This window comes from Kitasatospora sp. NPDC004614, assembly GCF_042873675.1.
In the GTDB taxonomy this organism is placed as follows: Bacteria; Actinomycetota; Actinomycetes; order Streptomycetales; family Streptomycetaceae; genus Kitasatospora.
Genome location: NZ_JBIALR010000001.1, coordinates 1,122,574 through 1,178,440 on the forward strand (window position 1 = coordinate 1,122,574; position 55,867 = coordinate 1,178,440).

General features: G+C 73.1%; 53 protein-coding genes, 4 tRNA genes and 1 pseudogene (2 of these 58 running past the window's edge). 32 read left to right on the plus strand and 26 right to left on the minus strand.

What is annotated here, in order from left to right; translation table 11 throughout:
• A protein-coding gene (locus ACFYST_RS04900) for a bifunctional 4-hydroxy-2-oxoglutarate aldolase/2-dehydro-3-deoxy-phosphogluconate aldolase (RefSeq protein WP_387859893.1) crosses the window boundary here: on the plus strand, positions 1-197 show its final stretch. The gene continues 433 nt to the left of window position 1, outside the view; 197 of the gene's 630 nt are visible here — the last part of the coding sequence; its start codon lies off the left edge, out of view; the stop codon is at positions 195-197.
• A gap of 141 nt (positions 198-338) precedes the next feature.
• Here ACFYST_RS04900 and cobM read toward each other — a convergent pair whose 3' ends face one another.
• The 4 genes from cobM to ACFYST_RS04920 form a co-directional block, all read right to left on the minus strand.
• On the minus strand, positions 339-1,079 hold the full coding sequence (gene cobM / locus ACFYST_RS04905) for a precorrin-4 C(11)-methyltransferase (protein ID WP_387859895.1): 741 nt from the start codon (positions 1,077-1,079) through the stop codon (positions 339-341).
• A complete protein-coding gene (gene cbiE / locus ACFYST_RS04910; protein ID WP_387859896.1) occupies positions 1,076-2,341 on the minus strand; it encodes a precorrin-6y C5,15-methyltransferase (decarboxylating) subunit CbiE in 1,266 nt (421 codons plus the stop codon). Before cbiE ends, cobM begins: the two co-directional genes overlap by 4 nt.
• A 150-nt stretch (positions 2,342-2,491) precedes the next feature.
• Positions 2,492-3,724 carry an IS4 family transposase gene (locus ACFYST_RS04915; RefSeq protein ID WP_387859898.1) on the minus strand — a complete coding sequence of 411 codons (1,233 nt, stop codon included), beginning with the start codon at positions 3,722-3,724 and terminating at the stop codon, positions 2,492-2,494.
• 154 nt (positions 3,725-3,878) lie between these two features.
• Positions 3,879-4,325 (minus strand): MarR family winged helix-turn-helix transcriptional regulator, encoded by a 447-nt coding sequence (locus ACFYST_RS04920; RefSeq protein WP_387634200.1) that lies wholly within the window; start codon positions 4,323-4,325, stop codon positions 3,879-3,881.
• Between the two features lie 179 nt (positions 4,326-4,504).
• Between ACFYST_RS04920 and ACFYST_RS04925 the strand changes: the two genes are divergently transcribed.
• From ACFYST_RS04925 to ACFYST_RS04935, 3 genes are all read left to right on the plus strand, one after another.
• Positions 4,505-5,587 carry an alpha/beta hydrolase family protein gene (locus tag ACFYST_RS04925; RefSeq protein ID WP_387859900.1) on the plus strand — a complete coding sequence of 361 codons (1,083 nt, stop codon included), beginning with the start codon at positions 4,505-4,507 and terminating at the stop codon, positions 5,585-5,587.
• A 39-nt stretch (positions 5,588-5,626) separates the two neighbouring features.
• Positions 5,627-6,139, plus strand: coding sequence for an HAD domain-containing protein (locus ACFYST_RS04930; RefSeq protein ID WP_387859902.1), 513 nt, complete (start codon positions 5,627-5,629; stop codon positions 6,137-6,139).
• A gap of 120 nt (positions 6,140-6,259) precedes the next feature.
• Positions 6,260-7,294 carry a questin oxidase family protein gene (locus ACFYST_RS04935; protein ID WP_387859904.1) on the plus strand — a complete coding sequence of 345 codons (1,035 nt, stop codon included), beginning with the start codon at positions 6,260-6,262 and terminating at the stop codon, positions 7,292-7,294.
• A 51-nt stretch (positions 7,295-7,345) separates the two neighbouring features.
• Here the strand turns inward: ACFYST_RS04935 and ACFYST_RS04940 are convergent, their stop codons facing one another.
• A complete protein-coding gene (locus tag ACFYST_RS04940) occupies positions 7,346-7,627 on the minus strand; it encodes a hypothetical protein (RefSeq protein ID WP_387634190.1) in 282 nt (93 codons plus the stop codon).
• Positions 7,628-7,879: 252 nt separating this feature from the next.
• On the opposite strand from ACFYST_RS04940, the gene ACFYST_RS04945 reads away from it, so the two are divergent.
• Positions 7,880-9,148 (plus strand): tetratricopeptide repeat protein, encoded by a 1,269-nt coding sequence (locus ACFYST_RS04945; protein ID WP_387634189.1) that lies wholly within the window; start codon positions 7,880-7,882, stop codon positions 9,146-9,148.
• Between the two features lie 19 nt (positions 9,149-9,167).
• Here ACFYST_RS04945 and ACFYST_RS04950 read toward each other — a convergent pair whose 3' ends face one another.
• Positions 9,168-10,640, minus strand: a complete 1,473-nt coding sequence (locus tag ACFYST_RS04950) for a carboxyl transferase domain-containing protein (RefSeq protein WP_387859906.1) — start codon at positions 10,638-10,640, stop codon at positions 9,168-9,170.
• A gap of 262 nt (positions 10,641-10,902) precedes the next feature.
• Here ACFYST_RS04950 and ACFYST_RS04955 point away from each other — a divergent pair, with 262 nt between their 5' ends.
• Positions 10,903-11,340: an RrF2 family transcriptional regulator gene (locus tag ACFYST_RS04955; protein WP_387859909.1), complete on the plus strand. Its 438-nt coding sequence runs from the start codon at positions 10,903-10,905 to the stop codon at positions 11,338-11,340.
• A gap of 171 nt (positions 11,341-11,511) precedes the next feature.
• Positions 11,512-12,690, plus strand: coding sequence for a globin domain-containing protein (locus ACFYST_RS04960; protein ID WP_387859911.1), 1,179 nt, complete (start codon positions 11,512-11,514; stop codon positions 12,688-12,690).
• A 114-nt stretch (positions 12,691-12,804) separates the two neighbouring features.
• On the opposite strand, the gene ACFYST_RS04965 is transcribed toward ACFYST_RS04960, so the two are convergent.
• The 11 genes from ACFYST_RS04965 to ACFYST_RS05015 form a co-directional block, all read right to left on the minus strand.
• Positions 12,805-13,767 carry an alpha-ketoacid dehydrogenase subunit beta gene (locus ACFYST_RS04965; protein WP_387859914.1) on the minus strand — a complete coding sequence of 321 codons (963 nt, stop codon included), beginning with the start codon at positions 13,765-13,767 and terminating at the stop codon, positions 12,805-12,807.
• Positions 13,764-14,783, minus strand: a complete 1,020-nt coding sequence (locus ACFYST_RS04970; RefSeq protein ID WP_387859915.1) for a thiamine pyrophosphate-dependent dehydrogenase E1 component subunit alpha — start codon at positions 14,781-14,783, stop codon at positions 13,764-13,766. Before ACFYST_RS04970 ends, ACFYST_RS04965 begins: the two co-directional genes overlap by 4 nt.
• Positions 14,780-15,697 (minus strand): phytanoyl-CoA dioxygenase family protein, encoded by a 918-nt coding sequence (locus ACFYST_RS04975; RefSeq protein WP_387634178.1) that lies wholly within the window; start codon positions 15,695-15,697, stop codon positions 14,780-14,782. Before ACFYST_RS04975 ends, ACFYST_RS04970 begins: the two co-directional genes overlap by 4 nt.
• 132 nt (positions 15,698-15,829) lie before the next feature.
• Positions 15,830-16,762 (minus strand): 4-hydroxyphenylpyruvate dioxygenase family protein, encoded by a 933-nt coding sequence (locus ACFYST_RS04980; protein WP_387859918.1) that lies wholly within the window; start codon positions 16,760-16,762, stop codon positions 15,830-15,832.
• Entirely contained in the window at positions 16,759-18,153 is a 1,395-nt protein-coding gene (locus tag ACFYST_RS04985; protein WP_387859920.1) for a beta-ketoacyl-[acyl-carrier-protein] synthase family protein, read from the minus strand. Before ACFYST_RS04985 ends, ACFYST_RS04980 begins: the two co-directional genes overlap by 4 nt.
• Complete coding sequence (locus tag ACFYST_RS04990) at positions 18,150-19,772, minus strand: class I adenylate-forming enzyme family protein (RefSeq protein WP_387859923.1); 1,623 nt, start codon at positions 19,770-19,772, stop codon at positions 18,150-18,152. The genes ACFYST_RS04985 and ACFYST_RS04990 overlap by 4 nt, the downstream gene beginning before the upstream one ends.
• Positions 19,773-19,911: 139 nt before the next feature.
• Entirely contained in the window at positions 19,912-20,445 is a 534-nt protein-coding gene (locus ACFYST_RS04995; protein ID WP_387859926.1) for a hypothetical protein, read from the minus strand.
• Positions 20,442-21,581: a beta-ketoacyl synthase N-terminal-like domain-containing protein gene (locus ACFYST_RS05000; protein WP_387859928.1), complete on the minus strand. Its 1,140-nt coding sequence runs from the start codon at positions 21,579-21,581 to the stop codon at positions 20,442-20,444. Before ACFYST_RS05000 ends, ACFYST_RS04995 begins: the two co-directional genes overlap by 4 nt.
• Complete coding sequence (locus tag ACFYST_RS05005) at positions 21,578-21,853, minus strand: acyl carrier protein (protein ID WP_387859930.1); 276 nt, start codon at positions 21,851-21,853, stop codon at positions 21,578-21,580. The genes ACFYST_RS05000 and ACFYST_RS05005 overlap by 4 nt, the downstream gene beginning before the upstream one ends.
• Positions 21,853-22,119 (minus strand): acyl carrier protein, encoded by a 267-nt coding sequence (locus ACFYST_RS05010; protein ID WP_387859933.1) that lies wholly within the window; start codon positions 22,117-22,119, stop codon positions 21,853-21,855. Before ACFYST_RS05010 ends, ACFYST_RS05005 begins: the two co-directional genes overlap by 1 nt.
• 140 nt (positions 22,120-22,259) lie before the next feature.
• The gene (locus tag ACFYST_RS05015) at positions 22,260-23,708 is read right to left on the minus strand and encodes a class I adenylate-forming enzyme family protein (protein WP_387859936.1); all 1,449 of its coding nucleotides are present in this window, start codon (positions 23,706-23,708) and stop codon (positions 22,260-22,262) included.
• 343 nt (positions 23,709-24,051) lie between these two features.
• Here ACFYST_RS05015 and ACFYST_RS05020 point away from each other — a divergent pair, with 343 nt between their 5' ends.
• From ACFYST_RS05020 to ACFYST_RS05030, 3 genes and pseudogenes are all read left to right on the plus strand, one after another.
• Entirely contained in the window at positions 24,052-25,029 is a 978-nt protein-coding gene (locus tag ACFYST_RS05020) for a methyltransferase domain-containing protein (RefSeq protein ID WP_387859938.1), read from the plus strand.
• Positions 25,029-25,993 (plus strand): annotated as a pseudogene (locus tag ACFYST_RS05025) (alpha/beta hydrolase). Before ACFYST_RS05020 ends, ACFYST_RS05025 begins: the two are co-directional and overlap by 1 nt.
• Positions 25,990-27,297 (plus strand): PLP-dependent aminotransferase family protein, encoded by a 1,308-nt coding sequence (locus ACFYST_RS05030; RefSeq protein ID WP_387859941.1) that lies wholly within the window; start codon positions 25,990-25,992, stop codon positions 27,295-27,297. The pseudogene ACFYST_RS05025 and the gene ACFYST_RS05030 overlap by 4 nt, the downstream one beginning before the upstream one ends.
• A 197-nt stretch (positions 27,298-27,494) precedes the next feature.
• Here ACFYST_RS05030 and ACFYST_RS05035 read toward each other — a convergent pair whose 3' ends face one another.
• From ACFYST_RS05035 to ACFYST_RS05045, 3 genes are all read right to left on the minus strand, one after another.
• Positions 27,495-28,259 (minus strand): ABC transporter permease, encoded by a 765-nt coding sequence (locus ACFYST_RS05035; RefSeq protein ID WP_387634155.1) that lies wholly within the window; start codon positions 28,257-28,259, stop codon positions 27,495-27,497.
• A 40-nt stretch (positions 28,260-28,299) separates the two neighbouring features.
• On the minus strand, positions 28,300-29,253 hold the full coding sequence (locus tag ACFYST_RS05040) for an ATP-binding cassette domain-containing protein (RefSeq protein ID WP_387860098.1): 954 nt from the start codon (positions 29,251-29,253) through the stop codon (positions 28,300-28,302).
• 145 nt (positions 29,254-29,398) lie between these two features.
• The gene (locus ACFYST_RS05045) at positions 29,399-30,565 is read right to left on the minus strand and encodes a glycosyltransferase (RefSeq protein ID WP_387859943.1); all 1,167 of its coding nucleotides are present in this window, start codon (positions 30,563-30,565) and stop codon (positions 29,399-29,401) included.
• 193 nt (positions 30,566-30,758) lie between these two features.
• Here ACFYST_RS05045 and ACFYST_RS05050 point away from each other — a divergent pair, with 193 nt between their 5' ends.
• The 7 genes from ACFYST_RS05050 to ACFYST_RS05080 all read left to right on the plus strand — a co-directional run bounded on the left by ACFYST_RS05050 (position 30,759) and on the right by ACFYST_RS05080 (position 37,440).
• The gene (locus ACFYST_RS05050) at positions 30,759-31,691 is read left to right on the plus strand and encodes a 3-oxoacyl-[acyl-carrier-protein] synthase III C-terminal domain-containing protein (RefSeq protein WP_387634151.1); all 933 of its coding nucleotides are present in this window, start codon (positions 30,759-30,761) and stop codon (positions 31,689-31,691) included.
• 120 nt (positions 31,692-31,811) lie between these two features.
• Positions 31,812-32,261, plus strand: a complete 450-nt coding sequence (locus ACFYST_RS05055) for a phosphopantetheine-binding protein (RefSeq protein WP_387859945.1) — start codon at positions 31,812-31,814, stop codon at positions 32,259-32,261.
• Positions 32,262-32,263: 2 nt separating this feature from the next.
• The gene (locus tag ACFYST_RS05060) at positions 32,264-33,136 is read left to right on the plus strand and encodes a hypothetical protein (RefSeq protein WP_387859947.1); all 873 of its coding nucleotides are present in this window, start codon (positions 32,264-32,266) and stop codon (positions 33,134-33,136) included.
• On the plus strand, positions 33,136-33,852 hold the full coding sequence (locus ACFYST_RS05065; protein ID WP_387859949.1) for a 4'-phosphopantetheinyl transferase family protein: 717 nt from the start codon (positions 33,136-33,138) through the stop codon (positions 33,850-33,852). Before ACFYST_RS05060 ends, ACFYST_RS05065 begins: the two co-directional genes overlap by 1 nt.
• Positions 33,849-34,727: an aminoacyl--tRNA ligase-related protein gene (locus ACFYST_RS05070; RefSeq protein WP_387859952.1), complete on the plus strand. Its 879-nt coding sequence runs from the start codon at positions 33,849-33,851 to the stop codon at positions 34,725-34,727. The genes ACFYST_RS05065 and ACFYST_RS05070 overlap by 4 nt, the downstream gene beginning before the upstream one ends.
• 4 nt (positions 34,728-34,731) lie before the next feature.
• The gene (locus tag ACFYST_RS05075) at positions 34,732-36,375 is read left to right on the plus strand and encodes a condensation domain-containing protein (RefSeq protein WP_387859955.1); all 1,644 of its coding nucleotides are present in this window, start codon (positions 34,732-34,734) and stop codon (positions 36,373-36,375) included.
• A 120-nt stretch (positions 36,376-36,495) separates the two neighbouring features.
• Positions 36,496-37,440, plus strand: a complete 945-nt coding sequence (locus ACFYST_RS05080; RefSeq protein WP_387636782.1) for a DUF5996 family protein — start codon at positions 36,496-36,498, stop codon at positions 37,438-37,440.
• A 10-nt stretch (positions 37,441-37,450) separates the two neighbouring features.
• Here the strand turns inward: ACFYST_RS05080 and ACFYST_RS05085 are convergent, their stop codons facing one another.
• Positions 37,451-38,968, minus strand: coding sequence for an ArnT family glycosyltransferase (locus tag ACFYST_RS05085; RefSeq protein WP_387859958.1), 1,518 nt, complete (start codon positions 38,966-38,968; stop codon positions 37,451-37,453).
• A 99-nt stretch (positions 38,969-39,067) separates the two neighbouring features.
• On the opposite strand from ACFYST_RS05085, the gene murQ reads away from it, so the two are divergent.
• On the plus strand, positions 39,068-40,051 hold the full coding sequence (murQ, locus tag ACFYST_RS05090; protein ID WP_387859961.1) for an N-acetylmuramic acid 6-phosphate etherase: 984 nt from the start codon (positions 39,068-39,070) through the stop codon (positions 40,049-40,051).
• Positions 40,052-40,056: 5 nt separating this feature from the next.
• On the opposite strand, the gene ACFYST_RS05095 is transcribed toward murQ, so the two are convergent.
• Complete coding sequence (locus tag ACFYST_RS05095; protein ID WP_387859963.1) at positions 40,057-42,126, minus strand: SpoIIE family protein phosphatase; 2,070 nt, start codon at positions 42,124-42,126, stop codon at positions 40,057-40,059.
• Between the two features lie 229 nt (positions 42,127-42,355).
• Here ACFYST_RS05095 and ACFYST_RS05100 point away from each other — a divergent pair, with 229 nt between their 5' ends.
• The gene (locus ACFYST_RS05100; RefSeq protein WP_387859966.1) at positions 42,356-43,576 is read left to right on the plus strand and encodes a sensor histidine kinase; all 1,221 of its coding nucleotides are present in this window, start codon (positions 42,356-42,358) and stop codon (positions 43,574-43,576) included.
• A gap of 111 nt (positions 43,577-43,687) precedes the next feature.
• Here the strand turns inward: ACFYST_RS05100 and ACFYST_RS05105 are convergent, their stop codons facing one another.
• Entirely contained in the window at positions 43,688-44,332 is a 645-nt protein-coding gene (locus ACFYST_RS05105) for a response regulator (RefSeq protein ID WP_387859969.1), read from the minus strand.
• Between the two features lie 95 nt (positions 44,333-44,427).
• Between ACFYST_RS05105 and ACFYST_RS05110 the strand changes: the two genes are divergently transcribed.
• The 7 genes from ACFYST_RS05110 to ACFYST_RS05140 all read left to right on the plus strand — a co-directional run bounded on the left by ACFYST_RS05110 (position 44,428) and on the right by ACFYST_RS05140 (position 49,573).
• On the plus strand, positions 44,428-46,281 hold the full coding sequence (locus ACFYST_RS05110) for an AMP-binding protein (RefSeq protein WP_387634133.1): 1,854 nt from the start codon (positions 44,428-44,430) through the stop codon (positions 46,279-46,281).
• A 210-nt stretch (positions 46,282-46,491) separates the two neighbouring features.
• Positions 46,492-46,565, plus strand: a tRNA-Val gene (locus ACFYST_RS05115).
• Between the two features lie 12 nt (positions 46,566-46,577).
• Positions 46,578-46,650 (plus strand) — tRNA-Ser (locus tag ACFYST_RS05120).
• Positions 46,651-46,685: 35 nt separating this feature from the next.
• Positions 46,686-48,110, plus strand: a complete 1,425-nt coding sequence (locus tag ACFYST_RS05125) for an SDR family NAD(P)-dependent oxidoreductase (protein ID WP_387859972.1) — start codon at positions 46,686-46,688, stop codon at positions 48,108-48,110.
• A 25-nt stretch (positions 48,111-48,135) separates the two neighbouring features.
• Positions 48,136-48,208 (plus strand) — tRNA-Trp (locus ACFYST_RS05130).
• A 12-nt stretch (positions 48,209-48,220) separates the two neighbouring features.
• Positions 48,221-48,293 (plus strand) — tRNA-Gly (locus tag ACFYST_RS05135).
• Positions 48,294-48,358: 65 nt separating this feature from the next.
• Complete coding sequence (locus ACFYST_RS05140; RefSeq protein WP_387859974.1) at positions 48,359-49,573, plus strand: ribonuclease inhibitor; 1,215 nt, start codon at positions 48,359-48,361, stop codon at positions 49,571-49,573.
• Positions 49,574-49,580: 7 nt separating this feature from the next.
• Here ACFYST_RS05140 and ACFYST_RS05145 read toward each other — a convergent pair whose 3' ends face one another.
• Together ACFYST_RS05145 and ACFYST_RS05150 are read right to left on the minus strand one after the other, a co-directional pair.
• The gene (locus tag ACFYST_RS05145) at positions 49,581-50,342 is read right to left on the minus strand and encodes an SDR family NAD(P)-dependent oxidoreductase (protein WP_387859976.1); all 762 of its coding nucleotides are present in this window, start codon (positions 50,340-50,342) and stop codon (positions 49,581-49,583) included.
• Between the two features lie 50 nt (positions 50,343-50,392).
• A complete protein-coding gene (locus ACFYST_RS05150) occupies positions 50,393-51,532 on the minus strand; it encodes an acyl-CoA dehydrogenase family protein (RefSeq protein WP_387634124.1) in 1,140 nt (379 codons plus the stop codon).
• A gap of 220 nt (positions 51,533-51,752) precedes the next feature.
• Between ACFYST_RS05150 and ACFYST_RS05155 the strand changes: the two genes are divergently transcribed.
• A complete protein-coding gene (locus tag ACFYST_RS05155) occupies positions 51,753-52,349 on the plus strand; it encodes a TetR/AcrR family transcriptional regulator (RefSeq protein WP_387634122.1) in 597 nt (198 codons plus the stop codon).
• A 52-nt stretch (positions 52,350-52,401) separates the two neighbouring features.
• Here ACFYST_RS05155 and ACFYST_RS05160 read toward each other — a convergent pair whose 3' ends face one another.
• Positions 52,402-52,560, minus strand: a complete 159-nt coding sequence (locus ACFYST_RS05160; protein ID WP_387859979.1) for a hypothetical protein — start codon at positions 52,558-52,560, stop codon at positions 52,402-52,404.
• A 103-nt stretch (positions 52,561-52,663) separates the two neighbouring features.
• Here ACFYST_RS05160 and ACFYST_RS05165 point away from each other — a divergent pair, with 103 nt between their 5' ends.
• From ACFYST_RS05165 to ACFYST_RS05185, 5 genes are all read left to right on the plus strand, one after another.
• Complete coding sequence (locus tag ACFYST_RS05165) at positions 52,664-53,191, plus strand: STM3941 family protein (protein WP_387859982.1); 528 nt, start codon at positions 52,664-52,666, stop codon at positions 53,189-53,191.
• 107 nt (positions 53,192-53,298) lie between these two features.
• Complete coding sequence (locus tag ACFYST_RS05170; protein ID WP_387859985.1) at positions 53,299-53,628, plus strand: hypothetical protein; 330 nt, start codon at positions 53,299-53,301, stop codon at positions 53,626-53,628.
• Positions 53,607-53,828, plus strand: coding sequence for a hypothetical protein (locus ACFYST_RS05175; RefSeq protein ID WP_387859988.1), 222 nt, complete (start codon positions 53,607-53,609; stop codon positions 53,826-53,828). Before ACFYST_RS05170 ends, ACFYST_RS05175 begins: the two co-directional genes overlap by 22 nt.
• A 119-nt stretch (positions 53,829-53,947) precedes the next feature.
• Entirely contained in the window at positions 53,948-55,240 is a 1,293-nt protein-coding gene (locus ACFYST_RS05180) for a hypothetical protein (protein ID WP_387859990.1), read from the plus strand.
• A 110-nt stretch (positions 55,241-55,350) separates the two neighbouring features.
• Positions 55,351-55,867 carry the 5' portion of a SigE family RNA polymerase sigma factor gene (locus ACFYST_RS05185; RefSeq protein WP_387634113.1) on the plus strand. 2 nt of this gene lie beyond the right edge of the window, so 517 of the gene's 519 nt are visible here — the first part of the coding sequence; the start codon lies at positions 55,351-55,353; the stop codon is cut by the window's right edge — 1 of its three bases falls inside, at position 55,867.

Genomic DNA, 55,867 nt, shown 5'->3' on the forward strand with positions numbered 1-55,867 from the left:
ACCTCCAGGGCCCGTACCCCGGCATCCCCCTGGTCGCCTCCGGCGGCGTCAACGCCACCAACGCCAGGGCCTTCCTCGACCACGGCGCCCTCGCCGTCTGCGCCGGCACCGACGTCGTCCCCCCGCAGACCGTCGCCGACGGCGACTGGGCAGAGATCACCCGCCGCGCGAAGGCGTTCATCGCCTCGCTCGGCTGAGAACGGCCGGGCCGGGGGCGGCGACGGAGGGGGCAGCGACGGAGGGGGCAGCGACGGAGGGGGCGGGGAAAGCGCTTACTCGCCGTCCCGCCGTCGCCTCCCTGCCGCCCCGCGTCGCCCCCGGAGGGAGCGGGAAAGCGCTTACCGGCTGCGGGTGGTCGAGTACAGGTGGCTGTCGCGGAACTCCGTCGCGGCCAGGGTGCGGCCGACGATGATCACGGCGGTGCGGAGCACGCCTGCGGCCTTGACCTGGGTGGCGATGTCGCCGAGGGTGCCGCGCAGCACCAGCTCGTCGGGGCGGCTGGCCATGGCCACCACAGCGGCGGGGCAGTCCGGTCCGTAGTGGGGGAGGAGTTCGTCCACCACGCTGTCGACGTAGCGGGCCGCCAGGTGCAGGACCAGCAGGGCGCCGCTCTGGCCGAGGACGGACAGTTCCTCGCCGGGCGGCATCGGCGTCGCCTGGCGGGCCACCCGGGTCAGGATCACCGTCTGGCCGACCGTCGGGACCGTCAGCTCCCGCTTCAGGGCCGCTGCGGCCGCCGCGAACGCCGGGACGCCCGGCACCACCTCGTAGGGGATGTCCGCCGCGTCCAGGCGACGCATCTGCTCGGCCATCGCCGAGAACACCGACGGGTCGCCCGAGTGCAGCCGTGCCACGTCCTGGCCCTCGGCATGCGCGCGGACGATCTCCGCGATGATCTGGTCGAGGTCGAGGTTCGCGGTGTCCACCAGGCGCGCCCCCGGCGGGCAGTCGGCCAGCAGCTCCTGCGGGACCAGGCTCCCCGCGTACAGGCACACCCCACACGCCGCCAGCGTCCGTTGCCCGCGCACTGTGATCAGATCGGCCGCACCCGGACCGGCACCGATGAAATAGACCGTCACTTCGCTGCTCCTCCGAGTTCCTCGGCCGCACCGGACATCCCGGCGCCGCCGCCCTTGACCACGCTCCACTGAGTGACCGGCATCGCCTGCCGCCACCCCGTGAACCCGCCCACCGGCACCGCGTGTGCGACGCTCAGCTTCACCAACTCCCCGCCGTGGCGCCGGTACCACTGAGTGAGCAGCGCCTCCGACTCCAGCGTCACCGTGTTCGCCACCAGCCGCCCACCCGGGCGCAGCGCCGACCAGCAGGCCTCCAGCACGCCCGGCGCGGTCAGCCCGCCGCCGATGAACACCGCGTCGGGGACGTCCAGTTCGGCCAGCGCCGCCGGCGCCGCGCCGTGCACCACCCGCAGCCGGGGTACGCCCAGGGACGCCGCGTTGCGGACGATCCGCTCCACCCGCACCGGGTCGCGCTCCACGCTCACGGCCCGGCAACTGCGGTGCGCCCGCAGCCATTCGATGCCGATCGAGCCCGAGCCGCCGCCGATGTCCCAGAGCAGCTCGCCCGGCGCCGGGCCTAGCGCCGCCAGCGTCGCCGCGCGGATATGACGCTTCGTCAACTGGCCGTCGGATTCGAAGAGTTCGTCGCGCAGGCCGGAAGTCAGCTGCTGGCGTGGCGAGTTTGGGTCGGTAGCCACGCAGTCGATCGCCAGCACGTTCAGCGGATCGCCCGGCGGCAGCGACCAGTCGTCCGCCATGCCCTCGCGCAGCGTCTCGGCCGGGCCACCGAGTTGCTCCAGCACCCGGATCCGGCTCGGGCCGAAGCCGCGTTCCGTCAGCAGCTTCGCCACCTGTGCGGGGGTCGAGGCGTTCGGGCTCAACACCAGTATTCGGCGGCCGGGGTAGAGCGCGGCGTGCAGCGTCTCGGGGGCGCGGCCGACCAGCGTCACCACCTCGGTCTCCTCGACCGGCCAGCCCAACCGGGCGCACGCCAGCGACACCGAGGACGGATGCGGCAGCACCCGCAGCGACTCGGCCGGGACGCCGCACTCGATCAGCGTCCGGCCGATCCCGTAGAACATCGGATCGCCGCTCGCCAGCACCACCAGCCGCCGCTCCGCGAAACGATTCAGCAGCCCCGGCACCGAAGGCCGCAACGGCGACGGCCACGGCACGCGATCCGCTGTCACCTCGGCGGGCAGCAGCGCCAGCTGCCGGGCTCCGCCCAGGACCGCCTCCGCCGTGTGCAACGCCGCCCGGGCCGCCTCCGACAGCCCCGGCCAGCCGTCCGCACCGACCCCCACCACGGTGATCGCAGACACGCGCAAACTCCTCACAGCTCGGGGGACGGGCAGCCGCAGCCTACCGGCAGTAGACCGTCATACCCCCCACGAGCTGCGGAGATCCACCGTGCGACATTGGCCACACCGGAGCTCCCGGGCTCCCCGGCTCCCGAGCCGCGCGGCGCGGGGTCAGTCGGGCGTGGACACCAGTTGGACGGTGGGCGGCGTGGATGTGGTCGGCGCCGTGGGGGCGGTGGGGAAGGTGCGGTGGAGGAGCAGCAGGGCGAAGATCTCCTGCTCGATGCCCTCGGGGTGGCGGGAGCGCAGGGTCTGGGCCGGTTGCGGCGGGATCAGGTGGTCGAGCGCCGTTCCGGTGCGGGACTGGTGGGTGTAGCGGGCGGCGAGGTCGGCGGCCGGGGCGGCGGCCGGATCGAGCAGGCTGGTGAGCAGGCGGTGCGGCGGGGCGCTGCGACGGTCGGTGTCGAGGGTGTAGTCGATGACGCGGACCTGGGCGGGGCAGGCGTGTTCGCGAGCCGGTCCGGTCGGGTCGGCCGCGCCGGTCGGACCGGTCGGACCGGTCAGGTGGGAGCCGTCGTCCAGGCGTGCGGCGAGCGGGAGTTGAAGGCTGGCGGGCACCTGCCAGAGCAGGTCGGCACCGCCTGCGCGGGCGGCCTGCCAGATCGCCGGATCGGTCGTGCCGCGGTCGGCGAGCACGAGCATGTCGCGGGTCAGCGTCGGGTAGATGGCTGCGGCGAGGGCGCGTTCGTGGGTCGAGAGCGGGCCGATGTCGGCGGTGAGCGTGGTGTGGGTCCCGCACTCGACCAGGGCGCTGACCCTGGCTTGCGGGTAGTTGACGGGCTCCGGGACGGCGGGCCGCGCGGGAGGCCTGCCGGTGGCGCGGGGAGCGGTGGTGCGGACGGGCTTTCGGACGGTGCTGCCGAGCGTCCGGCCGAAGTGTGCGGCGTTCGGCGGCGTGTCCGGGACGTCGAGGATCGTGCCGTCGAGGGCGACCAGCCGCTTGCCGCGGTACCAGGCGTCGGCGATGGTCCGGCCGGCCGGCGGCGGGCAGGTCCGTTCGAACAGGCGGCGCAGCGGTTCCGGGCCGAGCCGCAGCCGGGCCCGGCCGATCGCGGCGGGGGTGGGCAACTGGCGGGCCCTCGGCCACCAGCGTTCCCGCTCCAGCTCGTTGACCAGCAGGTGGGCGACGTCCGGGTAGCCGAGGTCGGCGAACATCGCCATCGCCAGCACGAAGTAGACCACCACGCGGGCCGGAAGCAGGCGGCTGCGCTGCTCGACCCGTCCGCAGTCGATCAGTACCTGGTCGACCAGTTCGGGCGGGAAGGCGCGCGTCAGTATCCCCAGCGCGGCACGCTCCGCAGGCCGGATGTCCGTCGGTGCGTTGGTCTGCCTTGGCACTGGCACGACCCGTTCAACGAGCCGCCCACGGCGAAGTCACCGCGAACCCGGCCCGGGATGCCAGGCGTTCGCAACGCGCGGCGGCCGGACGTCTGTTGGCGGTGGTTCCGGGCCGGGCGGTGGTCGGACCCGGCGGAGGAGGCACCGCGCATCCTTACTGTCAGTCGAGGTCGTCGGCGGCGTAACGGATGGCGCTGATGGCGCGGGCCAGGAGGTGGCGCAGCTGGTCCCGTTCGGCGGCGGTGAACTCCTCGGACAGCGCCTCCTCGATGGCGCTGGCGCGGTCGTCGGCGAGTTCCAGCGCGGCGCGGCCGCGGTCGGTGAGACGGGTCGCCAGGATGTTGCGGTGCCAGCGGTGCGGGGCGCGTTCCACCAGGCGGCGCTCGGTGAGGTGCTTGAGCGTCATGGCCATCGCCTGCGGGGTGACCTGGCAGGCCCGGGCGAGCGCGGCGCCGCTGATGCCCGCGTTCTCGGCAAGCATGAACAGGGCCGCGTACTGCGGCACCGTCAGTCCGGCGGGTTCGACGGCGGTGCGTTTCGCGGCCAGCAGCTCCTGGACGGCGAGGTTCAGATCGATGCCGAGACGGTCACTGGCAGGCATTCCCATGCGGCGATGCTACAAGGGCTGGTCGACGTATAAGCGTTGACAGTCATCAACTGATTGATGATGATCGGGGTGTTGAGCATGCGGGGGAGCGGATGCTGTGCCGCTGCGTTCCTCCCGGCGTGTTGATTTGTCGATCTGTCAGCCCGGCTGACACCCGTGCCCCGGAGGACCGCACACCGATGACCGACCTCTCCTTCCTCTCCGCCCCCGGTATGGCCGCCGGCTTCACCGCGGAGACCCGCCCGCGCGCCCACGGTGCGGGCGTCGATCTGCACGAGTACGACCGGGTCACCGCGTCGCTGGAGTCGATGCTCCAGTGGCCCGACGTCTGCCGTGCGGCCGCACTCCGGCACCGCGCCGCCGCCGAGCAGGCCGCCAAGGCCGGCCGCACCCGGACGGCCGGCGAGCGCCACCGCCTGGCCGCCCGCTGGTTCCACCTCGCGGCCCTGATGCCCGACCCGGACCGGGAGCGGGCGACGGAGGTCGCGAGGGAGGCGGACCGGTCGATGGAACAGTCGCTGGCCCTGCTCGAACCGCAGGCCCGCCGCCTGTCCGGCGACGGGTTCACCGGATGGCTGCGGATCCCGGCGGAGGCAGAGGGTAAGCGCTTTCCGGTCGCGGTGGTGATCCCTGGCATGGACTCCTCGAAGGAGGAGTTCCACGCCCTCGCGGACGCGCTGCTCCCGCGTGGCGTCGCCGTCCTGGCGATCGACGGACCCGGCCAGGGCGTGCTGGCCACCGAGACGCTGCTGGACGCGGAGGGCCACTGCCGCGCGGTTGTCCGCGCCCTGGACGCGCTCGCCGACGCCGCCGCGGCCGGCGAGGCGCCGGTCGACCTCGGCCGGATCGCCGTGGTCGGCCTCAGCCTCGGCGGATACCTCGCCGCACGGGTCGCCGCCCACGACCGGCGGGTGCGCGCCGCCGCGCTGGTCAGCGGCCCGTACCGGCTGGACTGGGACGGACTCGTCCCGTTCGTCGCCGCCACCCTCGGCCAGCGGTGCGGCGACGCGGACGCCGCGCGCGCATTCGTCGACGGCCTGGACCTGGCCGCGCTCGCACCGCAACTGCGCTGTCCGTTGCTGCTGGTCGAGGGCGGGGAGGACCGGATCCCCGGCTTCACCAACGCCGACGCGCTCACCGCGGACCTCCCGCACGCCGAGCTGCTGTACGTCCCGTGCGGCAACCACCTGCTCGGCAACGCACAGTCGGAGTGGCTGCCGGACACCGCCGACTGGTTGGCCGAGACGCTGCGGTCGGCATGACAGGTGCGGCGGAGCCTCCGCCCCGGCATCATCGACCGGATGGAGTCTCCGCTGCCCCTGCTCTACCTCGACGTCGACGGCCCACTGATCCCGTTCGGCGGCGACCCCGCCCGCCACCGCACCCACCTGACGGCGCGCCGGATCCGCGAACTGACCGGCGAGTCCAACCCCCTGCTGACCCGCCTCGACCCCGCCATCGGCCAGCAACTCGCCGCACTGCCCTGCCACTTGATCTGGGCCACCACCTGGTTCGACGACGCCAACACCTGCATCGCCCCGCTGCTCGGCCTCCCCGCACTCCCCGTCCTGCCCGACCCGCCGCACACCACCCCCCACCTCCCGCCGGGCGTCCACTGGAAGACCCCCGCACTCACCGCCCACGCCGCCGGAACCCCGTTCGCCTGGGTCGACGACGAGATCACCGAAGCCGACCGCGAGTGGGTCGCCCACCACCACCCCGGCCCGGCGCTGCTCCACCGCGTCAACCCCGAACTCGGCCTGACCGAACGGGATTTCACCATCCTCGAGGACTGGCTGCGCCACCCGGCCTGACGGCGGGTCTTAAGGTCGGTCGGGCGGGGCGTCGGTCCCACGACCTGGGCCGATCCGAGGACGAGGCCTACGTCTTCAGTCCGTTACGCGGGCCTGGTGGTTCTGCGTACCGTCCCCAGCATGGATGTCACAGGGACGTTGGACGAGGCGCTCGAACGCCTGCACCGCTCGGGGCCCGAACGGCTCGGGAGGCTGACCAATCACGCGCCGATGGCGGTGGAGGCGCTCGCCGCCCGCGGGCGGGCGGATGCGGTGCACGGTTGGCTCGACCGGTACGCCCGCATGCTGGAGGAGTTCCCGTCCGGGGTCGAGCGGGTCACGGCCGCCAACTGGCACGAGGCGCTGGGTGATCCGCGCCGTGCGGCCGACTGGATCGGGTTCTTCGAGCGCGAGGTCGCGGAACGTCCGTGGCGCGAGGTGCTCGGCGAGTGGTGGCCCCGCCTGCTGCCCGGCATCTACGGCGGCTCCACCCACCCGGTGATCCGGGTGGGCCACGCCGTGCGCACCCTGCTGTCCGGCGCGGTCACCGAACCCCGGCTGGCCGAACTTGCCCACGGCCTCGGCTACTGGGCCGCCCGCCACCGGCCCGTCGCGGCTCTCACCCCGCTGCCCGGTGCCGACAGCGCGGCCGCCGCGCTCGGACTGGTGCCGCGGATCGCCGTCCAGGACGGGGGCTTCCCGGCCCGGCTCGACCGCGTCAGGGCCCTGCCGGTGTGGGCGGCCACGGCGATGGAACCGGCCGAGGCGCACCGCCGGCTCGTCGAGCTGGTGCGGGCGGCGACCCACCGGTACGCCACCCACGGGCACGGGGAGGAGACGATGCTGGTCCACGCGGCCACGGCACCCAACGCCGTCCTGCGCACCCTGCCCGCTCTGCCGCACGCCCTGTGGCCGTCGAGCCTGCGGGCCGCCTGGACGGCCTCGGCGGCCGTGACCGCGATGTACGCGCCGGCCGCGGCGGTCCCGTACGTGCCGCTCGACGGCCTCACCCCCGACGAGGTCGTCGAGCGGGCGCTGTCGCACGGCGACGAACACGTCATCAAGTTGACGGACACGGCCCTGGACGTGGGCGACGGGCCCGCGCTGGCGGCGGCGGTGCGCGCCATGGAGTTGACCGCTCCGATCGGAGGGTCGGACGGGCGGAGGGTCGGATGAGACGGAGTGGGAGGTCGGAACGGCCGGCTTCCCACTCCGGCGCAGCGTGCCTCAGAGGACGAAGTAGCTCGTCCCGACGGCGTGCTTGGACATCCCGGGATCCACCTCCGCCGTCACCGGTCCCTGGCAGTTCGCGGCGGCGTGCACCAGCACGGCCGAGTCGGTGAAGTTCGTGATGGTCACCGGGGACGTGGTGCTGTAGCAGCCCCGCGCGGGGTTGTGGTGGGCCACCCCGTTCACGATCAGCGTGCCCGTGGCGGCCTGGGCGGGGACGGCGAGGGCGAGCACGCCGGTGACGGCCAGCAGGCCGATTCCCGTGAGACGACGACGCATGACTGTACTCCCTTCCGAGGACGCCCGGCTGGGAGCGGGTGCCTCTTCGAACGGGGAATTCCCCGCACGGCCGGTTCGTCCCCGAACGGCACCGCCAATCGCTCGAATCGGCGAGCGTGCAAGGGTCCTGGGGGTGGTGGCCGACAGGCCGGACTCCCGGGGCTGCGCCACTGTCGGTCGGTGGCGTTAGCGTGCGCTGCCGTGGACGCTGCTGATCTTGATCGTTGTGCCGGGACGATTCCTCCGCCCCTGGTGGTCCGGCTGCTCGAGCTCGGGCACGCGGAGGAGGTGGAAGTCCAGGCCCGGCAGGGGGAGTGGTTCTGCGCGCGGGCGTGGGCGCGGGTGCTGGGTGAGCAGGGGCGGCAGGCGGAGGCGCTTGCGGTGCTGGCGCCGTACGTCGAGTCGGAGTGGTGGCCGGCCGTCGAGGCGCAGGCGGAGCTGCTCGTGGAGTGGGGACGGCCGGACGAGGCGATCGAGCTGGTCCGTCGGCATGCGAGGACCGGTGGGCGTCCGCTGGAGTTCCTCGGCCGGCTGCTGGCCCGGCAGGGGCGTGGCGTCGAGGCATTCACGTTGCTGAGCGCGGGAGTTGAGGACGCGGGCCTGGCCGCCGCGATGGTCGAGGTGGCCGGAGTGGCGGGCCGGGAGGAGGAGGCCGCCGCGCTGCTGGCCGCGAGGATTCCGGCCGGGCACTGGTGCGACGGCCCGTGGTGCTGCCGAGGGCTCCACCCCGGGACGGCGCTCGACCTGCTGGCCACCGTCCGGGAGCGGCAGGGCCGGATCGACGAGGCGATCGCGCTGCTCGGTGCCGAGCAGCCGGTCGACGAAGGCCGGCTGTCCGAACTGCTGGCGCGGCACGGCCGGTTCGAGGATCTGCGCGCGCACGCGGCGGCCGACCCCGACGGGCCTGCGGCATGGCGCCTCGCCGGGGTACTGGAGGAACGCGGCGATGTGGCGGGCGCCGTCGCCGTGTACCGCGCGGCCGGGGAGTCGCGGGACGCTGCCCTCGGGCACGCTCAACTCCTGGCCCGGCACGGAAGGTTGGCAGAGGCGATCGCGGTGATGCGAGCGCTGGTCGAGTCGTACGGCGGGGCGGAGGACTGGATCGTCTCGGCCCTGTGCGCGCTGTACGTCGACCACGGTCGGCCGCAGGACGGACTGGCACTCCTGGATGACATGACGGCCCATCATGAAAACGCGGAGGACTGGGAGTTGTTCAGTTTGCGCCTCAGGCTTCTGGCTGGCTGCGGGCTGCTGGACGAGGCGATCGAGCTGGCTCTGGCGTACCCCGACGACGACCCGCCGTCCGCCGTTCAGGAGATCGCCGAACTGCTCGCCGACCAGGGGCGGTTCGAGGAAGCCGCCGCCCTGCTTCGGCCGCACGCGGATGACCCGTCCTGCCGCCGCCGGTTGGCCGGCCAGCTGATCGAACTCGGCTGCGTCCAGGACGCGGTGGCGCTGCTCCGGCAGGGTCGGACCACGCGGGTGGTCCGACCCGATCTGTACCGGCTGTTCCACCCCTGACCGGCGGCGAGCGGTGCGGTCAGCCGGTGGTGGGGAGCGGGCCGCCGAGGTGGCGGTTGCGGGTCCGGCGGGCCGCGAGGCGGGTGGGGGTGGGGAGTTGGGCGAGGTCGGCGAGGGCGTGGGTGATGGCGGCGGCCAGGTGGGTGCGCAGGTCGGCGGGGTCGTCGGTCTCGGGGACGACCTGGTCGATCAGGCCGGTGGCGGCGAGCGCCGTGGCGGTGATGCCCTGGGCGCGGGCGAGTTGAGGAGCGTGCTCGCCGTCGCGGTGGACGATGGCGGAGGCGCCCTCGGGCGGAAGCGGGGCGAGCCAGGCGTGCTGGGCGGCGATGACGCGGTCGGCGGGCAGCAGCGCGAGCGCGCCGCCACCACTGCCCTGGCCGAGCAGCACGGCGAGGACGGGGGTGCGCAGGCCGACCAGGGTGGTCAGGCAGTGCGCGATCTCCATTGCCACACCGTCGAGTTCGGCCTCGACGGAGAGTTCGGCGCCGACGGTGTCGACCACGGTGAGCAGTGGCATTCCCAACTCCTCGGCCAGCTCCGCCTGTCGGCGAACCGCCCGCAAATCGGCTGCCGTGAAGGGAAGTTCGGGCCGGTCGGGGCCGGAGCGCTGCTGGGCGACCACCATCACCGGGCGTCCGCCGATCAGCGCGAGCGCTCGGACGAGCGCGCTGTCGCCGTCCAGCGGGAGGAACAACTCGGCGGTGTGGGACAGGAGTTCAAGAGCAGAGAGACGGTCGGGCCGGCGGCTGCGGAGCACCGACTCCCAGGCGTCCTCGGCGGCGAGGGTCGCGGTGGGGGTGGCGGGCGGCGGTGAACTCGGCCGGGGCGGCCGGGTGGTGAGGATGGTGAGTGCGCGGGACAGGAACGCGTGCAGGCGGTCGGGCGGGACGATGGCGTCCAACCGGCCGTTGGCGGCCAGGGTTTCGGCGCGCTGGACGGTGGGCGGCAGCGGCTCGCCGCGCAACTCCTCGTAGACGCGCGGGCCGAGGAAGCCCAGCCGGGCGCCCGGTTCGGCGAGGACCAGGTGGCCGAGGGTGCCCCAGGAGGCGAACACGCCGCCCATGGTGGGGTTGCGCAGGTAGGTGAGGTACGGCAGGCTGGCGGCGCGGTGGGCGTGGACCGCCGCGGTGACCCGGACCATGCACAGGAACGCGGCGGAGCCCTCCTGCATGCGGGTGCCGCCGGAGACCGGCAGGGCGAGCAGCGGGAGGCGCTCGGCGGTGGCGCGTTCCACGGCCCGGGTGATCCGTTCGGCCGTGGCGACGCCGATCGAGCCGCCGAGGAAGCCGAACTCGCAGGCGATCAGCGCCAGCGGTCGGCCGTCCAGCAGGGCGCGGCCGGTGATCACCGCCTCGTCCAGCCCGGTGCGGGCGCGGGCCCGGGCCAGGGCGTCCCGGTACTCGGGGTCGGCCGGTTCGGTGCCGATCGGCTCGTCCCAGGACGTGAAACTGCCGGAATCGACCAGCAGATCGAGGAGCTGACGTGCCGACACCTGGGGCCTCCGTCGCAGGCAGGGGGGGATGGGGCAGAAGCGGGGGAAGGGGCGTTGCGGCCCAGAGCTGGCGCAAAGCCGGTGCAGAGCCTATGGGCGGACGCGGGCCGTCGGCGGGTGCGGCGCACAGTGGTGACACGGATCACCGCCGGTGGGGCGGTTGCCTCGCGCGCCGTACCCAGCGCGCCCGGCGGTGGAACGTGACGTACCAGACACCGGGCTAATTGGTATCCAGGATGCTGAATTGGCTAGAGTCGGCGCCGTGAGGCTGACCAAGAGCACCGACATCGCACTGCGCATCGCAATGCGCCTGGCGGTGCTGGGCGAGGACCAGACCCCGACCACCCGCGAGGTGGCCGAGGCGGTCGACGTCCCCTACAACCACGCGGCGAAGGTGGTCAGTCGTCTCCAGCACCTGGGCGTGGTCGAGGCCCGGCGCGGGCGCGGTGGAGGGCTTGCCCTGACTGCCGCCGGCCGTAACGGATCGCTCGGCCGGATCGTCCGGGAGCTGGAGGGCACAGGGGATGTGGTCGGCTGCGAGGACCAGCCGCCGTGTCCGCTGCGTCACTCCTGCCGGCTGCGCGGGTTGCTGCGTCAGGCGCAGGAAGCGTTCTTCGCAACGCTCGACCCGTTGACCGTGAACGACCTGGTCAGTCCGTCGACCGGCCCGGTCCTGCTGGGACTGCCCGGCCGTGGCTAGCCGGGGTCGCCAGCGGTGATCAACAACAGTCAGCAGTGCGCAGTCAACAGTCAGTAGTGCGCAGTAGTAGTCAGTAGTGGTCAGTAGCAGTCACCTGTAGTTGTCAGCGGTCAACAGTGGGTGTTCCCACACCGTAAAATGCGCATCTCAGATGCGAGTTTGGAGCTTCGGATGCTGTCCGAGAAGTCCGCGCAGACCGTGCGTGCCACCCTGCCCGTGGTGGGGGCGGCCATCGAGGAGATCACCGGCTCGTTCTACGGCCGGCTCTTCGCCGCTCACCCCGAGCTGCTGCGCGACCTGTTCAACCGGGGCAACCAGGCCGACGGCAGCCAGAAGTCGGCGCTGGCCGGTTCGATAGCCGCCTTCGCGACCGCCCTGGTCAACAACCCCGACCAGCGACCGGACGCCATGCTCGCCCGCATCGCCCACAAGCACGCCTCGCTGGGCATCACCGCCCCGCAGTACCAGGTGGTCCACGACAACCTGTTCGCCGCCATCGTCGAGGTGCTCGGCGAGGCCGTCACCCCCGAGGTCGCCGAGGCCTGGGAAGAGGTGTACTGGCTGATGGCCAACGCGCTGATCGCCCTCGAGGCGCGCCTGTACGAGGAGAGCGGCACCCGCGGCGAGCGCCGCCCCTACACCGTGGTCTCGCGCACCGCAGAGACCGCCGACGTCGCCACCTTCCTGCTGCACCCGGCCGACGGCGGTGCCGTCCCGGCGCACAAGCCCGGCCAGTACGTCTCGGTGCAGGTCGAACTCGCGGACGGCGCGCGGCAGATTCGCCAGTACAGCCTGTCCGGCCAGCCCGACGGTGGCCTGCAGATCACCGTCAAGCGCGTCGCCGGCGACCCGGCGGGTGAGGTCTCCAACCACCTGCACCAGCACGTCGACCAGGGCGACACCCTGCTGGTCAGCGCCCCGTTCGGCGACGTCCAGCTGGCCGATGAGGACCGCCCCGTGGTGCTGGCCTCGGCCGGCATCGGCTGCACCCCGATCATCGGGATGCTCCACCACCTCGCCGAGACCGGTGCCACCCGCAAGGTGATCGCCGTTCACGGTGACCAGCAGGAGTCCGCCCACGCCTTCCGCGAGGACTTCTCCGGCCTGGTGGCGAAGCTGCCGAACGCCGAGGCGCACGTCTGGTACGAGCGTCCCGAGGGTGAGTGGCCGGCCGACCGCACCGGCCGGGTCGACCTGAGTGGACTGGACGTTCCCGCCGGCGCCGTCGCCTACCTGTGCGGCCCGCTGCCGTTCATGCGCACCGTGCGCACTCAGCTGCTGGAGGCCGGAGTGCCCGCCGCCGACATCCACTACGAGGTGTTCGGCCCCGACATGTGGCTCGGTCAGTAAGACCCCGGAGGTCGCTCAACTTCCGCGCCGGACGCGGTAGCTGAAGCGGCGGACCCGACGGCCTCTCCTCACCGGGGAGGCCGTTGCGTTTGACGGTGCCGAAAGCAGGCGCGCTCATCTCAGGACGTCGCGGATCGCCTCGCGCAGTTGCCCGGCGTCCGGTTGCAACGCCCGGTCCAGGCCGAGGGCGAACGGCAGCACCGCACCGTCCGGCCGGGTCACCCGGCGCGGCGGGGCGAGCAGGCGGCCCTCCTCGCCCGCGATCGCCAGCACCTCGGCAGCGAATCCGGCGAAGCGGTTGGAGTCGTCCACCACCACCAGCCGCCCGGTGCGCCGCAGCGAAGCCAGCAGCGCCGCCCGGTCCAGCGGGTACAGGGTGCGCGGATCGAGCACCTCCACCGACACCTCGCCCGCCAACTCCTCGGCCACCGCCAGCGCTTGATGCACCAGATGACCGACCGCGACCACCGTCACGTCCGTGCCGGTCCGGTGCGTGCGGGCCACGCCCAGCGGCACCGGCGCCAGCGCCGCCGTCACGTCCTCGCGGACGCCCAGCGCGCCCGCCGGGGCGAACAGCACCACCGGATCGTCATCCGCGATCGCCGAACTCAGCAGCCCGTACGCGTCGGTGGGCGTCGCCGGTACCAGCGTCTTGAGGCCGACGTGCGCGAACAGGCCGTACGGATGGTCCGAATGCTGGCCCGCCCAGCCGCTGCGGGAACCCGAACCCGGCACCACCACGGTCAGCGGAACCCGCGCCTGGCCGCCCGTCATCAGCGAGAACTTGTGCGCCTGATTGGCGAGTTGCTCGAACACCAGGAACAGCAGCGACGGGATCTGCAACTCGATCACCGGGCGCATCCCGGACAGCGCCGCGCCGATGCCCGCCGAGGTGAACGCCTGCTCCGACAGCGGAGTGTCCACCACCCGTTCCGCCCCGAACCGCTGTTGCAGCCCCAACGTCAGCCCGGCCAGGCCCGCGCCCACGTCCTCGCCGAACACGCACACCGCCGGGTCGGCCGCCAACGCGTCCGCCAGCGCCCGGTTCATCGCCTTCGCGTACGACAGCAGGGTCACAGTGCCGCTCCCGACCGGGGCCGCAGCCCGCTCGCGTACAAGTGGCCGGTCGCGTACAAGTGGTCGGTCGCATACAAGTAGTCGCCCGCCGTGGCCGGATCCGGCTCCGCCGAGGCGCGCGCGAACTCGGTGGCCGAGGAGAGGAGTTCGCGAACCTCGTCGTCGATCGCGGCCACGACGTCGGCGGGCAGTGCCGCGGCGGCCGGGACGAGCGGGTCGCGTTCGCGCCAGGCCGCCACCTCCTGCGGGGTGCGGTAGGCGAGCCGGAACCGGCGCTCCATGGTGTGGTGCGCCTCGAAGCGGTACGTCAGGCACTCCAGGAACCCCGGCCCGCCGCCCGCCCGCGCCCGGGCCACCAGCCGCTCGGCCGCCGCCCGGACCGCCTCCACGTCCATCCCGTCCACCGTCTCCGCCGAAATGCCGAACGCCGCCGCCCGCCCGCACGCCGAACCGCCCACCGCCGCACCGGCCGGCAGCGTCGTCGCATAGCCGTTGTTCTCGCACACGAACAGCACCGGGGCCCGCCAGATCGACGCCAGGTTCAACGACTCCAGCAGCACCCCCTGGTTGAGCGCGCCGTCACCGAAGAACGAGGCCACCACCCGGGGGCTTCCCTGCCGCTGCGCCGCCCAGGCCGCGCCGACCGCGATCGGCGCGCCCGCGCCGACGATGCCGTTCGCGCCGAGGATGCCCAGCGAGAAGTCCACGGCGTGCATCGACCCGCCTCGACCTCGGTTCAACCCGCCTACCCGGCCAGCTAGTTCGGCCAATAGCCGCCCCGGATCGGCGCCCTTGGCGAGCACGTGCCCGTGACCGCGGTGGGTGGACGTCAGCTGGTCGTCCGCCGCGAGTGCCGCGCAGACGCCGACCGCCACCGCCTCCTGGCCGATGTACGGGTGGGTGCCGCCGACGATCAGACCCGAGCGCACCCACTCCAGCGCCAGCTCCTCGAACGAGCGGATCAGCCGCATCGCCCGGTACCGCCCGGCCCGGTCCGCCAAATGCGGCAGGCTCACCGGCCCGACCGCCACAGCACCGGGCAGAACTCCGGGTCCGCGTAGTCGGGTTGACCGTCCGCCGTGCGCCGCACCACCGCGTCGTGGTTGTACACCACCGGCGAGCCGTCCGGCTTCAGGAACGACCGGTAGCGGTTCGAACCGTCCTGCAGGTGCAGCGAAACGGCGCGGCGCGGCTGGGCGGACCGGTTCGGGCCGGAGCCGTGATAGGTGCGGCAGTGGTGGAAGGAGACGTGCCCGCGCGGGATCTCCACCGGCACCGTGCGCACCTCGGCGCCGTTGAACTCGGCGTTCTCACGCAGGAGTTTGTCGAGTTCGGCGCGGTCGCGGGCGGCGAAGTGCCGGGTCGAGTCGTCGCCGCCGGGAAGCTCCTCCCAGCGGTGACTGCCGTCCACCATGGTGATGGTGCCCATCTCCTCCGTGCAGTGGTGGAACGGCAGGAACGCCGTCAGCATCCGCTGCGAGGTGGACGTCTGCCAGTAGTGCTTGTCGAAGTGCCACGGCACCACGTTGCTCAACTCGTCCGCCACCGGCGGCTTGTAGATCAGCGTCGCCTGGAACACCCGGATCTCCTCCGCCTGCGCCAGGCGCGCCGCCACCGCGCCCAGCAGCGGCTTGCGCAGAATGCGGCCGATCTCCGCGTGCTCGTAGTGCACGTAGTCGTTGTGCCGCTGCACCGGACCGTCGGCCGGCGTCCAGGACGCCAAGTGCGGGGGCCGGGCGGGAAGTTCGCGATCGCGTTCGCCCGCGTAGTAGCGCTCGGTGGCGGCCTGCAGGGTGTCCAGCTCCTGGTCGCTGAACAGCCGCCGCGACAGGTACCAGCCGCGCTCCGCGTACTCCAGCACCTCCTCGGCGGTCGGCAGCAGCGCCGACTCCTCCTCCGACAGTCCGAACGGGTCGGTGGCGTCAGGCATTTGAGGGCTCCCCTCCGGTCAGTGGTCGCGTGGTCAGTGGTTGCGTGGTCAGTGGTCGCGTGGTCAGTTGTGCGCGGTGGCGCGTTCGCGTTCGACGGCCTCGTACAGGGCCTTGATGTTGGCGGTGCCGAACTAGCCGGCGCCGCGCCGCTCCACCAGCTCCAGGAAGAACGTCCGGCGCGGGTGGGTGGAGCGGGCGAAGATCTGGAACAGCTCGCCGCCGTGGTCGCGGTCCACCAGCACGTTGGTCCCGCGCAGTTCGTCCACCGGGATACCCGTCGGGCCGAGCCGCGACTCCAGCGCCCGGTAGTACGCGCCCGGCGTGCTGAGGAACGCCACGCCGCGGGCGCTCAACTCCCGTACGGACGTGGTGATCGAGGCGGTGGAGAACGCCACGTGCTGGGCGCCCGCGCCGCCGTGCGCCTCCAGGAACCCGTCGATCTGGCCGGCGGTCCGCGAGGTGTCCGGCTCCAGCAGGGTGAACGTGACGGCGCCGCAGAGGCTTTGGACCACCCGCGAGTCCATCGCCTGGGTGCCGACCTCGACGTACTCGCGGAAGATCTCCTTGAAGCCCAGACCGCGCACCGCCCACTCGACCGAGGCGTCCAACTGCCCGCCCGGTACCGCGATCGCCACGTGGTCGAGGGACAACAGCCCGCCCCGGCAGGGGAGTTCGTCCGGCGGCAGGAGGTCCTGCGCGTCGGCGAAGCGCACCGCCAGGTCGCCGAACCCGGAGACCGTGCCCGCCCCGTCCAGGCAGCCGCCGCCCGCGTTCAGGGCCCGCTCGGCCGCCGCGGCCGCCGCCACCTTGTCGGTGTGCCGGAGCGCGACCACCGCCACGCCGTCGCCGTGCCGCCGCACCCACTCCGTCACCTGGTGCTCGGCGTCCACCGCCGAAGTCACCAGCAGCCGGATCGAGTTCTGGTGGGCCAGCACCTGCACCGTGCCTGGCGTGGTGCGAACCGGTTTGCTCAGCGTGAAGCCCCAGTCGTCGCGCAGTTGCGCGGCGTACTTGTGGGCGTCCTCCGCGTACAGTTCGAGGTAGGCGATGCCCGACACGGTCATGAGTTACCTCCGGGGTGCTTGGCCGCGATGCCGAAGTGCTCGGCGGCGATGCCGAGTTGTCTGGCCGCGATGCCGAGTTGTCTGGCCGCGATGCTCGGCGGGCCGAACACCAGGCTCAGGTTGTGCCCGCCGAACGCGAACGAGTTGGACAGCGTGTGGCGCACCGGTGCTCGCGCCGCCGAGCCGCGGACGTGCCGCAACTCGCAGTCGGCATCCGGCTGTTCGAGGTTCAGGGTGGGCGGCAGCAGGCCCTCGGCGACGGCCAGTGCGGACACCGCCGCCTCCACCGCCCCGGCCGCGCCCAGCAGATGGCCCGTCGCTCCCTTGGTGGAACTGACCAGCGGGCCCGCGTCGCCGAACACCTCGCGCAGTGCCGAGACCTCCGCCCGGTCACCCAACTTGGTGCCGGTGCCATGGGCGTTGACGTAGTCGACCGCCGACGGGTCGAGCCCCGCCGAGCGCAGTGCCGCGCGCATCGCACTGGCCGCGCCGGCGCCGTCGGGGCGCGGCATGGTCGGGTGGTGGGCGTCGGTGGCGGCGCCCCAGCCGGACAGTTCGGCGTACGCCGAAGCGCCGCGGGCAGCCGCGTGTTCGGCCCGCTCCAGTACCAGGACGGCGCTGCCCTCGCCCAGGACGAACCCGTTACGGCGGGCGTCGAAGGGCCGGGACGCCTGCGCCGGGTCATCCCAACCAGCTGCGAGCGCACGGGAGTTGTCGAAAGCGGCGACGATGGTCGGGTGCAGCGGGGCCTCGGCGCCGCCGCACACCACCACGTCCGCCTCGCCGCCGCGGATCAGCCGCAGGCCCTCGGCGACCGCCTGTGCGCCGGCCGCGCAGGCGGTGATCACGGCCGAGCTGTAGCCGCGGATGCCGTGCGTGATGGCGATCCGGGCGGCCGCCATGTTGGACAGCATGCCCGGCAGCAGGTAGGGGCTGACCGCGGCCCGGCCGCGTTCGCGCCGTGCGGCGGCCTGCTGCTCGTAACTCTCCAGCCCGCCACCGCCGGTGGCCAGCACCACTGCCACCCGCTCTGGATCGGCGTCCTGACGGATCGTCAGTTTCGCATCGGCCAGGGCATCGTCGGCGGCGGCGAGGGCCAGCAGCAGGAACCGGTCGGCGCAGCGGGTCTCGGTCGGCGGCAGCACCTCGGCGGCGGGCACGGGCGGGGCGATGCCGGCGGCCCGCAGCCACCCCGCCGCCGGGTGGTCCGGGGGCGGGGCGGTCAGCCCGGAGCGGCCGTCGGCGAGGGCACGGAACACCTCGGGGACGCCGCGGCCGAGGGGAGTCAGCCAGCCGATGCCGGTGATCTGGGCTGCGGGGCCGGTGGGATGGGCAGCGATGCCGGTGATCTGGGCGGCGGGGCCGGTGGGATGCGGGGCGGGCGCGCTCACTCGGCGCCGACCGAGGAGGAGAGGTGCTGTCGGCGCAGCAGGACCTTGCGGACCTTGCCGGTCGGGCCGAGCGGGATCCGGTTGTCCGGCACGGCGAGCACCGCGCGCACGGTGGCGGCGACGTGCGCCTCCAGCGCGGCCAGCACCCGGGCGGTGAGGTCGTCGGATTCGCCTGCAGCCGGGGCGAGTTGCAGCAGTACGTCCGTGACCACCCGGTCGCCGTCGCGGAACGCCACCACCGTGCAGTCGATGACGTCCGGGCAGGTGGCGAGGACGCGTTCCTCGCAGGCGGCAGTGTGCAGGCGGCGGCCGTCGCCGAGGTCGACGGTGTCGACGGCGCGGTCAACGTGGTAGTAGTAGCCGTCCTCGTCGCGGTACATCAGGTCGCCGGTGAGGAAGTAGTCGCGGATCCGGGTGCGGTGGGTGGTGACGGAGTCGTTCCAGTAGCCGACCGCGAGGGTGGGGGAGCGGGTGCCGAGTTCGCCGACCTCGCCCGGGCCGAGCTCGTTGCCGTCCGGGTCGAGGATCGCGCAGTCGACGAACGCGTGCGGGCGGCCCACGCAGCGGCCGTAGCGGTCGGAGTCGACGGTGTGGGTGATGAAGAAGTGCGAGTGGCCCATCTCGGACGAGCCGAGGCCGTCGATGAACACCGAGCCTGCGGTGCGGACCCGGCCCTGCCGGGTGGCGGTCTCGCGCGAACCCTGGGCGACGAGGCGGCGGATGTGGGTCTCGTGCGCGCAGTCGCCGGTGTTCCACCACAGGCCGACGGAGGACAGGTCGCGGGTGGACAGGTCGTGCCGGGCCAGGTCGGCCCAGGTGGTGGCGAACCCGTACACGCCGAGCGGCTGCCAGCGTTCGATCGCGTCCAGCACCGCCGGGCCCGACTGGCTTGACAGCAGGTGGAGTTGGGCGTCGAAGCTGAGCGCCAGATTGACCGCGATCAGGGTGGCGGCGTGCGCGGCGGGCAGTGCGCTCAGCACCCGGTCGATGCCCTGCGGGCGGGGCAGCAGCAGCCGGTGCCGGATCGCTGCGTACAGGCTCTGGTGCGAGTGCAGTACCGCCTTCGGCAGGCCGGTGGTTCCCGAGGAGTGGGTGATAGCGACCGGGTCGGTGGGCCAGTGCCGGTACGGGGTGGGTGCCGACTCCGGGTCGCCGTCGGCGAGTTGGGCGGTGTCGGCGAGCAGTGTGGTGCCGAGGTCGAGGCCCGCGAGCGCCTTGGCGTGTTCGGCGTCCGCGAGCAGCCCGGCCGCGTTCAACCGGCGCAGGTAGCGGGCCGAAGTGTCCGCGTCCAGTGCCGGGTTGAGCAGTGCCGGGATGGCGCCGAGCCGGGACAGGGCGAGGAAGGTGAGCACCTGGTCGGCCGCCGCGGAAGCCTGCACCGCCACCGGATCGCGTCGGCGCACCCCAAGCGCGTGCAGTGCGGACGCCCGTGCCCTTACGGTGAGGTCGAGTTGACGGAGCGTCAGCGCTGTGTTGGCGGGGTGGCCGTCGACGGGGGTGTCGAAGGTGAGGGTCGGCGAGTCGAGGCCGAGGCCCTGCTCGACCCGGGTGGTCAGGACGTTGCCGGCGCCGACGGAACTGTCCTCGGACAGGACGGCGCGCAGGGTGCGGAGGCTCATGGATCCCGTTCTTCTCGTGGTTCGGGACTCGTGGTGCGGGGCTCGCGGTGATTCGTGGTGCGGGGCTCGCGGTGATTCGTGGTGATTCGTGGTGATTCGTGGTGCGGGGCGTCGGCGGGCGTGAACGACGTGGGGGGTGTCAGGGGGCGAGCAGGACGGCGGTGGCGCGGTCGGGCGGGCCCTGCGCGGCGGTGATCAGCAGGACCTGCTCGGCATCCCCGTCCTCGATCAACAGGCGGGCCCGGTCGTGGAGTTCGGACTCGGTGTCGAAGCCGGGGCCGAGCGCGACGACCGGGCCGTCGAGCTGCCAGCGGGCGGCGAGATGGCCGAGGACGGCGTTCGGGTTGGACTGGAAGAACAGCAGGGGTGCGACGCGCCGGCCAGTGGTGGTGGCCCGGTCGAGGGCGTCCGCCGTGCCGGTGTCGCCGGTCGGGCTGGCCAGCAGCAGGGCGGTGCGGGGTGCGCCGAGGGCGGGTGGCGGCCCGTAGTGGCGGCGCAGACAGCGTTCGGCGGTCTCGGCCACCAGCGGATTGAAGCTGGACTCCACGAACCCCGCGATGGACGGGAGTTGGTCGTCCGGACGCTCGGGCCAGGCAGCGGACGCGAGCACCCGCAGCGGGCCGGTCAACTCCCGCGGCACTGGCAGCGGAGTGTCGTCGGAGGTGGTGATCACGCGGCGGCCACCAGGAGTGCGGTGTTCGCGCCGCCGAACGCGGAGTTCAGGGTGAGGGCCAGGCCGGGGGCGGCCGGGCGGGGTTGGTCGAGGACCAGGTCGAGCGGGCAGTCCGGGTCCGGGTGCTGCCAGCCGGCGTTGACGGGCAGCAGCCCGGCCTGCAGGACGCCAACGGTGACGGCGAGTTCGAGCAGCGCGGAGGCCTCCAGGGCGTGGCCGTGCACGGACTTGGTGGAGCTGACCGGCGGGGTGCCGGACGGGAACAGGGTGCGCAGCGCGGCGGCCTCGGCCAGGTCGCCGAGCTTCGAGCCCGCCCCGTTGGCGTTGACGTAGCCGATGGCGTCGGGCCGGGCGCCCGCGCGGGCGAGGGCGTCGCGGACCGCCCGGGCCAGGCCGGTGCCGGCCGGGTGCGGCCGACAGACGTGGTGCGCGTCCCCGGTGCGGGCCCAACCGGCGATCCGGGCCAGCGGGTTGCGGCCGCCGCGACGGTGCAGCGACGGCACGGACTCGAGGACCACGGCGACCACCGCGTCGCCGAGCAGCATGCCCTGCCGGCCCAGGCTGAACGGGCGGACGGCGCCGTCTCCGGCGAGCGCCCGGCCGGCGTCGAACACCGCGAAGGTGTCCGGCTCGACCAGATAGCCCGCGGCGACCAGCACGCGTTCGCGCCGGCCGGAGGCGATCAGCGCGGCGGCGTCGGCGACGGCCGTGGCGGCCGCCACGCACGCGCCGGTGTACACCCTGGGCCGCAGCCCGGTGCGTTCGGCGACCTCCGCGGCGACCGGTCCGGCCCGCCGGTCGCCGTGCAGGGCGAGCAGCAGCTCCTCGGACGTGCCGGAGGGCGCGCCGGAGGGTGCCCCGGCGGGTGCGCCGTCGGGCCGGTCGCGCAGTGCGCCCGCCTCGGCGAGCACCGACACCAACTGGTCGGCCAGCCGGGCCGGTTCGGGTGCGACGGCGGCCAGGTCGGTGCGGTGTCCGACGGTGCTGAAGCGGTCCACCGGGACGAACGCCGGCCGTCCGGCCAGCACCCCGTCCAGCAACGCCGCGAGCCCCGGGCCGAAGGCCGAGCGGACACCGATGCCGCCGACCAGGACGGTGCGCCGCGGCGGACCGTTCCGGATCGCGCTCCCGTTCATGCGTCGAGCTGTGGATCGAGTGGCGATTCGGGCTGTGACTTGAGCTGGGTGCCGAGGGCGGCCACGGCGTCGTCCACGGTGCGGATGGCGTCCAAGCTGTGGTCGTCCAGGTCGAGTTGGATGCCGTAGGTCTGCTCGACCTCGGCGATCAGCCAGGTCAGTTCGAGTGAGCCCAGGTGTTCGTCGACCTGCTCGGGGGCGCGGTCGCCGTAGCGGGCGAGCATGGCGATCGCCTCGGAGCGTCCGAAGCGGACCTCGGATCGGGTGTCCATCAGGCCGTGTCCACCGTGGAGTTGGCGATCCGGGCGGCGACCTCGGTGCTGAACTCGTCGATGGTCATCAGCGCGGTGGACTCCATGTCGTCGAGTTCGAAGCGGATGCCGAACTCCTCCTCGACCTGCACCGCCAGGTCGGCCAGTGCGAGTGACTCCAGGTCGAGGCCGGCGGGGCCGAGGTCGGTTTCCGAAGTGACTTGCGAGACGTCGTAGTTCATCGCCGCCAGCGTGGTGAGGACGAACGAGCGGATCTGTTCCTGCATGGACTTGCTCACTCCAGCGCGTCGGGGTGTAGGGGGTGTTGGGGCGGTGTGGTGCGGGCAGGGCGCACCGACGGACGGGCGGACGGTGTCTGGAGCCGTCCACCCGGCCGGGCGCACTGCGCGCGGAAGGGGGAGTGCGATCAGCGGGTGGCGTCGACCTGTCGGCGCAGGGCGGCGACGTCCCGCAGCAGCTTCCCGGTGGCGGTCCGGGGGAGCTGCGGCATCAGGTGCAGGCGGCGGGGCAGTTTGTAGCCCGCCAGTTCCCGGCCGAGCAGTTCGCGCAACTGCTCGGCCGCGCCGTCCCGTTCGGACGGTGCGGGGGAGGTGCCGTCGGCGGTCGCGGCGTAGGCCTCGATCGCGCCGTCGGCGAACACCACCACGGCCTCGACCACGCCGGGAAGCCCGGTCAGGGTCTGCTCGACCTCGTTCAGGCCGACCTTGAGGCCGCCGATGGAAATCTGTGAGTCGCGCCGCCCCAGTACCGTCACCCGGCCGGTGTCGGCGTCGAGCAGCGCGGCGTCCCGGGTGTGCAGCAGGCCGTCCGACCAGCGGGTCGGGTCGGTCGGGCCCAGGTACGGGGAGTGCGGGCGGCTGATGTGCAACTCGCCCGCCTCCAACGACAGTTGGAGGCCATGAACGACTTGCAGGGCCGGATGGTGGCGGCCCGACAGGTCGGTGGCGATGACCCCGGTCTCGGTCATCCCGTACATGGTGCCCAGCGGCACACCGTAGCGCCCACGGAACGCGGCGGGAAGACCGGGGCGGATCAGTTCGCCGGCCACGATCATCCGCCGCAGCTGCGGGAGTTGGGGCGGCGCGGCCACCGCGGCCAGCAGCTCGGCGTGGAACGGCACTCCGATCACGGTGGTCGGGGCGGTGCCGTCGGTGATCGCGGTGAGGATGCCCGCGGGGGTCATCCGCTGCGGCACCACCAGCTCCACGCCCGCGTGCAGGGCGTGCAGCAGCCCGCCGACCAGGCCGAGTACGTGCACCGTGGAGGACAGCAGCACGGTGCGTTCGCCCCGGGTCGGGAACTCGGGCAGCCGTGCGTAGCAGTCGAGTTCGCGCAGCAGGTCGCCCGCCGTCCGGCCGATCACCTTGGACGGGCCGGTCGAGCCCGAACTGAGCTGCACCAGCACGTGGTCGCCGAGTGCGAGCGGCCCGGCGGCCCCTGGGTCGTTCGCGGGCGGCCGGTCCTGCGAGGCGTCCGGTGGCGGCCTGAACTGCGGCCGCCCGTCGGCGAGTTCGACCAGCACCCGGGGGCGCAGCCGGTCCGCCGCGCGGTCCACCTCGACGGCGGTCAGGCGGTGGTCGAGCAGAACGGCCCGCGCGCCGGCCCGCCAGGCGGCCAGCAGTACCGCGACGAACTCCGCCGACGGCGGCATGCGCAGAGCAACCGTTCCGTGTTCGCCGAGACCGGCCGCGGCCAACTGCCGCTGCCGCTCGGCCACCAGGGCCCGCAGCGTTCCTCTGCTCACCGGAGCGCCGAAGCGCAGGCACGGTTCGCCGTCCGGTCCGGCGAGTAATTGTTCGTCCACCCAGTCCGCGGCAACCGTGCGGCCGCGCACCGGGGTTGGGATCAGCGTCAACGCAACTCCACGCGCTCGGATGGGAAGCATGGGTCGGAAGTTGTGATGCTTCAGTGTGGATCCCCCGTCGGTGCCGACCTTTGCACGGGAGCGCATCGAGGGTCAAGGTCTATACCAGTGGCGGTCGGACCCCTACGCTGTCCCTCGTTTTCGCACGGGGTGACGGATCATCAGGAGGTTCGGAGACGATGGTTCCGCGATCTCTGGCGGAGCGCGGCACGCCGGCCTCGACAGCTGGCGTCGCCACGTCCTGCGCGCGTCACTCTCCTTATATATAGGGGAGCGTGACAAGACACCGACAATCGGCCGCTGCCGGACCCCCGATCAAGCGTGAAAGGACCCCGTGGCCACCACCGCAGAGCCCGAGCCCGCCCGACCCGAGGCCGCCCGATCCGAGCCCGCCCGACCCGAGGCCGCCCGATCCGAGCCCGCCCGACCCGAGGCCGCCCGATCCGAGCCCGCCCGACCCGAGCCCGCCCGACCCGAGCGGGCCCGACCCGAAACCGCCCGACCCGAGCGGGCCCGACCCGAAACCGCCCACCCCCTGTTCGCGGACTGGGACTGGGAAGACCCCGCAGGGCTCGAAGCCCGCACCGACGCGTTCACCGAGAACCTCGCCCGGTGCAGCACGATCGAGGTCGTCCGTCCCGAAATGCCGTACACACACCAGGACTTCCAGGAGCTCGGGGTCACCGGCATCGAGTTCGCCGCGTTCCGCACCCGGCACCCGCACGGCCTCGGCGCCGATCTCGTCGGCCTGCACACCGACAGCGAGGCCACCCGCCCCGGACCGGTCTACCGGATCGACGGCGCCGCGCTGTTCACCCAGCTCGACATCAGTCGCCCGCTCCCGATCGCCGACCACAGCGTGGACTGGGTGTACGCCGAGCACCTGATCGAACACGTCCCGCTCGGCACCGCCGTGCACTGGCTCGCCGAAGTCCGCCGCATCCTGCGGCCCGGCGGCCTGCTCCGCCTCACCACCCCCGACCTGGCGCGCTACATCGACGGATACCTCGACGGGCAGGAGCAGTTCTTCCGCCGCCACCGCCGCCGTCTGCGCACCATGCGGGTGGGCCCGCCGATGCCGGAGCGCCGCGCCTTCATGCTGAACCAGATCTTCTACCATTTCGGGCATCGGTGGATCTACGACGAGGCCGAACTCCGGCACGTCCTCGACCGCGCCGGCTACCACGAATTCGCCATCCAGCGACGGGAGTTCCAGCTCGGCGCACGCCCTGACGTGGCCGATCTCGACACGGCCTTCCGCAAGGACGAGTCGATCTACCTGGAGGCCGTTGCCCCCGGAGGACCGCACTGATGCCATTGCACCCGCAGGCCGAAGCCTGGCGTGCCCGCCGGGCCGCCGCCGGCACCCCGCCGCTGTACACCCGCACCCTGGACGAGGCCCGCGCCGCCGACCTCGCCGACCTGCGGGCAGCCACTGGCACCGGTGAACCCGTCGCTGCCGTCGAGGAGTTCACCATCGACGGCCCGGGCGGCCCGCTCACCCTGCGGCACTACCACCCGGAGCGCGCAGCCGCCGATACCGACCGCCCCGGCCCCGCGCTGCTGTACCTGTACGGCGGCGGCTGGGCGCTCGGCTCACTGGAGACCGGCGACCCGATCTGCCGCTCGCTCGCCAACGCGACCCGCGCCGCCGTCCTCGCCGTCGGCTACCGGCACGCCCCCGAACACCGCTTCCCCGCCGCCGTCCACGACTGCTGGGCCGCACTCGACTGGCTTTCCCGCCACGCGCCCCGGCTCGGCCTCGACCCGGCCCGTATCGCCGTCGGCGGCGACAGCGCCGGCGGCAACCTCGCCGCCGCCCTCACCCTGCTCGCCCGCGAACGCGGCGGACCGGCCATCGTCCACCAACTGCTGATCTACCCCAACACCGACCACCGCGTCCCGCCGGCGACCCTCGACGGTGAGGATCCGGCGCTGTTCAACCGCCGCTCGGTGGCCTGGTACTGGTCGCACTACCTCGCCGACCCGGCCGACGCGCGAAACCCCTCGCCAGCCCACTGCGCGCACCCGACCACCGCGGTCTGCCGCCCGCCACCGTGATCACCGCCGAGTACGACCCGCTGCGCGAGGAGGGCGAGGAATACGCCGCCGCCCTGCGCGCCGCCGGCGTCCCCGTCACGCTCCGCCGCTATCCCGGCATGCCGCACGGATTCTTCGCCATGCCCGGCGTCCTGGACGACGGCCGAGCGGCTCAACTCTTCGCCACGGAAGAGCTGTTGGCGGCGTACGGGGCGCCGGTGGAGGCCGGCCGGTGAGCGGCGTGCTGCGGCTGGCCGACCTGCACGGCTCGCTGTCGGACCCGCTGCTGGACGCGATGACCTTCCTCAACGAAGTCACCGGACGCTACCCCGAGGCGATCTCGTTCGCGCCGGGACGCCCGCACGAGGAGTTCTTCGACCCGGCCGACATCCCGGTCCATCTGGCCACCTACCTGCGGCACTTGCGCGAGGAACGGGGGCTGTCGGAGAACCAGGTCCGGCAGGAGGTGTTCCAGTACGGGCGGACCAAGGGCCTGATCGCGCCGCTGGTCGCCCGGGCGCTGGAGTCCGACGAAGGCATCGCGGCCGACCCCGAGGCGCTGGTGGTCACCGTCGGCGCGCAGGAGGGCATGCTGCTGGTGCTGCGGGCCCTGTGCGCGGGGCCGGACGACGTGCTGCTGGTCTCCTCGCCGTGCTACGTCGGCGTGACGGGTGCGGCCCGCCTGCTCGACCTGACCGTCCGCCCGGTGCCCGAGGCAGGCCCCGACGGCGGCCTCGATCCGGAGGCGCTGGCCGCCGCCGTCGACGAACTGCGCGCCGCCGGGAAACGCCCGCGGGCCTGCTACGTCGTCCCCGACTTCGCCAACCCGAGCGGCGCGAGCCTGGACGAGGCGGCCCGCCGGCGGCTGCTGGACGTCGCCGAGTCCACGGGCGTGCTGCTGATCGAGGACAACCCGTACGGCTTCTTCGGCCGCAACGGGCCCGTCCGGCCGACGTTGAAGGCACTGGACCGCGACCGGCGCAACGTGATCTACCTCGGCTCGTTCGCCAAGACCTGTTTCCCCGGCGCCCGGGTCGGCTACGTGCTCGCCGACCAGCAGGTGGCCGGACCGGACGGCCGACTCGGCCTGCTCGCCGACGAACTCGCCAAGCTGAAGAGCATGACCACCGTCAACACCTCGGCACTCAGCCAGGCCGTGATCGGCGGCATGCTACTGGCCGGCGGGCTGCGCCTGCGGGAGGTCAACGAGCCCGCCCGGCAGTTCTACGCCCGGAACATGGACACCCTGCTGAGGGAACTGGAAAACGCTTTCCGGTTGGTTCCGGGAGTCTCCTGGAACAGTCCGGAGGGCGGTTTCTTCGCGGTCGTCACCGTCCCGTTCCGGGCCGACGCCAGGGCGCTGGACGCCTGCGCCCGCGCGTACGGCGTGCTGTGGACGCCGATGGACGGCTTCCACCCCGGCGGGGGCGGCGAGCACCAGCTGCGGCTGTCCTGCTCGTACCTGACACCGGAGCAGGTCGTGGAGGGCGTCCGGCGGCTGGCCCGGTTCGTGACGGAACGGGCGGCGCAGGGGAGTTGACGCGGCAGCGGCGTGCGGGGCCCGGCGCGTGATGCCGGTCCCCGTTTCGTGGTGGGCCGCGTTTCGTGGTGGGCCGCGCTTCATGCCGGTCCCCGCTTCATGCCGGTCCCCGCGTCGTGGTGGGCCGCGCTTCGTGCTGGGCCGCGTTTCGTGGCGGCCCCGCTCCGTGGTGGGCCGCGCTTCGTGGCGGGCCCGTCTCAGCGGATCCGGCGGGCGAACAGCCGGGCCGCCCAGGCCACCGCGAGGACCGTCATCAGGCCGGTCAGCAGCAGGCCGCGCCACACCTCGGGTGCGTCGAGGTGGCCGGCGAACAGGGCGCGCATGCCCTCGACGCCCCAGTAGCAGGGATTCCAGGACGCGGCGGTGCGCAGCCAGGCCGGGGCGAGTGCGATCGGGAGGAGGGTGCCGGAGAGCAGCGCCAGCGGCTGGGCGATGGTGTTGACGACGGGGCCGAGGGCGGCGTCGGTGGGCACCAGCAGGGCCAGGCCGTAGGAGACCGAGGACGCCATCAGGGCCATCAGCGCGAGCAGTGCCATGGCGAGCAGCAGATCGGTGAAGCCGACGGTCAGCCCGAACGGGATGGCCAGTACGGCGATCAGCAGGGACTGGACGAGCAGCGCGGTGGTCTCCCGCAGGGCGCGGCCGAGCAGCAGCGCGACCCGGCTGACGGGCGTGACCCGGGAGCGCTCGATGACGCCGGCGTGCAGTTCGCCGAGCAGCGTGAACCCGGTGAACAGGCCGCCCATCACGGCCAGCGCGGACAGCAGGCCGGGCACGTAGATCCGGTAGGCGTCGGCGGTGCTGTGCGCGCCGGAGGCGGCCAGTGCGGAGGTCAGCAGCGGGGCGAACAGTAGGAGGTAGCACAGGGGTTGGAGCAGTCCGACGGCCAGCCACGCGGGCGAGCGGGCCATCAGGAGGAGTTGGCGCTGGTAGACCAGCCAGGTGTCGCGGGCGAGTTTCACGGGGACCTCGTGGGGGCGGCAGACGGGAATTGACGGATCGTCAGTTATTGACCAGCGGGCGCCCGGTGAGGGCGAGGAACACGTCGTCCAGGCTGGGGCGTTGCAGCTGGACGTTGTCCGGCTCCAGGCCGGCGGCGGCGAGTGCGCGCAGCAGCTGCGGGATCGCGGTGGCGGCGGAGTCCACGTGCAGGCGCAGTCCGTCCTGCTCGGGCAGGGCCTCCAGGCGCTGGACGCACGGGAGTTCGTTGAGGGCGTGGGTGGCGCGGGCGGTGTCCTCGGCGGCGGGCAGGCCGATGGTGACGGCGTCGCCGGAGATCTGCTGCTTGAGCTGCTCGGGGGTGCCCTCGGTGACGATGCCGCCGTGGTTGACGATGCCGATCCGGTCGCACAGGGCGTCGGCCTCGTCCAGGTAGTGGGTGGTGATCAGCACCGTCATGCCCTGTTCGCGCAGGCGGCGGACCTCCGTCCATACCTGGGCGCGGCTGCGCGGGTCGAGTCCGACGGTGGGTTCGTCGAGGAACAGCACCTTGGGGCGGTGGACCACGCCGAGGGCGAGGTCGAGGCGGCGGCGCTGGCCGCCGGAGTACGTCTTGCAGGCGCGGTCGCCGAACTCGGTGAGGTCGAAGGCCGCCAGGCCCTGTTCCGCGCGTTGCAGCGCCTCGGCCTTGCGGATGCCGTACATCCGGGCCTGGAGGACGAGTTCCTCGCGGGCGGTGGCGTGGTCGGTGGTGCCGCCGCCCTGGGCGACGTAGCCGATCCGGCGGCGGACCTCGCCCGGCTCGGTGCGCAGGTCGGCGCCGGCCACGGTGGCCGCGCCACCGTCGGGCGCCAGCAGGGTGGCGAGCATGCGCAGCGTGGTGGTCTTGCCTGCGCCGTTCGGGCCGAGGAGGCCGTAGATCTCGCCCTCCGCGACGTTGAGGTCGAGGCCGCGCACCGCGTCGACGGTGGCGACGCCGCGGCGGGGCCGGAAGGACTTGCGCAGCCCCTTGGTCACGATCAACCCGGACTCCTGTGCTCGGTCGGTGGGTTCGGATGCGGTTGCGCTGAGGGGGAGAGGGTGGGGCGGCTGATGCCGGAGCAGACCCTAGGGCCCGACCCCACCCGCCGACAATGGTCTGGACCATGCGGACGGCGCGGACTCAACGCGGTGCGCGCACGAACCGCTCCAGCCGGTCGACGGCGGCCACCGAGCCGCCGCCGGAGGCCAGTTGACGTCCCAGGCGCTGTGCGGCGGCCCGGAACCCCGGGTCGTCGAGGACGGCTCGCAGCGCCGCGCGCAGCTGCTCGGAGGTGGCGGTGGCGAAGTCGACCCGGACGGCCGCGCCGAGTGCCGCCAGCCGGCCGGCCGTCACCGGCTGGTCGTGGCGGATCGGGGCGACCACCAACGGCCGTCCGTGGACCAGGGATTCAGCCACGGTGTTCATCCCGCCGTGGCACAGTACGGCGTCCACCGCCCCGCGCTCAAGCAGTTCCAGCACCGGGACCCGCTCGCACGCCACCGCGTCCGGCGGCAGCGGGGCGTCCCCCGGGGCCGCCACCACGGCCTGTACGTCCGGGAGTTCGGCGAGCGCGGCGGCCGTCCGGTGCAGGAAGTCGCCCGCGACCTCGGCCGACAGCGTGCCCATGGTGACCAGCACCCGGCGGCGCCCGGGCTCCAACCTCTCCCAGGGGAACGGGAGTTCGGGGCGTGCTGCGAGCAGCGGCCCCACCAGGGCGTATTCGGCCGGAACTCGGTCGAGTCCGGCGAGTTCCCGGCAGGTCGGGGCGATCAGCAGGCTGGAGGAGAAACGCGGGTCGGTGAACTCGTCGGCGGGCAGGCCGGCCCGCTCCCACAGGCCGCGCAGCACCCCGTCCCGCCAGGACGTCAACTCGCCTTCGCCGCCCAGGGGATCGCCGATCTCCAGCGAGGACGGCGCGAACGTCGCCCACCGCACGCCCGCGCCGTGGGCGGCCAACGCGCCCGCCGGGCTGTGCTGATCGACCAGCACCACGTCCGGCCGCCACTTCCGCACGGCCCGGCGCACCGCGCCCAGGGTGAACCTGGTGTGCGGCACCACGAACCCGTCCCAGAGCGAACGCACCGCCGCCGCCCCGCCCACCGCCTGTTCCCGGAACAGCCGGCCGCCCGTGGGATGCACCAGTGCGTCCGGGCCGAGCACCGGGCGCAGCGCCGACTCCGGCCCCACCCAGGAGACTTGGTGCCCGCGGCCGGCCCACTCCAGGGCCAGCGCCCGGGCCGGCAGCAGGTGTCCGGCGAGCGGGGGGACCACGATCAACAGGCGCAGCGGGGAATCGACGGGGGGCATGGTGGAGTCCTTCCGGGAGGAGCGGAGGAGGTTCAACGGCGCGGCAGGGGTCGCGACTTGCCGGGCCGGTCGAGAAATTCGCACGCGTCGTGTGCAAACGACGGGGAACTGGTACAGACCACAAGGGGGAGTCGGGAAGGAAGCGCCGGAGATCCCTTGTGCGGGCCGGTGAGGCGTGGGAATACTAGCCCGCGTGACCGCTCTGGAAGCAGTCGCCGTCCACCTTCCGCCCGTCGCCGAACCGATCGAACTGGTCGGGGAACGCCTCGGACTGACGGACCGTCAGATCAGGCTCTTCCGCCGGTTCCACGGCCTCGACCAGGTCAGGGTGGACCACGACGGAGGCCTGTCCGACCTGCTCACCGCCGCAGCGAAGGCCCTGGCCCCGCTGCCCGGCAACGAACACCGCGTGAAGTACGTGCTGCACGCGCGCAGCCTGCCGATCGCGGCGCCCTACCCGCACAACCCGCTGCACGACGTGCTCGGCCGTCTGGGGCTGAGCCACGCCCGTGCCTTCACCATCACCCACCACGCCTGCGCCGGCTCGCTGTTGGCGCTCGACGTGGCCGGTCGGCTGCTGGCGGCAGACCCCGACCCCGAGGCGCTGGCGTTGATCCTGGCGGGCGAGAAGACCTTCACCCGGGATGCCCGCACCGTCCCGGACACCGCCCTCTTCGGCGAAGGGGCAGCGGCAGCCCTGGTACGGGCCGAAGGTGAACACGACCGGGTGCTGTCCTACGCGGTCGACCAGCGCGGCGAGTTCGACGGGCGACTCGCCGACGATCCGGACCTGATGCAGCGCTACCAGCGCAGCTACCCGGAGCTGATGATCGCGGTGATGGAAGCCGCGCTGAACGAAGCCGGCGAGAGCTGGGAGTCGATTCGGCTGCTGCTGCCGCACAACGTCAACCAGATCTCCTGGAAACGGATCTGCCGCCAGATCGGGTACCCGCCCGAACAGGTGGTGCTGGACAACGTCCCGGCGGTGGGGCACAGCTTCGCCGCCGACATCCTGCTCAACCACCACACCGCCACCGGCCGCGGCCTGCTCCGCCGCGGCGACCGCTACCTGGTCGCCGCGTCCGGACTCGGCGCGACCTTCGCCGCCATGGTGCTCCAGCACTGAGGCGCCGCGCACTCCGGGCTCCCCGGCTCGGCGCGGCCGAGCGAAGGCGACGCGCCGATGGCGGCCGTGTGAGCGCCGCACCCGGCCCGCACATCCGGGCCCCGCCGACAGGGAATCGCCATGACCGACCCCGCCACCGACCGACCCGCCGCCCCCTCGGAGCCGGCCGACCCCGCCACCGACCGACCCACCGCCCCCTCGGAGCCGGCCGACCCCGCCACCGACCGACCCACCGCCACCTCGGAGCCGGCCGACCACGCCACCGACCGACCCGCCGCCCCCTCGGAGCCGGCCGACCACGCCATCGACCCCGAGCTGCGCAGCCGCGCACTCGACGGGATCATCCAGCTGCTGCCCCGCGTCCTCAAGCGCGAACTGCCCGAAGTCACCGAGAACGCCTGCCTGTTCGACGAGGTCGGACTGACCTCGGCCGCCACCCTGGAACTCATCCTGGAACTCGAGGACCACCTCGACGTGCAGATCGACGTCGAAGGCATCGACCAGGACGACCTCCGCTCGGTCGGCACCCTGGCCGGCTTCATCGCCGGACACGTCATCGCCGAGGACTGAACGTGCGCGTCCGCGGACCGCTCCCCGCCACCACCCTGCCGCGCACCGCCTCCCCGCTGCGCCTGACCACCGCCCACTCCTTCGACCTGGCCGGCCACTCCCCACTCGCCACCGACCCCGACCTGCGCACCTTCACCGCCGACCTGGCCCGCCCCTACGGCGTGGCACTCGACGAGGACGCGCTGACCGGGGCCCGCGGCCAGTCCTACCTCGCACTCGGTGAACTCGCCGTACGCGAACTCGTGCACGCGGCCCGGCCGGTCGATCTGCTGGTGCTGGTGTACGCCACACCCGACGTCCGACCCGGGCAGTCGGTGGCGATCCAGCTCGCCGGAGCGTGCCCCGGCGAACCTCTCTCCTTCGCCGTCTGCGACGAGGGCGCCGGCGGCACGTTCAGCGCGCTCGCCATCGCCGACGCCTACGCCCGCACCGGCGGCGCGCGCCGCGCACTGCTGATCACCGTCGAACAGGCCGACCTGCACCACCGGCCGCACCGGCCGGCCCGGTTGCCGGATCGGCACTCCGCTGCGGCGCTGCTCTGGGAGGCCGGTGGTCGCGGGAGTCCGCTTCAACTACTGCTCAGTAAAGCTGATGTGATGGAGCATCAGAGTGAAGTTGCATTGGCCGAGTTGTGCGCCGGACTGCCGGAGCGTTCGCTGCTCGTGCTCGGCCCCGGCCTCGCCGACGTCTCGGCCCCCGGCGGCGTGGAGGCCCGGCGGGCCCGCCCTGGCAGCCCGTACACCGGCGGCTGGGCCGCGCTCGGCGACGCACTGGCCGACCCGCAGCTCGCGGGCCGCCCGCTCGCGCTCGCGGACCGGGAGCCCGAGACCGGCCGGCTCGACCTGGCCTGCTGGGCGCCCGAGGAGGCCGCCTGATGGTCGAGGTCTGGTTGATCGCCACCGACACCACTCCCGAACGGGCCCGCGCCCTGCTGGAGTTGCTCGACCCGGACGAACGCGACCGCGCCGCCCGCACCCCCGACGGCCCGCACCGCCACCGCTGGATCGCCGCGCACGCCGCCGCCCGCCGGCTGACCGCTGCGGCCGCGGGCGTTCCGCCGGAGCGTGTCCGGTGGCGGCGTGGCCCACACGGGCGGCCCGAACCCATGGGCCTGGAAAAGGAGTTGAGCGTCAACCTGAGTACCGCCGGCCCATGGGCGCTGTTCGCCGTCCAGCAACGTGCCGACGGAGACGGCGAGATCGGCACGGACCTGGAACCCGTCCCGGCCGGGCAGGCCGCCGCCCGACTCGCCCGGCGCTACTACCCGCCGTCCGAAACCGCCGGCGGGGCCGCCGAGTTCGCCCTCCGCTGGACCCGCAAGGAGGCGTACACCAAGGCCTACGGCGGACGCCTCGCCGACGGCTTGCGCACCTGGGTCGGGCCGACCGGCGGCCCCGGTACGCACCGGATCGACGGCCCGCTCGGGCCCTGCGCCGTCCACGACCTGCCCGCACCGTCCGGCTATCGGGCCGCCGTCGCCCGGACCGGCAGCCGGCTGCTCCGGCCGACGCTGCTGAGCCACCCGCCGGACCCGGCCGAGGAGTTCGCCGCCCTCGACACGCCCACCCCCGCCCCCGGAGGCAGACCATGACCCGCCACCCAGACGACGCCACCCCGCTGCCGACCGCCGCCCCCGGCGTCCAACTCCAGTCCGCCGCCTACGAGAAGCTGCTCGCCGCTCTGCGCGAGGCGATCGCCCGGCTCGCCGACGACGAACCGTTCGAGCGGCTGGTCGTTCCGCCCGTGATCTCCCGCGCCACCATCGAACGGGCCGGCTACGTCGCCTCCTTCCCGCACCTGCTCGGCACCGTGCACAGCTACACCGGCAGCGCCGCCGACTGGCGGCAACTCGCCCCGCTGATCGCCGAGTCCGGCCCCTGGCACGCGCAGCAGACGGTGTCCGACCTGGTCCTGCTGCCCGCCGCGTGCTACCCCGTGTACGACACCCTCGCCGGTCAGGACCTCCAGCTCCCCGCCCGGTTCAGCGTCGAGGCGCAGTGCTTCCGGCAGGAGGCCACCGCCGAACCCGGCCGCCTGCGCACCTTCCGGATGGCCGAACTCGTCACGGCAGGCACCCCCGCGCACTGTCTCGACTGGCGCGAGCGCTGGCTGGAGCGGGTCGCCGCCTGGTTGGAGACGCTCGGGCTCAAGCCGTTGATCGAGCTGGCCGACGACCCGTTCTTCGGCGGCGGCCGCCGCCTCTACCAGGCTGCCCAGCGCGCCCAGGAGTTGAAGTTCGAGCTGCGCGTGCCCGTCGCCGACGGACTGGTGCAGGCGATCGCCTCCGCCAACATCCACAAGGACCACTTCGGCGAAGCCTTCGCGTTCACCGCCGACGGCGCGCCCGGCCACACCGCCTGCACCGCCTTCGGCCTCGACCGGATCGCCCTGGCTCTGCTGCACGCCCACGGCCCCCGGCCCGTCGACTGGCCCGAGGCCATCAGAACCGCCCTGAACGGAGACTGAGCACGTGTCCCAACAGCAAGACGTCGTGGTGAAGTTCAGTGCAGAGACACCCGAGGTGGAGGGCCCGCTCACCCTCGGCCAGGACAACATGATCCGCTGCCTGCGCCACGACGAACCCTCGCACATGAACAAGCAGGCCACCTGGACCGTCCCCGCCGGGGCCGACCTGCCGACCTGCGTGCGCGCCTTGCAGATCCTCGCCGAACGCCACGCCGCCCTGCGCACCGTCTTCCCCGGCCCCGCCGACCGCCAGCCCGAACGCCAACGCGTCCGATCCGCAGGCGAGTTCAGCGTGCACGTCATTGCTCTGGACGACGACGAGGACCCGGCCGAGCGTGCCGAACGGTTCTGCTGGGACGGTCGCCGTCAGGCCTTCGACCTGGCGGAAGACTTCCCGTTGCGGTGCGCTCTGCTCACCCGGCACGGCGTCCCCGTGCTACTCGCGGTGGTCATCTGCCACGCCCAACTGGACGGCGTCGCCACCGGGTTGCTCTACCAGGAGTGGCTCACGCTGGCCGCCGGTGGCACCCTGCCGCCACCCACCGCGCCCACCCCCGTCGAGGTCGCCGAGCAGGAGAGGTCGAGCTCCGGGCAGCGCCGCACCCGCGCCGCCCTGCGGCACTGGGAGCACATCCTCGCCGACCAGCCGTCCGCCGTGTTCGCCGACGACCGGATCGGCCCCAACGACACCCTGCTGCCCACCCTCGGCGTCCGCTCACCCGCCGGCGCCGCCGCTCTCGCCCGCGCCGCCCAGCGCACCGGCGCCTCCAACTCGGCCGTGCTGCTGGCCTGTTACGCCGCCCTGGCCGCGCACCGCGCGGCCCGCACCACAGTCGTGATGGCCGCGCTCTCCGCCAACCGCCACCGTCCCGGCCTCGCCGAGCACATCGGCACCCTCGCCCAGGACGCCCTGCTCGCCGTCGACACCGACTGCCCCGACCTGGACACCCTGATCGGCCGCACCCAGGCCCAGGCGCTGTCCGGCTACTGGCACGCCACCTTCGACGCCGAACGCATCTGGCAACTCATCGAGGACGTCGCTCACCGCCGCGGCGCCCGGTTCGCCCGCCACGTCGTCGTCAACGACCTCAGCGCCACCGTCCCCGACGCCGTCGCCGCCACCAGACCCGACCCGACCGCCGACCCCGACCTGGCCTGGTACCCCGCCGAACCCACCCCCACCCGGCTGATGCTCAACATCTGGCGCACCACCGGCTGCCTCGAGTTCACCCTGCACACCCACCCCGACGTCCTCGACCGCGACGAGACCGAACTCTTCGCCCACGCCCTGCTCCGCCTGCTCGACCTGGCCGGCCGCCGCACCGTCCGACTCGGCCCCGACGGTGAACTCGCCGCCCTGACCGGCCTCCCCGTCGGCCGCCGCGACAAGGGCCGCTGGCAGCAGCTCGGCACCAACTGGATCGACCTGGACGCCGTCACCGACCTGTTGCGCACCGCACTCGATGCCAGGAACGTCGAAGTGGACGTCCAGGAGGGAGAGTTGACGGCGACAGTCGACACCGGCGGGACGGTGCTGGCCCCCGGGCAGGCGCACGCCGCCGTGATGGCCGCACTGCCCGGGCACGACACCGCGATGGCACCGCACCGCTATGTCCTCAACGGTGGCAGCGGCAGCGGACGGGACTGACCGCGCACCCGGGTGGAGCAGTCTCCCGGCCACCCGGGCGCGTCGTGCCCGGGCGGCGCGGGACGCCCCGTGAGGATGGGACGCGACACCGTCCCCAACTCACCTCAGCCGGAGCCCACCATGGAGCTGTTCCCGCCCCTGCCCCTGGAGTCCTGGCGGGACACCAAGGAGACCCTGCACCGATTCGCCCAGGTCATCGGCAAGATCCGGCTGGCCGGCAGCCCCCGCCGCAACCACTGGTGGAACGTACCCTTCCACCTCACCGGACGCGGCATCACCACCCGCCCCACCGGCCCGACCCGCGGCGGCGACGCCTTCACCATCGACTTCGACTTCACCGACCACCGGCTGTACATCCGCACCCTCGACGGCGCCGAGGACTCGTTCCCGCTCACCGGCCGCTCCGTCAGCGACTTCTACCGCGACACCCTGCGGGCACTCATCCACCTCGACATCGACATCGTCCCTGAGCACCCCTACCCGTACGACCTGCCCGACGCGCACCGCCCGTTCGCCGACGACGACGAACACCGCAGCTACGACCCGGCCGCCGTCACCACCTACTGGCACATCCTCAGCCAAGTCGCCCTGCTGCTGGAGGAGTACGCCGCCGGCTACTCCGGCAAGACCAGCCCCGTGCACCACTTCTGGCACACCTTCGACCTCGCCGTCACCCGCTTCTCCGACCGCGAGATCGACCAGCCCACCGCCGTCGATCCCGTCACCCGCGAGGCCTACTCCCGCGAAGTCATCAGCGCCGGCTTCTGGTTCGGCGACGACAACGTCCCCGAGCCCGCCTTCTACTGCTACACCGCCCCCGAACCCGCCGACCTGACTGCTCGCCCCCTGCACCCCGCCGCCGCCTCCTGGGCCACGAGCCGCGGCAGCCACCTCGCCCTCCTCAAGTACCAGGACGTCCGAACCGCCGCCGACCCCTGGGCGACCGCACTCGACTTCCTCGACTCGGCCTACCGCGCCGGCGCCGACCTGGCCGGCTGGGGCCGCGAACGCGAATGCCCGGGCGGCGTGACCGACACCGTGCTGCGCGTCGAGCCGTCGGCCTAGCAGGTTCGGATCAGTAGAAGTGCCGCAGCTGGGGCCAGAGTTGGGACCAAGGGAGGCGCGGGCCCGTGCACAGCAGGACCGGGGCGCTCTGCTCCTCGTTGGCCAGGCTGTGGCCGTTGTCGACCCGGGCGACGTCGTGGCAGCCGGTGAAGGCCTGTTCGACCTGCGGGTAGGGCGCGGGGTGGATCAGCAGGACGGGGCCGGTCGCGGAGTCCGGCGGCGGGCCCCAGTCCGCGAACGACATGTGGCCCGAATACGGTGCGGGCAGACCGTACTTGGCGCCGTAGCGGGCCAGCGCTCCTGCCTCGCCGTAGTTGGTGGTGAAGACCACGGCCCGGCTCCGCTGCTCGGGCGGGATCGCCGCCCAGCCCGTGCCCGCCGCCTCGGCCAGCTCCGGCCAGCCGACCTGCTCCGCCGACTCCTTGTACACCCGGGCCACGGCCGGGAGTTGATGTGCGGGAAGCACCGGCAGGGTGATCACCGAGTTCAGCGTCGCCGCGAGCAGCAGCAGTCCCACCAGCCGTACCCGGCTGCGCCGCACCGGCCACGCCCGGTCGGCCACCGGCTGGCACCCGGCCGCCATGACCAGCAGCAGTGGGGGCAGCGCGTAGTAGGGCTTGCCGCCGACCAGCAGCACCAGCGCGGACAGGCCCAGGTAGCCGAACGCCAGCGGCCGTGCCCAGCGCAGCTCGGGCTCCTGCCGCAGGCGGCGCAGGCCACCCAGCCACACCGTCACCAACACCGGTGACAGGTACAGCAGTTGCATCGGCACGAAGGTCAACCGGTTGGCCAGGCCGTCCTGCCCGCTGATGCCCGAGGCCACCGTCAGCTGCGGCCAGCCGTGCGTGGCCTGCCAGTACAGGTTCGGCGCGGCCACCAGCAGCGCCAGCAGCGCACCCAGCGGCAGCCAACGCCCGCGCAGCACCTGCCGGTTGCCCGTGAACCAGATGGCCGGCAGCAGCGCCGCCGCCAGCAGCAGCACCAGATCCTTGTTGAGCAGCGCGACACCCACCGCCGCACCGATCGGCACCCACCAGCGGCAGTCACCGGTGCGCAGCAGCCGCAGGACCAGCACGCCGATGCCCGTCCAGGCGAACAGGTCGAAGCTCGCCGTGGACAGCATGTGGCCCAGCGCCAGCACCATCGCCGACACCGCCGCGCCCGCCGCCGCCAGCACCTGGCCGCCCCGGCGCGCCCCCAACTCCCGTGCGGCCAGAGCCGTCAGGACGATCGTGGCGGCGGCCAGCAGCACCGCGACCACCCGCAGACCCGCCGGGCTCTCGCCGAACAGTGCCGTCGACAGCCTGGCCAACAGCGGTGTCAGCGGCGGCTGATCGACATAGCCCCAGGCCAAGTGCCGCCCGGCGGCCAGGAAGTAGAGCTCGTCCCGGTGGAAGCCGTACCGCCCCGTCAATGCCAGTTCGAGCGCCGCGACACCCGCCGCGACGGCGAGCACCGGCCCGAACGCGAATCGCGACAGCCCCGTGGGCATGGCGACGCTGGTGGATCCATTCCCCCGAATGTCCATGCCGGGGAGTGTGACAGATGCGGCGGGCCGTGCCGCTTCATGAACGGTAAAGACCTGAACGATTGTTCGGCCACGGCCGTCCGATTAGGCTCGGGCGCTGTGAACGGCACCCCGCACCCCAGTGACCCGCCCATCTCGTCCAGCGCGGACCTCAACCGGCCTGTTGCCGCGGACCTGGCCGCGCTCGCCGGGCTGGCCACCGAGACCCGGCGGCCCGAGCACGCGGGCATCGACCTGCTGCCGACGCTGGAGATCGCCCGGCTGATGAACGCCGAGGACCGCACCGTCCCGGACGCGGTCGCCGCCGAGCTGCCCGCGATCGCGGCCGCCATCGACGCGATCGCCGAACGGATGGGCCGCGGCGGCCGGTTGATCCACGCCGGCGCCGGAACGGCCGGCCGGCTCGGCGTCCTCGACGCCGTGGAATGCCCGCCGACCTTCAACACCGCGCCCGGCGAGATCGTCGCGCTGATCGCCGGCGGCCCCGCCGCCTTCACCGCCGCCGTCGAGAACGCCGAGGACGATCGCGCCGCCGCCGTCGCCGACCTCGACGCCCTGCAACTCACCGCCGCCGACACCGTGGTCGGCATCTCCGCCTCCGGCCGCACCCCGTACGCCGTCGCCGCCGTCGAGCACGCCCGCAGCCTCGGCGCGCTCACCGTCGGCCTCTCCGGCAACCGCGATTCCGCGCTGGGCACCGCTGCCGAGCACGGCATCGAGGTCGTCACCGGCCCCGAACTGCTCACCGGATCCACCCGGTTGAAGGCCGGTACGGCGCAGAAGCTGGTGCTCAACATGATCTCGACGATCACCATGATCCGGCTCGGCAAGACCTACGGAAACCTGATGGTCGACCTCCGCGCCACCAACGAGAAACTCCGCGACCGCAGCCGCCGCATCGTCGCCCTCGCCACCGACGCCGAACCGGCCGCCGTCGCCGCCGCACTGGACGCCACCGGCGGCAAGGTGAAGGACGCCATCCTGCTGCTGCTCGCGGATGTCGACGCCACCACCGCGGCCGCGCTGCTCACCGCGCACGGCGGACGCCTGCGCGAGGCCGTGCAGGCCGCCCTCAAGAACTGACGGGATCAGAGCTGCTGTTCGGCCCAGATGGTCTTGCCGCGCGGCGTGTGCCGGGTACCCCAGTTCCGGCACAGCTGCGCGACCAGCAGCAGGCCGCGGCCGCCCTCGTCGTAGGTGCGGGCCCGGCGCAGGTGCGGGGCCGTGCTGCTGGCGTCCGACACCTCGCAGATCAGGGTCCCGCCGTCCCGGATCAGCCGCAGGCCGATTGGCGGCAGGCCGTAGCGGACCGCGTTGGTGACCAGCTCGCTGACCACCAACTCGGTGACGAACGCGGCCTCTTCGTGCCCCCAGTCGGTGAGCGTCGTGGTGGCCAGTTTGCGGGCCCGCGCCACCTCCGACGGGTCGCGCCGCAACTCCCAGCCGGCGACGTCCTGTTCGTGCAGTGCCCGGGTGCGGGCCAGCAGCAGTGCGACGTCGTCGCTGGGCGCGGCCGAGCCCAGCGTCGCGTCCAGCACCCGGTTGCACAGCGCCTCCAGCGAACCTGTGGGCTCGGCGAGCGCCGACGCCAGCCCGTCCAGGCCCAGCGCCGGATCGCCGCGCAACTCCGAGGCCCGCAGCAGGCCGTCCGTGTACAGTGCCAGTACGCTGCCCTCCGGTACGGCCAACTCCATTGACTCGAACGGCAGTCCGCCGAGGCCGAGCGGCGGTCCCGGCGGCAGCTCCGGGAACGTCACCGCGCCGTTCGGGTCGACCAGTACCGGACCGGGATGGCCCGCCCGGGCCATCGTGAACGTCCGCCCCACCGGGTCGTACACCGCGTACAGGCAGGTCGCGCCCACGCTGCCGCCCGCCCAGGTGGTGGCGCTGTCCGGCAGTTCCTCCTGATCGACCCGCAGCACCAAGTCGTCGAGGTGGGTGAGGAGTTCGTCCGGCGGAATGTCGATGTCGGCGAGCGTCCGGACCGCCATCCGGAGCCGGCCCATCGCCGCCGACGCGGGCACCCCGTGCCCCACCACGTCACCCACCACCAGCGCCACCCGGGCGCCCGACAGCGCGATCACGTCGAACCAGTCGCCGCCCACGCCGTCGCGGCCGTTCACCGGCAGGTAGTGGAACGCCACCTCCACCGCCGCCTGCCGGGGCGTCCGGGCCGGCAGCAGCGAACGCTGCAGGGCGAGCGCGGTGTCCCGCTGCTGGGTGTACTGGCGGGCGTTGTCCACGGACAGCGCCGCCCGCGCCGTCAACTCCGTGGCCAGCACCAGATCGTCGTCGTCGAACGCCTCCGGCGAACAGTGTCGCAGGAAGATCGCCACGCCCAGCGTCACCCCGCGTGCCGTGAGCGGCACCAGCAGCGAGGAATGGATCCCGAACCGCTCCGCCGACCTCAGCCGCCGCGGCTCCCGCTGCATCCACGTCCGCATCTTCTGATCCCGCATGTCCGTCCGCACCGGCCGGCCCGCGGACAGTACCTGCGCCATCGGCGACTCCGTCAGGATCACGTCGCGCGCCCCCACGGCCACCGCCGACTCCGGGCAGCCCGGCAGCACCGACTGCTGTGCCACCCGGTAGAACACCAGGCCCGCGCTGGACGGCGGACCGCTGCCGAACACCGTCTCCAGCAGGTCCACGCCGACGAAGTCCGCGAAGTCCTCCGTGCCGACATCCGCCAACTCCTGGGCGGTGCGCTGCACTTCGAGGGTCGAACCGATCCGCAGACCGGCCTCGCCGAGCAGTGCCAGGCGACGCCGGGCCAGATCCTCCGGGCCGGCCTTCCGCTCGGACACCTCGGTGATCGCGGCCGGCGGATCCGCCCCCAGCGGCTGCAACGGCTGCGCGGACACCACCCAGCTCTGCTCGCCGCTCGCGGTCAGCACCGGGACGATCGCCAGCTCCACCGCCACCGGATCGCGCTCCGCGCGGGTCAACCGGACCATGCCGGTGAACGGTTGGCGGCGAACCACCGCGCGCAGGACGGCGATCGGCGCGTCACCGGCGAGCAGATCGAACGCGGAACGCCCCAGTACCCGGTCGGCCGAGAACCCCGACATGCGCTCGGCCGCCGCCGACCATCCCGTGATCGAGCCGTCGCCGTCCACCGTCGCAGTAGCCGCACGGCCCGGTACCCGTGTCGCCATGTCCGCACATTCCCCTTCGGTGCAGCAACCCCCAGGCCATGCCTTCAGCATCGCCCCGCGACGCAGACGCCTCAAACCGCCACACGCCGAGCCGTAGCCGGGGCCGCGTGCTGTTGCGGGAGGTCGAACGCGGTGGTAGCGCCCGGCTTCGCAGGCCGGATGTACGGCGTCGATCGGACGGTGTGACCAGCGGATCGGTCGGATATGTGGACCCGGTACGCTGCCGCGCATGAACGGCGGTGGCGGAGGCGAACGGGAGGCCGAGGTGCTGGCCGCGCTCGCCGAACTGGACCGGATCGAACGCGCACGGAACCACCGGATCGGAATGCTGGACGCCCGGCGCACCCTCCGGGCCGTCGCCGAACGGGCCCGCACCGAGCACGGCTTCGAACTCGGCCTCGGCGGCCTGGTGGAGGGCCGCGACCTGGTGCTGCGGGCCTGGTCGGGGACGCTCCACACCACCCTGCACGACCTGCGGATCCCGCTCGGACTCGGCGTCGGCGGCCGGGTGGCGGCCGTCGGCAGCGCCGTCGTGGTCCGCGACTACTACCGCTCCAGCCGGATCACCCACGACTTCGACCAGCAGGTCGGCAGCGAAGCCGTCACCGGCATGATCGGCCTCCCGATCGGCACCGGCCCCGCCCGCGGCGTCCTCTACGGCGCCATCCGCGGCAGCGGCCAGATCGGCGACAGTGCCATCGACGGACTGACCCGACTCGCCCACCTCGCCACCCTCGCCGTGGACGTCGCCGACGGCGCCGCCACCCTCGCCGACGCCGCCGTCACCGGCGAACGCCGCCGGATCGCCGCCGAACTGCACGACGGCGTCGGCGCCATGCTGTTCGGCCTCGGCAGCTCCGTCCGCGACCTGCGCGCCGACACCGCCCAGCACCCCGAACTCGCCGACCGCCTGCGCCGCCTCGAACGCGAACTCGGCGACGCCGCCGCCACCCTGCGCGCCTCCGTCGCCCGCCTCCACCACGACCGGCCCGCCGGCCCCGACAGCACCGCCTCCGACGGCGACCGGCTCGCGGCGGACCTCGCCGAGACACTCCGCGACTTCGAACGACGCACCGGCACCCCCGCCACCTTCGTGCCCATCGGACCCGCCCCGCGCCTGGACGCCGCACGCGCCGCCCTGCTGCGCCGCACCGTCGCCGAGGGCCTGCTGAACGTCGAGAAACACGCCCGGGCCGACTCGGTCGCCGTCACTCTCACCCACGACCGCAACCGGCTCGGCCTCGCCGTCATCGACGACGGACCCGGCCCGGAACCCAACGGGAAACCGCTTTCCCGCTGGGGTTCGGCCCCGCACGCACCCGCCACCGGCGCAGGCCTGCCCGCCCTGCGGGCCCAGTACGAACGCCTCGGCGGCACTGTCCACCTGCACAGCGACGAGGACGGCACCACCCTGCGCGGCGAACTCCCGCTCCCCGCCCCGCCGGCCTGACGGCGCGGCCCGACCGCCTGCCCGCCTGCCCCGCCGGCCTGACGGCGCGGCCCGACCGCTTGCCCCGCCGGCCTGACGGCTGGGCCTGATCGGACGCCCCGGCCGTTCCGGTCAGAGCAACTGCTCCTGCTGCGCCCGCCGGATCGCCTCGACCCGGTTGCGGGCCCCGAGCTTCTGCATCGCCGTCTGCAGATACGTTTTCACGGTGTTCCGGGTCAGCCCGAGTTCCTCGGCGATCTCCGGGTTGGTACGGCCCGTCGCGGCCGACCGGATCACCTCGTACTCGCGCCGGCTGAGCGACAGCCGGAACAGCCGGGCCTGCAACTGGGCCGGGGCCGAACCGTTCAGGCGCGGGTCCATCACCCGCTGTCCCGCCGCGGCCAGCCGCAGCTGGGCGACCAGGTCGGTGTCCGTGACGTCCTTCAGCAGGCAGCCGTGCGCACCGGCCGCAAGAGCAGCGGAAAGCGCATTCCGGTCCTCGAACGCAGTGAAGATCACCACCCGCGCATCCGGTGCGGCCGCCCGCAGCAGCGGCACGGTGCGCGAACCCGGCAGGTCCGGCAGCCGCAGATCCAGCAGCACCACGTCAGGGTGCAGCGTCGCGGCCAGCGCCACGCCCTCGCGCGCCGTCCGGGCCGAGCCGACCACGGACACGTCCTCGGCCCGCCGAATCAGCGCGGACACGCCGTCGCACACCACTGGATGGTCGTCGACCACCAGGACCCGTACGGTACGACCAGTGGAGCCATCCGCCATCCGAGCGAACTCTCCTCTCCAGGTGGGGGGACCGCAGGCTTGCGACCGGCGGAAATATTGGGTGCGACGGTAACTGAACGCAGAGGGGTCAGGCCATGGGCTCAGCCGAGAACGTCGATAACAATGAGCAACTGCCGTCCCGGCCGGGCGACGGCGCAACCACCGCGGCAGGCTCCGGGGCGCGGCTCGACCGCGCCGCGTCGGTGGCCAACTTCCGGGCCGCCCGCGAGGTGCTGTGGCAGCACGCCACCGACTACGACACCGCGTACCGCACCTTCCAATGGCCCGAGTTGGGCGAGTTCAACTGGGCGCTCGACCACTTCGACCCGATGGCGCGCGGCAACGACCGGGCCGCGCTGTGGGTGGTCGAGGCGGACGGCAGTGAGCGCATCCACAGCTTCGACCAGCTCGCCCGCCGCTCCGACCAGGTCGCCAACCACCTGCGCGCGCTCGGCCTCGGGCGCGGCGACCGGGTGCTGGTGATGCTCGGCAACGTCAGCGAACTGTGGGAGGTGATGCTCGGAGCGATCAAGCTCGGCGTGGTGCTGATCCCCGCCACCCTGCTGCTGTCCGCCGAGGACCTCGCCGACCGCCTGGAACGCGGCGAGGTGCGCGCCGTGATCGCCGCCGCCGAGGTCACCGACCGCTTCGCCGGCCTCCCCGGCGCCCCGCTGCGGATCGCCGTCGGCGCGACCGGTGGTGCGACCAGCGGTGCGACCAGCGGTGCGACCGGCAGCAGCGCGACCGTCGGCGGCGAGCCCGTCGAGGGCTGGCACGACTACGCGGAGGTCGACAACGCCGCCGAGGAGTTCACCCCCGAGGGCGTCACGCTCGCCGACGACCCGCTGCTGCTGTACTTCACCTCCGGCACCACCTCGAAGCCGAAGCTGGTCGAGCACACCCACGCCTCGTACCCGGTCGGCCACCTGTCCACCATGTACTGGATCGGGCTGCGCCCCGGCGACATCCACCTCAACATCTCCTCGCCGGGCTGGGCCAAGCACGCCTGGAGCAACCTGTTCGCGCCGTGGAACGCCGAGGCCACCGTCCTGGTCTTCAACTACGGCCGGTTCGACGCCCAGCAGCTGCTCGAGGTGATCGCCCGCTGCCGGGTCACCACGCTGTGCGCCCCGCCCACCGTCTGGCGGATGCTGATCCAGGCCGACCTGGGCGCGCACCGCACCGAACTGCGCGAACTCGTCGGCGCCGGCGAACCGTTGAACCCCGAGGTGATCGAACAGGTCCGCGCCGCCTGGGGGTTGACCATCCGGGACGGCTTCGGCCAGACCGAGACCACCTGCCAGATCGGCAACAGCCCCGGCCAGCCCGTCCGCCCCGGCTCGATGGGACGGCCGCTGCCCGGCTACCGGGTCGCCCTCCTCGACGCGGACGGAAAGCCCGGCGAGGAAGGCGAGTTGAGCCTCGACCTGGCCCACCGCCCGCTCGGCCTGATGCGCGGCTACCGGGGCGACCCGGAGCGCACCGCCGACGCCATGCGCGACGGCCACTACCGCACCGGCGACGTCGCCGCGCGGGACGCCGACGGATACATCACGTACGTGGGCCGCGCCGACGACGTGTTCAAGGCCAGCGACTACCGGATCTCCCCGTTCGAGCTGGAGAGCGTCCTGATCGAACACCCCGCCGTCGCCGAGGCCGCCGTCGTCCCCTCTCCCGACCCGCTGCGCCTGGCCGTCCCCAAGGCGTACGTGGTGCTGGTCGACGGCCGCACCCCCAGCCCCGAACTCGCCCGCGACATCCTCGCGTTCACCCGCGAGAAGCTCAGCGCCTACAAGCGCATCCGCCGCCTCGAGTTCGCCGACCTGCCGAAGACCATCTCCGGCAAGATCCGCCGCGTCGAACTGCGCACCCACGAGGCCGACCGCACCGAGAACCGCAACCCGAACGAGTACTGGGACAGCGACTTCCCGGAACTCCGCCAGGGCTGAGCCGGAGCTCCGTCAGGGCTGAGCACGCCTGCTCCGCCGAACGGGAAACCGCTTTCCGCGTGCCGTCGCCGACTTGTTGGCAGGGGCGTGCGGAAAGCGGTTTCCCGTTGGGATGGGGGCCAAAGCGGAAAGCGGTTTCCCGTTGCGTCGGGGCGGAGCGGAAAGCGCTTGCCGACCGCCCCGCGCGGACCGGTAATATCCTCCCAACCTCCCGGGCGTAGCGCAGAGGCAGGCGCGCCGCGCTTACATCGCGGACCACGCCGGTTCGAATCCGGCCCCCGGGAGGCTCGGGCGTCGGGCCCGTAGCGCAGAGGCAGACGCGCCGCTTAGCTGAAGCGGAACACGCCGGTTCGAATCCGGTCGGGCCCGGCCTCGCTGACGCACCGCCACCCGGAGGACCCCCGATGAGCACGCCCGCGCCGGACGAGACGGTCGAGGCGGAACTCGCCGCGCTCGACCCCCACGGCCCCACCGAGGCGGAACTCGCCGCGCTCGACCGCACCATCCGGCAGCTTCGCGCCCTCCCCGCCGACCACCCGTCGCGACTGCGCGCCGAACGCGTCGCCGAGTCCTTCGTCCGCGACGGCCGCCAGCAGCGTCGCCGCGAACGCCGCACCGAGGCCGCCCTCGCCGACAACGAACTGACCGCCGCCACCGCCACCGGCGGCGCCGCCCGCCGCGAAGACGCCCCGCTGCCCACCGCCGCCGGGCACACCCCGATCGGCGAACTCGCCCGCCCCCAGCGCTGCTACGTCTGCAAGCAGTTCTACCGGCAGGTCGACGGCTTCTACCACCGCCTCTGCCCCGATTGCGCCACCGACCACACCGCCCGCCGCAGGCTCAGCACCGACCTGGCCGGGCGGCGCGTCCTGCTCACCGGCGGACGTGTCAAGATCGGCTTCCAGCTGGCTCTGATGATGCTGCGCGACGGCGCCGAGCTCATCGTCACCAGCCGCTTCCCGCACGACACCCTTCGCCGCTTCCAGGCCGCGCCGGGCAGCGACCGCTGGCTGCACCGGCTCCGGATCGTCGGCATCGACCTGCGCGACCCGCGCCAGGTCCTCGGCCTGTGCGAGCAACTGCGCGCCGAGGGACGGCCGTTGGACATCCTGGTGAACAACGCCGCGCAGACTCTGCGCCGCCCGCCGGAGTCGTACGCGCTGCTCGCCGCCGGGGAGCGTGGCACGGTACCCGCGCAGGTCGGGCACGCGCCCGGATTCCGCCCGATGCCCGCCCTCGCCCCCGCCTGGCCCGCTGCCGAACTGGCCTCCGAGGAAAGCGCGTTGGCGCTGCCCGGGGTCACCGCCACGGCGGTGGACGAGGCCGGGCTGCTGCCCGACACCGCCCCGCAGAACTCCTGGTCGGCGACGCTCGGCGGACTCGACCCGGCGGAGGTACTGGAGACCCAACTGGTCAACGCACTCGCCCCCGCACTGCTCTGCGACCGGCTGCTGCCGCTTCTGGAGGCATCCCCGCACCCCGCCCGCTACATCGTCAACGTGACGGCGGTGGAAGGCCGTTTCGCGGTCCGCAACAAGATGCCCGGCCACCCCCACACCAACATGGCCAAGGCCGCGCTCAACATGCTCACCCGCACCAGCGCCGCCGAACTCGCCGACCGCGGCGTCTACATGTGTGCGGTCGACACCGGCTGGATCACCGACGAGAACCCGGCGCCCAAGAAGTCCCGGCTGGCCGACCACGGCTTCCGCACCCCGCTGGACATCGTGGACGGCGCGGCCCGCGTCTACGACCCGATCGTGCGAGGCGAGGCAGGCGAGCCGTTCGTGGGCGTCTTCCTGAAGGACTATCGAGTGGCGGAGTGGTGAACACGGCCCGTACCATCGCCGCGACGGGGCCGTAGCACAGAGGCAGGTGCGCCGGTCTCCAAAACTGGAAGACGTCGGTTCGAATCCGACCGGCCCCGTCACCTCGGGGAGGGGTCGTAGCACAGCGGCAGATGCGTCGGCTTGCCAAGCCGGAGGACGCCGGTTCGAATCCGGCCGGTCCCGCACCCGGAGGCAGCGCCCCGGCGCGACGGCCCGGAACGACCAAGTGAGCACGGCAAGGAGCGGAAGTGGTGCAGGAGTTCGCCGGAGTCCCGTCGGTCGTGCCCCGCCCGGTCGGCGAACTCGCCCCGCTGCTGGCCTGGTTGCGCACCGGCGCCGGCACCGACCGGCGGATCGACTTCCCGGCCGGCACCGCCCTGCCGGACGGCCGACTCGACCTGTGCAAGCAGCAACTCGGCCCACACGGCGCACAGTTGGTCGCCGACGCCCTCGCCGAAGCAGCCGAAGCAGCCGAAGCAGCCCGGACGGCCCCCGACGGCGGTGAGGCCCCCGTCCGGCACCTGCTGCTCGGCACCGACGGCCTCGGCGACGACGGCGCGGCCGCTTTCGCCGAACGCGCCGCCGAAATACCCGTCCGCACCCTCTACTTGGGCTGCAACGGCATCACCGCCGCCGGCGCCTGCCGGATCGCCGACCGGTTGCGCGCCTCCACCCAGACCGTTCGCGCGCTCTGGCTCAAGCGCAACCCGCTCGGCATCAGGGCCGGCCAGGCTGCCGCCGAACTGATCGCGGCCGTCGAGCAGTTGCGCACCCTGGACCTGGTACAGACCGGCCTGGACGCGGCCGGCCTGACCGTCCTCGTCGATGCCCTGCTGGCCGGCGGTCGGCACTTCGAACGGCTCTACTTCAGCGGAAACCCGCTCGGCCCGGCCGGAGCCGAACCGCTGGCCCGGCTGATCGCCGCCGGCGCCACCGACGAGCTGTACGCCTCCGCGGCCGGCCTCGGCGACGACGGCGCGCACACCCTCGCGGCCGCGCTGCGCACCGCCCCGTACGGGCGGCTGCGCCGCCTCTCGCTGGCCAGCTCAGGTCTCGGGCCGGTCGCCGCAGCCGAGTTGACGGCCGCCGCGGCCGCCGCCGGAGTGGAACTGCTCGATCTGGGCCGGGTCCCGGCCGCCCACGTGCTGGGCGCCGCCGACAACCGGATCGACCTGGCCGCCGCCGACCGGATCGGGGCCGCGCTGGCCGCCGCCCCGCACCGCCTCGACCACCTGGTGCTCACGCACACCGGCCTCCGCAGCCGCGAGGCGCACCGCCTGCTCGACCACGCCGCCGTTGCCGCGTCCCCCACCCGCTACGTGCTGGGCAAAGGCATCGCGAGCAGCATCCGCAGCCGCCTGAACACCCTCAGCGCCACCGTCCCCGCGCCCGTCCCCGCCCCGGACGTGGCGGCGGTGCACAGCGTGCACCGCACCGCCGCGCCCGGAGCGGAACAGGACTGAGCAGGCGTCAGCGCGCGGACATCCGCAGCGCGCCGTCCATCCGGATCGTCTCGCCGTTGAGGTAGTCGTGGTCGGCGACCATGGCCACCAGGCGGGCGTACTCCTCGGGGTGGGCGAGGCGCTGCGGGAAGGTGACGGTGGCGGCCAGGCCGGACCGGACCTCGTCGGAGAAGCCCGCCATCATCGGGGTGTCGACAATGCCGGGGGCGATGGTGACGACGCGGATGCCGAACTGGGCGAGGTCGCGGGCGGCGGTGATGGTCATCCCGGCGACGCCGGCCTTGGACGCGGCGTACGCGATCTGGCCGACCTGGCCCTCGAACGCCGCGATGGACGCGGTGTTGACGACCAGGCCGCGCTGGCCGGTCTCGTCCGGCTCCTGGCCGGACATCGCCTCGGCGGCGAGCCGCATCACGTTGAAGGTGCCGATCAGGTTGACGTTCAGCACGGTGCGGAACAGGTCCAGGTCGTGCGGGCCGCGGCGGCCGACGATCCGGGCGGACGGGGCGATGCCCGCGCAGTTGACGGCCAGGCGCAGCGAGTGGCCGTCGAAGGCGATCCTGGCCAGCGCGTCGCGGACGGGCTGTTCCTCGGTGACGTCCGCGCCGAGCAGGGTGACGCCCTCGGGCTGGGCGGGGGCGGACTCGACGGCCTTGGGCAGGTCCAGGCCGTAGACGTGGGCGCCGAGGCCAGCCAGGTGGGCGGCGGTGGCCGCGCCGAGGCCGGAGGCGGCACCCGTGACTAGGGCGGCGGTACCGGTGAGCTGCATGCTGGAAAGCCTTTCCGAACGGATGGTGACGAACCGACTGGGGGAGTGGGTCAGCGAGCGAACTGGCGGCTGATCACCAGGCGCTGGATCTGGTTGGTGCCCTCGAAGATCTGCATGATCTTCGCCTCGCGCATGTACCGCTCGACCGGGAAGTCCCGGGTGTAGCCGTAGCCGCCGAGCACCTGCACCGCGTCGGTGGTCACCTTCATCGCGGCGTCGGTGGCGATCAGCTTGGCCACGCTGGCCTGGCGGCTGAACGGGCGGCCGAGGTCGCGGCGGCGGGCCGCGTCCAGGTAGGTGGCGCGGGCGGAGTCCACGGCGGCGGCCATGTCGGCGAGCAGGAAGCCCAGGCCCTGGTGGTCGACGATCTTGCGGCCGAAGGTGGTGCGCTCGTTGGCGTACGCGACGGCGGTGTCCAGCGCGGCCTGGGCGAGGCCGGTGGCGCAGGCGGCGATGCCGAGGCGGCCCGAGTCGAGGGCGGAGAACGCGATGGACAGGCCCTGCCCCTCGGCGCCGATCAGGCGCTCCGGCCCGAGCAGCGCACCGTCCCAGTAGGCGGCCGTGGTCGGAACGCCGTTGAGGCCCATCTTCTCCTCCGGCGGGCCGAAGGTCAGGCCCTCGGCCTCGCCGGGCGCCAGGAAGCAGGAGATGCCGTGCGCGCCGGGCGCGGTGCGGGCGAACAGGGCGTAGAAGTCGGCCTTGCCGCCGTGGGTGATCCACGCCTTGGTGCCGGTGATCCGGTACCCGTCCTCGACGGGTTCCGCCTTGCAGGTCAGCGCGGCCGCGTCGGAGCCCGCCTGCGGCTCGGACAGGCTGTAGCCGCCGATCAGTTCACCGGCGAGCATCCGGGGCAGCCACTGCTCCTTCTGCTCCGGCGTGCCGAACGCGTTCAGCGGGTGGCAGGCCAGGGTGTGCACGCTGGTGGCGACCGCGACGGCCGCCCAGCGTGACGCCAGCTCCTCCAGCACCTGGAGGTACACCTCGTAGGGCTGCCCGCCGCCGCCGAACTCCTCCGAGTACGGCAGGCCGAGCAGGCCGGCCTGGCCGAGCAGCGCGAACAGGCCCTCCGGGTACAGCTCCTGCTTCTCGTGGGACTCGACCTTCGGGGCGAGTTCCTTGTCGGCGAGATCGCGGGTCAGCGCGATCAGGTCGGCGGCTTCCTCGGTGGGAAGCAGGCGGTCCACGGCCATGTTCCGGCTCCAAGCGGTACGCAAAGCGGTACGTCAGTACCGGTGAGGGTAGCGCAGCAGAGCCCGCAGCGGGGGACCCGGGAACGGTGAACAGGGAAAAGTCCGAGAAGGGACGGGGAAAACGTGGGCACGGGGGGTGCGGGGGAGTGCGGGGCCGGGCCCGGGTGTGCGCGGCGGCCGGATCTGCGGCGGCGGAGAGGCCGACTGTCATACTGGCCGGGTGATCGACAGCGCCGCCGCACCTCAGACCAGTGGACGGGGCGCCGCACGCCGCAGCGCCCTCTTCGAGGAACTCGTCGCACTCTTCGTCGCCGAGGGCTTCGCCCAGTTCACGCTGGACGACCTCGCCGCCCGGCTGCACTGCTCCAAGCGCACCCTGTACGGACTGGCCGGCTCCAAGGAACAACTGGTCCGGGCGGCCGTCGTGCACTTCTTCCGGAGTGCCACCGCCCGGGTGGAGGCCGCACTGGCCGCCGAGACCGACCCGGCCGCCCGGCTGGCCGCCTACCTGCGCGCCGTCTCCGCCGAACTCGCCCCCGGCTCGGCCCGGTTCTTCGACGACCTGGCAGCCTTCGAACCCGCCGCCGAGGTCTACGGCCGCAACACCCGCGCCGCCGCCCGGCAGATCCAGCGGCTGATCGACGACGGCGTCGCGGAAGGTGCCTTCCGCGAGACCCACGTGGCGTTCGCGGCGGACGTCATCAGCTCGGTGATGGTCCGCATCCAGCGGCGCCAGGTCGCCGAGGCCACCGGCCTCGCCGACGCCGAGGCGTACGGGCACCTGGCCGAGCTGCTGCTGCACGGCCTGCTGCGCTGACAGTCCTCCCGCTCAACTCCCGCGCGTCCTGCTGCGCTGAGAGTCCTCCCGCTCAACTTCCGGGCGGTGGCTCCGCGGCAGACTCGACCGGCCCGGAATCGCAGACCGGGCACCGCCCGCCCTCCCGCACCTTGCCGCACTCCTCGCAGACCAGATTCAGCCAGCAGGCGGGCTCGCCGCCCTCGCTCTCGACGCGCTCCATGGGGTCCATGACCTCCAGTGTGCCGCCGACGTCCGGCAGGTGGGAGAACGAGGGTCGCGGGCGGCCGCGAAACTCCGTGCACGGCAAGAGCGTTGGCCACTATCTTGGGCGGATGATCGACAAGGAACTCGCTGTTCCACCTCCCACCGTTTTCATGCCCCGGCGCGGCAGGGTCTGGCGTCAGCCGGCCGCCGCTGCGGCCGTCTTCGTAGTGGCCGCGCTGGTCGTCGCGGCGCAGCTGACCCCGATCCTGGTACTCCTGGGGGCGATCGCCCTTCCGGTCTCCGGGCTGATCGTGGTGATCGGGCTGAACACCCTGATCCGACGGACGCCCCAACTGGTCATGGATGCCGAAGGGTTGACGGTCCCGCAGCTTGGGCGGATCCACTGGGACGAGATCGCGGGAGTCCGCCCCTCGACGGCAGGCACCCACGAGGTGATCCTGCTGACCGGCCACCCCGGCGCACCCTTCCCGCCCCGCCCCCCGATGCTCGGACGCCTGGCCGTCCGCACCAACCGCCGGACGGGCACGCGCGAGGCCATCTTCACCGTCGCCGCGCTGCCGATGGGCGCGAAGGCGCTCATCGCGGACATGCGCCGGTACCACCGCGGCCTGACGGTCCTGCCGTCCGAGGACTGACGGCGCTGCCATAGCGGTGGGCGAGCAGGCGCGAAAGCTGCGGGGATTGCCAAGATTTGGGCAGGGAAGACCTCGTGGCCCGGGAGCCCGATCGCTAGCTTGTGCGCGTGATCGACAAGGAACCCGCTGTTCCACCCCCCACCGTCCACCTCCCCCGGCGCGGGAGGCTCGGGCGTCAACTGGTGCTTTTCGCCGCCATCTTCGTGGTGGCCGCACTGGTGGTCGTCGCCGCGCGGCCGAACCCGGTCGTGGTGATGCTGGGGGTGATCACCCTTCTGCTCTCCGGGCTGCTCGTGGTGGTCGGGCTGAACGCGATGATCCGGCAGACGCCGCTACTGGTGCTGGACGCCGACGGGTTGGAGCCCCGCAGCTGGGACGGATCCACTGGGACGAGATCGCGGCGGTGCGGGCCGCGATGCTCGGCAGGAACGAGGTGATCCTGCTGATCGGCCACCCCGGCGCACCCTTCCCGCCCCGCCCCTCGATGCTCGGACGCCTGGGCCTCCGCACCAACCGCTGGATGGGCCTGCGCGTGACCTTCTTCGTGGTCACCTCCCTGCCGATGGACGCGAAGGCGCTCATCGCGGACATGCGCCGGTACCACCCCGGCCTGACGGTCCTGCCGTCCGAGGACTGACGGCCCCGCCGTCGCGGTGGGCGAGCAGGCGGGCGGTCAGGCAGGGGAGCTGCGGGGATTGCCAAGATTTGGGCAGGGAAGCCCTCGTGGCCTGGGAGCCCGGTCGCTAGCTTGTGCGCATGATCAACGACGTACCGGCGGTCCTGCCACCCACCGTCTACCGTCACCCGCCCGCCAGGCGCACCCTGGTCCTGTGTGCGCTGTTCGTCGCGGCGGGCCTGGTGCTCGTGGGGTCGGGCGAGTCGGTGACGGCCGGTGTGGTCAGCATTCTGTTCTTCGGGCTCGGCGGCGCGGCGATGCTGGCGGTACGGATCCAGTGGGGCCCGGAACTGGTGCTGGACGCCGACGGGTTGGAGGGCCGCCAGCTGGGCCGGATCCACTGGGCGGAGATCCGGACGGCGCGGTGCAGGGTCGCGGGCAACAAGTGGATGGTCGAACTCACTGGCCACCCCGGTGCGCTCTTCCCTCCCCGGCCGTCGAAGTTCGGCGCCTGGGTGACCCGCGCCAACCGCAAGGCGGAGTTCGGCACGGTCCAGATCCACCAGGACGTTCTGCCCGTCAACGTGGCGGAGGTCCTCGGCCAAATGCTCTTGTACCACCCGGACTTGACGGCCCTGCCGCTCGCGGAGAGGACGATCGAGACAGCTCTGCGCACCCGCGTCGCCAAACCTGGAAACCGCCCCGAGAAGGACCGGCCCGAACCCATGCCGCCCACCCCGCCGCCCCCGGCCGAACCTGCGAAACCGGCCGAACCTGCGAAACCGGCCGAACCGGCCGACGCCGACCGCCTGGTCGCGGCCTTCCCGCCCCAACTGGCCGACGACGTCCGCGCGGCGCTGGTCGTCCTGCCGCCCGCCGGGCACCTGACGTCCCACGGGTTCACCGTCCAGGTATCCGGCCGACCGGTGGCCATCCCCGTCCGGATCTACCACGACGAGCCGTCCGCCGAGACGGTGAACGCGCTGACCCCGCGGCAGCGGCAACTCCTGCACTGCCTCTACACCCGGCACCACGACGGCCGGATCCGCCAGCGCCACCTGGAACGGATCGTCGGCTCGACCGACCCGTGGGTCGCCCCGTTCGTCCTCCAACTGGCGGGCGAATACGTGCTGGTGATCCTGCGCCTGATCCACGACCACCTCACCGAACTCGCCGCGCCCGGCACCGAGGGCCGCCGCGTCTACGGGCGGTTCGTCGCCGACAACCCGGCGTACTTCGCGCTCACCGGGCAGCGCGTACTGAGCTACTGGAACGCCTACCACCGCGACGCGTACCCGGACTTCCGGACCTACCCGGGCAGCGCCCTCCTCGACCTGCTCCGCGCCGCCGCCGCGGATGACGCCGCAGATGGCGCCGCAGATGGCGCCGCCGATGACGACGAGCCGCCACGAGTGAACCGGGTGCACCAATGAGGCGCCGGGAAACCAGCGTTACCGAATCTTGATCTTGATGGCGCGACGGACGGCCCGGATGCGGCGTGTATTCAGCACGTCGACGAACACCTTTCCATCCGGGGGACCACATGACCGAGGGACTCGGCTTCGACGAGTTCGCGGCCAGTCGGGCACGCCGCCTGTTCCATCTCGCGTACCTGATGTGCGGGGACTGGCACCAGGCACAGGATCTCGTGCAGACCGCACTGTCCAAGATGTACCCGGTCTGGGGGCGGCTGCGGCGCGCCGACGGGGACGCCGGAGTCGACGCCTACGCGCGGAAGGTGCTGCTGCGCTGCTACCTGTCGCACCGCCGGCTGCGCCGCTCCACCGAACTCGCCGTCGCGGAGTTCCCCGAGGAGCCGGTGGTCGGCGCCCGGGAGGGCAGTTCGGCCGCCCTGCGGATCACCCTGGTGGCCGCTCTGCGCCAACTGCCGCCCAGAAACCGGGCCGCAGTGGTCCTCCGTTACCTGGAGGACTACAGCCTGGAGGAGACGGCAGAGGCGATGGGTATCACCGTCAGCGCCGTGAAGAGCCTCAACTCCCGTTCGATGACCCGCCTGCGCGCGATTCTCGGCCCGGACCGCGCCCTGCTGCTCCAGGACT

Bases quoted from the DNA above. Each gene is read 5' to 3' on its own strand.
- ACFYST_RS04920 (WP_387634200.1), bottom strand. From the start codon at position 4,325: ATGGGAATGCCTGCCAGTGACCGTCTCGGCATCGATCTGAACCTCGCC.
- ACFYST_RS04925 (WP_387859900.1), top strand. From the start codon at position 4,505: ATGACCGACCTCTCCTTCCTCTCCGCCCCCGGTATGGCCGCCGGCTTC.
- ACFYST_RS04930 (WP_387859902.1), top strand. From the start codon at position 5,627: ATGGAGTCTCCGCTGCCCCTGCTCTACCTCGACGTCGACGGCCCACTG.
- ACFYST_RS04935 (WP_387859904.1), top strand. From the start codon at position 6,260: ATGGATGTCACAGGGACGTTGGACGAGGCGCTCGAACGCCTGCACCGC.
- ACFYST_RS04940 (WP_387634190.1), bottom strand. From the start codon at position 7,627: ATGCGTCGTCGTCTCACGGGAATCGGCCTGCTGGCCGTCACCGGCGTG.
- ACFYST_RS04960 (WP_387859911.1), top strand. From the start codon at position 11,512: ATGCTGTCCGAGAAGTCCGCGCAGACCGTGCGTGCCACCCTGCCCGTG.
- ACFYST_RS04975 (WP_387634178.1), bottom strand. From the start codon at position 15,697: ATGCCTGACGCCACCGACCCGTTCGGACTGTCGGAGGAGGAGTCGGCG.
- ACFYST_RS04980 (WP_387859918.1), bottom strand. From the start codon at position 16,762: ATGACCGTGTCGGGCATCGCCTACCTCGAACTGTACGCGGAGGACGCC.
- ACFYST_RS04990 (WP_387859923.1), bottom strand. From the start codon at position 19,772: ATGAGCCTCCGCACCCTGCGCGCCGTCCTGTCCGAGGACAGTTCCGTC.
- ACFYST_RS05000 (WP_387859928.1), bottom strand. From the start codon at position 21,581: ATGAACGGGAGCGCGATCCGGAACGGTCCGCCGCGGCGCACCGTCCTG.
- ACFYST_RS05005 (WP_387859930.1), bottom strand. From the start codon at position 21,853: ATGGACACCCGATCCGAGGTCCGCTTCGGACGCTCCGAGGCGATCGCC.
- ACFYST_RS05010 (WP_387859933.1), bottom strand. From the start codon at position 22,119: ATGCAGGAACAGATCCGCTCGTTCGTCCTCACCACGCTGGCGGCGATG.
- ACFYST_RS05045 (WP_387859943.1), bottom strand. From the start codon at position 30,565: ATGCCCCCCGTCGATTCCCCGCTGCGCCTGTTGATCGTGGTCCCCCCG.
- ACFYST_RS05055 (WP_387859945.1), top strand. From the start codon at position 31,812: ATGACCGACCCCGCCACCGACCGACCCGCCGCCCCCTCGGAGCCGGCC.
- ACFYST_RS05065 (WP_387859949.1), top strand. From the start codon at position 33,136: ATGGTCGAGGTCTGGTTGATCGCCACCGACACCACTCCCGAACGGGCC.
- ACFYST_RS05070 (WP_387859952.1), top strand. From the start codon at position 33,849: ATGACCCGCCACCCAGACGACGCCACCCCGCTGCCGACCGCCGCCCCC.
- ACFYST_RS05080 (WP_387636782.1), top strand. From the start codon at position 36,496: ATGGAGCTGTTCCCGCCCCTGCCCCTGGAGTCCTGGCGGGACACCAAG.
- ACFYST_RS05085 (WP_387859958.1), bottom strand. From the start codon at position 38,968: ATGGACATTCGGGGGAATGGATCCACCAGCGTCGCCATGCCCACGGGG.
- ACFYST_RS05095 (WP_387859963.1), bottom strand. From the start codon at position 42,126: ATGGCGACACGGGTACCGGGCCGTGCGGCTACTGCGACGGTGGACGGC.
- ACFYST_RS05100 (WP_387859966.1), top strand. From the start codon at position 42,356: ATGAACGGCGGTGGCGGAGGCGAACGGGAGGCCGAGGTGCTGGCCGCG.
- ACFYST_RS05105 (WP_387859969.1), bottom strand. From the start codon at position 44,332: ATGGCGGATGGCTCCACTGGTCGTACCGTACGGGTCCTGGTGGTCGAC.
- ACFYST_RS05110 (WP_387634133.1), top strand. From the start codon at position 44,428: ATGGGCTCAGCCGAGAACGTCGATAACAATGAGCAACTGCCGTCCCGG.
- ACFYST_RS05125 (WP_387859972.1), top strand. From the start codon at position 46,686: ATGAGCACGCCCGCGCCGGACGAGACGGTCGAGGCGGAACTCGCCGCG.
- ACFYST_RS05145 (WP_387859976.1), bottom strand. From the start codon at position 50,342: ATGCAGCTCACCGGTACCGCCGCCCTAGTCACGGGTGCCGCCTCCGGC.
- ACFYST_RS05150 (WP_387634124.1), bottom strand. From the start codon at position 51,532: ATGGCCGTGGACCGCCTGCTTCCCACCGAGGAAGCCGCCGACCTGATC.
- ACFYST_RS05160 (WP_387859979.1), bottom strand. From the start codon at position 52,560: ATGGACCCCATGGAGCGCGTCGAGAGCGAGGGCGGCGAGCCCGCCTGC.
- ACFYST_RS05165 (WP_387859982.1), top strand. From the start codon at position 52,664: ATGATCGACAAGGAACTCGCTGTTCCACCTCCCACCGTTTTCATGCCC.
- ACFYST_RS05175 (WP_387859988.1), top strand. From the start codon at position 53,607: ATGCTCGGCAGGAACGAGGTGATCCTGCTGATCGGCCACCCCGGCGCA.
- ACFYST_RS05180 (WP_387859990.1), top strand. From the start codon at position 53,948: ATGATCAACGACGTACCGGCGGTCCTGCCACCCACCGTCTACCGTCAC.